This is a genomic window from Pseudomonas zanjanensis (assembly GCF_014268745.2).
Classification (GTDB): Bacteria; Pseudomonadota; Gammaproteobacteria; order Pseudomonadales; family Pseudomonadaceae; genus Aquipseudomonas; species Aquipseudomonas zanjanensis.
In genome coordinates this window covers 1,546,476-1,604,146 of sequence record NZ_JABWRB020000001.1, presented here as the reverse complement: position 1 = coordinate 1,604,146, position 57,671 = coordinate 1,546,476, and the positions used below count along the sequence as shown (strand labels likewise).

Sequence of the window (57,671 nt, the reverse complement as noted above, 5' to 3'; positions counted from 1 at the left end):
GCCGCGTTGAATTGATCATTGCCGGGATCTGGCAAGCCCTGCTGGGCGTCGAGCGCATCGGTCGCCATGACGGCTTTTTCGAACTGGGCGGGCATTCGCTGATGGCCGTGAGCCTGATCGAACGCCTGCGCGAACAAGGCTTGAACGCGGACGTCCGCGCAATCTTCAGCACCGCGTCCCTGGCCGAGCTGGCCCAGGCCTTGACGCATGCGCCAAGCCCGGCGTTCCAGGCACCGGCCAACCGCATTCCCCCTGACTGCACAGCCCTGACCCCGGACATGCTGCCGTTGGTGGTCCTGACCCCGGATCACCTCGAACGTATCGTCGACGCCATCCCTGGCGGTGCCGCGAACATCCAGGACATCTACCCCCTGGCACCGCTGCAACAGGGCATCCTGTTCCATCATTTGCTCGGGCACGAAGGCGACGCCTACCTGGTGCGCTCGATGCTCGAGTTCGATGACCGCCAGCGCCTCGATGCCTTCACCAACGCCTTGCAACAGGTGATCGATCGCCACGACATCCTGCGCACCTGCGTGCATTGGGACGGCTTGCCTCAACCGGTGCAGGTGGTACAGCGCCAGGCACGCTTGCCGGTGCACAGCGTTTCCCTCGACAGCCACCAGGACCCGCTCAGCCAGCTCGAAGCCCTGAGCGACCCACGGCAACTGCGCCTGGACCTGCGCCAGGCGCCGCTGATGCGTGCCTGCATTGCCCAGGATCCGCATTCCGAACGCTGGCTGCTGGCGCTGCTCAACCATCACATGGCCAGCGACCACGTGACCCTGGAGATTGTCCTGGAAGAAATCCACGCGATCCTCCATGACCAAGGCGAGGGCCTGGCGGCGCCACAACCCTATCGCGACTTCATTGCCCAGGCCCAGGCCATCCCGGCCGACATCCATGAAGCCTATTTCAGCCGCCGCTTGGCGGAGGTGGATGCACCCACCGCGCCCTTCGATCTGTTGGAGGTACAAGGCGACGGCCGCCACATCGAAGAAGCCAGCATGACGTTGAGCGTCGAGCTCAACCTGCGCCTGCGGGCACAGGCCCGGGAGCGCGGCATCACCCCGGCGACGCTGTTCCATGTCGCCTGGGCGCAGGTACTGGCCCGCTGCACCGGACGCGACGACGTGGTGTTCGGGACCGTGGTCGCCGGTCGCCTGCAAGGCTCGGCCGGTGCCGAGCGGGCGTTAGGTGTATTCATCAACACCCTGCCGGTGCGCGTGCCATTGACCGCCGGCGCCCACGAACAGGTGCTGGCCACTCACCGCGACCTGGTCGAGCTGCTGGCCCACGAACAAGCCTCCCTGGCCCTGGCGCAACGTTGCAGCGGCGTGCCCAGCGCCTTGCCGCTGTTCACCACGTTGCTCAACTACAGACACCAGCGCGACGACAGCCAGTTGCAATGGCCGGGCATGCGCATCCTCGACAGTGCCGAGCGGACCAATTACCCGCTGACCTTGTCCGTCAATGACTACGGCGATGCCCTCGGCCTGACCGTGCAAAGCGTGCGGGCGGTGGACCCGCAGCGTATCTGCGCGCTGATGCAACGGGCCCTGGAGCAACTGACCCAGGCCCTGATGTACACGCCACGGATCCCGCTCGTGCAACTGGACGTGCTGCCGGCCCAGGAGCGCACCCTGCTGCTGGACACCTTTAACCGGACCGAGGTGGATTACCCGACTGGCCTGTGCATTCAGCAACTGTTCGAAGAGCAGGTCCGCCGCACGCCGGATACCTGCGCGTTGCTCGACAGCCGCCAATCCCTCAGTTATGCCGAGCTCAACGCCCAGGCCAACGGCCTGGCCCAGCAGTTGATCGCCGCTGGCGTCCTGCCGGGGGATCTGGTGGCCATCTGCGTCGAACGCGGCGTGGCGATGATCACGGGCCTGCTGGGGATTCTCAAGGCCGGTGGCGCCTACGTGCCGCTGGACCCGACCTACCCCGCCGAGCGCCTGGCCGCGATCATCGAGGACGCCAGGCCGCGCCTGTTGCTGGCCGACCCGGTCGGTCGCGCGGCCGTGGGCACCTTGCAGGAAGGCACTCGCTACCTGGCCATCGAGCGGGCACTGGCAACGTCATCGAGCAACCGTGATCCGCAACCCGACAGCGTCGGCCTGACGCCAGAGCACCTGGCCTATGTGATTTACACCTCCGGCTCCACCGGCAAGCCCAAGGGCGTGATGATCGAACACCGCAACCTGGTGAGTTCGACGCTGGCCCGGGGCACGGTGTACGGACCGGCGACCGGCAAGCGCTTCCTGCTGTTGTCGTCGATTGCCTTCGACAGCTCCGTGGCCGGGGTCTTCGGTACGCTGGTCAGTGGCGGCACCTTGTGCATCGCGGATGCCGACACTGCTCGCGATCCCGACGCCATCGCCCGTTTCATTGGCGAACAGGGCGTCACCTCGCTGCTGTGCGTACCGTCCCTGGGCCGCCTGGTGCTGGCAAGCCTTGGCAGCGGCAACGGCCATGGCAGCCTGCAAGAAATGATCGTCGCCGGCGAAGCCTGCCCGGCGCAATTGGTGCAGGCCTGTACCACGCTGGAACCGGCGATCGCCTTGTACAACGAATACGGCCCCACCGAAGCCACCGTCTGGACCACGGTGCATCGCTGCACCGCCGAGGACCTGGGCACGGTGCCCATCGGGCGAGCGATTCCCAACAGTCGCTTGTATGTGCTCGACGAACAGCGCCAACCGGTGCCGCTCGGCGTGCCGGGCGAGCTCTACGTGGGCGGCGCCGGGGTTGCCCGTGGCTACCTGGACCGGGCGGCACTGAACGCCGAACACTTCCTCAGCGACCCGTTCGCCCCGGGCGACGAGCCGCGGATGTACCGCACCGGCGACTTGGTGCGCCTGCGCGCCGACGGGGTGGTCGAGTTCCTCGGGCGCAACGACCAGCAGGTCAAGATCCGTGGTTTCCGTATCGAACCCGGTGAAATCGAGGCCCTGATGCTGACCCTGCCAGGGGTGCGCGAGGCGGCGGTCATCGCCCGCGAAGACACACCGGGGGCCACGCGCCTGGTGGCTTACCTGAGCGTCGAACCGCACCTGGCCGGCCGCAATGCCAGCAGCACGCTACGACCCTACCTGACCTCGCAATTGCCGGACTACATGGTCCCGGCGGCGTTCGTAGTCGTCGAGCATCTGCCACTGAGCCCCAACGGCAAGCTGGACCGCCGCGCCCTGCCCGCGCCCGGCAACGACGATTTTGCCCGCCGTCAGTACGAAGCGCCCAACGGCGAAACCGAGACGCTGCTGGCACAGATCTGGACCGATCTGCTGGGCCTGGAACGGATCGGCCGGCACGACGACTTCTTCGAACTCGGCGGTCACTCGCTGCTGGCGGTGCAAGTCACGCTCCGGGCGCGAGAGACCTTCGGCGTCGAAGTCCCCCTCAGGGGGCTGTTCGAACACCCGTCGCTGCTGGCCCTGGCCGACCTGATCAACACCTTGCAACTGGCGCAGTACGAGTCGGATGAATTGCTCGACCTGCAACAAGAAATGGCTTCGCTGTCAGAAAGCGAACTGCTCGCTATCGTCTCCAAGGATGCTTAATAAATTGAACGAACATAACGATAGTCTCGACCAGTTGAAACGTGCCGCACTGCTGCGACTGCTCAAGCAACGCGGCGCGACGCGGGTCATCGAAACCGTTGCCGAGGACCTGCCCCGCGTCGACCGCGACGCTCCGCTGGCGCTGTCGTTCGCCCAGCAGCGACTGTGGTTTCTCGACCAACTGGACCCGACCGCCAGCGCCGCCTATCACATGCCCGCCTCGCTGTCGCTGCAGGGTGCCCTCGACCAAGACGCCCTCAAGGCTGCCCTCGATCGCCTGGTGGCGCGACACGAAAGCCTGCGCACCACCTTCCGCCGGGAGGGCGAGCAGCCGGTGCAAGTCATCGCCCCGGCCGATTGCGGCTTCAGCCTCGTGACCCATGACCTGCGCCACCTGTCCCGGGAGCAGGCCGACACCAAGGCCGCACACCTGAGCGAAAACGCCGCCACGGCGCCGTTCGATCTGCTGCGCGGGCCGCTGATCCGCGGCACCCTGCTGCGCCTGGCCGACGACGAGCACCGGCTGCTGATCACCCAGCACCACATCATCTCGGACGGCTGGTCCATCGGCATCCTGGTCAAGGAATTTGCGGCCTTGTATCAGGCGTTCAGCGCCGGGCAACCTGATCCGCTGCCGCCGCTGACCCGGCAATACGCCGACTATGCGGCCTGGCAACGCCAGCACCTGGACGGCGAACGCCTGGCCCAACAGGTGGAGTTCTGGCGAGCGCACCTGGCTGGCGCCCCGGCCCTGCTTTTGCTGCCGACCGACCGGGCCCGCCCGGCGGTGCAGAGCTATCGCGGCGAAACCCTGGGCTTCGACCTGCCGGCATCGCTGTCCGCCGCCATCGCCCAGTTCGCCCAGTCCCGCGCGGCGACCCCGTTCATGACCTTGATGGCCGCCTGGGCGGTCTTGCTGGCGCGCATCAGCGGCCAACAGGACCTGGTGATCGGCACCGTCGCCGCCAACCGCGACCGCCACGACGTACAGGCGCTGATCGGCTTCTTCGTCAACACCCTGGCCCTGCGCGTGCGCCTGGACGCCAACCCCACCCTTGACCAGGTATTGCAGCAGGTCAAGGAACTGATGCTGGACTCCTCGACCCGGCAGGACACCCCGTTCGAACTGGTGGTCGAGGCCCTCAAGCCGCCGCGCAGCGCCAGCTACAGCCCCGTGTTCCAGACCATGCTCTACACCAATGCCGGAGGCGCCGGCGGCCAGTTGCAATTGCCCGGGCTGAACCTGGCATTCCTGCCCTCGCGCAAGGACAACACCCAGCACGACCTGTCCTTGCACATCGACGAAGGCGGCGCGAACCTGTCCTGCAGCCTGTCGTATTCCACCGCGTTGTTCGACGCCGCCACCGTCGAACGCCTCGCCGCGCGCTTCGAGCGCCTGTTGCGCTGCTTCACCGAAGCCCCGGACACCCGGATCGGCGCCCTGGAACTGGACCCGACCCAGGCCTTGCCCGAAGTCAAGGCCCTTGTGCCTGTGCCGGAACGGCTGCCGCTGTCCTTTCACCAGGAGCGGATGTGGTTCGTCGACACCTTCGAAACCGGTTACCTGTACGACGCCAACCCGGTGTACCACAACATTGCGTTGCTGCTGGAGCTGACCGGCGAGCTCAATCAACCGGCCCTGCAAACCGCCCTCGACGGCTTGCTGGCCCGCCACGACATCCTGCGCTGCCGAGTGCTGAGCGACGGTAGCCATGCGTGGCAGCAATTCGACGGCCCGGCCAGCCTGGCGCTCGAACGGATCCAGGGTAACCCTGACGATCTGGCAGCCCAGGCCTTGGCCGAAACGCGCCGCCCATTGACCATGGACGGCGGCAGCCTGGTGCGCGCAACCCTGGTACGGGGGGACGAACACAACGCCATCCTGGCCATTGCCGCGCACCACTTGCTGGCCGACCGCAATTCCATGCAGTTGCTCAAGCGCGACCTGCTGGCCCTCTACGAAGCCGCCTGTGCCGACCGCAGCGCCGAGTTGCCAGCATTGCCATTGAGCTATGGCGACTTTGCCGCCTGGCAACGCAACCTGCCGGCCACCGTGCTGGAAAACCTGCGTGCCTACTGGGCCTATCAACTGCGCGGCAAGCTGCAAGCCCTGGAACTGCCACTGAATCGTCCCCGGGCGGCGGTGCATGTGTTTGCCGAAGCCACCCACGGCTTCACCCTCGAACCGGCACTGGCAAGGCGTCTCGACGCGCTGGCCCGAGAGGTCGGCGTCAGCAGCGACAGCCTGGCCCTGAGCGCATTCACCGCGCTGTTGCGCCGCTACGCCGGCCACGATGAACTGGTGATCGGCACCACGGCCGCCTGCCGTGAACCGGCCTTGCGGGATGTCGTCGGGCCGCTGGACAACCTGCTGGTCATGCGCGGCCGGTGCGACAGCAACACGACCTTGCAACAGCTCTGGGAACAGACCGCCAACAACCTGACCCAGGGCCAGCGGCACCGGCACATGCAGTTCGACCAACTGGTGCTGGCCCTCAACCCGGCCAAGGACATGAGCCGTACCGCGCTGTTCGACGTGCTCTTCAATTTCCAGCGCAGCGCCGACCGCAACACGCTGGTAGCGGGCCTGGCGGTCACGACCTTGGAAACCAACCTGGGTTACGGCAAGAACGACCTGCACCTGCTGATCACGGCCGATGAGTCGCAGTGGGCCGGGCACTTGGTGTACAACGCTGAGTTCTTCGACGCGGCGTTCATCCAGCAACTGATGCGCCATTACGTGCGCCTGCTGGAAGCCTTCGTCGAGGACTCGCAGCAGCGTGTCGATGACGTCCCGCTGCTGGACGCCGCCGAACGCCAACGGCAGATCCTCGATTTCAACGACAGCGAAGCGGCCTGGCCCGACACCCTGACCTTGCATCAGATTTTCGAGGAACAGGCGCGCCAATACCCGGACCGCATCGCCGTCAACCTGGGCGAGGAGCGGCTGAGCTATCGACAGCTCAACGAACAGGCCAACCGCCTCGCCCGTCGCCTGCGGGCGGCCGGCGTGCAGCCCCAGGAGCTGGTAGCCATCGCCCTGGAGCGCTCGGTGCAGATGATCGTCGCCACCCTGGCAGTGCTCAAGGCCGGCGCTGCCTACGTGCCCATCGATCCGAGTTCACCCCAGGAGCGCATTGCCTATGTGCTGCGCGACAGCGGCGCAGGCAAGGCCATCGCCCGCCAGGACATGGGCCTGGCGCTGCAGGAACTCGGCATTGAAGTCTTCGATGTCGCCACGCAGAGCACCGTCAGCGCCGCCAACCTGCCTAACCTCAGTGCGGCAAACCACCTCTGCTACGTGATCTACACCTCGGGTTCCACCGGAGAACCCAAGGGTGCCCTGCTCGAACACCGCAACGTCGTGCGCCTGCTGCACAACAATCGGCTGGACTTCCAGTTCAGCGCCGACGATGTCTGGTCGTTGTTTCACTCCAACGCCTTCGATTTCTCGGTATGGGAAATCTTCGGCGCCCTGCTCTACGGGGCGCGCCTGAGCCTGGTGCCCGAGGCCCTGCGCCGCGATCCGGTGGAACTGCTGGGTTTCCTTGAAAGCGAGCAGGTGACGGTGCTGAACCAGACGCCGTCGGCGTTCCTGCAACTCAGCGCCGCCGCCCTCTCGACGCCACAGGTGCGCCTGGAACGCTTGCGCTATGTGATCTTCGGTGGCGAGAGCCTGGAACCGGGCAAGCTCGACGCCTTCCACCGTGCCTTCGGGCATGTGGCACTGGTGAACATGTACGGCATCACCGAAACCTGTGTGCACGTGACCTACAAGGCCATTGGCGCGGCGGACATTGCCGTCGGCATCTCGAATGTCGGGCGGCCGATCCCCACCACCGTGGCCTACGTGCTCGATGCCCATCAACGGCTGCTGCCGGTGGGCGTGGCGGGTGAAATCTGTGTCGGCGGGCTGGGGGTGGGTCGTGGTTACCTGAACCGTCCGACCTTGAGCGCCGAACGTTTCATTGCCGACCCGTTCCGGCCCGGCGAACGCCTGTATCGCTCCGGGGACCTGGGCAAGCTGCTGGACAATGGTGACATCGTTCACCTGGGCCGAATCGACGCCCAGGTGAAGATTCGCGGTTTCCGCATCGAACTCGGGGAGATCGAAGCCAAGCTGCTGGCCTGTGAAGGGGTGCGGGAAGCGCGGGTATTGGCCCGCGAAGACGCGAGCCAGGACAAGCGCCTGATCGCCTACTTGATCCCTGAAACGGGTTCGGTGCTGCAAGTGGCGGCATTGCGCAAGCAGTTGGGCGCCACACTGCCCGACTACATGATCCCCAGTGCCTTTGTCAGCCTGCCGGCCTACCCGCTCACCGCCAACGGCAAGCTGGATCAGGACGCGCTGCCGGCACCAAGCCTGGACGCCATGTCCGAGCGCGGTTATGCCGCGCCGCAAGGGTCCACCGAAACCGCCCTGGCGCAGATCTTCCAAGAATTGCTGGGCCTCGAACGCGTTGGACGCAGCGACAGTTTCTTTGAGTTGGGCGGCCACTCGCTGCTGGCCGCGCAACTGGTTTCCCGGGTCCGCCAGCAGTTGGGCGGCGAACTGATGCTGCGCGAACTGTTCAGCCATCCCACCGTGGAGGAATTGGCAAGGGTCGTGGGCGGACTGCACAGCCCCGGCACCGAGACCATCGGCCAGGCAGACCGCAACGAGCCTCTGGTGCTGTCGTTTGCCCAGCAACGCTTGTGGTTCCTCGACCAGCTCGACGCTGGCGCGGGCAGCGCGTATCACATGCCCGCCGCCCTGCTGCTGCGCGGCGAACTCGATCAGCCCGCGCTCAAGGCGGCCCTGGATCGCCTGGTGGCACGTCACGAGAGCCTGCGCACCACCTTCGAACGCCGTGGCGAGCAACCGGTGCAAATCATCGCCGCGCCAGACTGCGGCTTTGCCCTCGGCGAACAGGACTTGCGCGCGCTGCCTTATGAGCAGGCCAGCCTCAGCGCGGCCCGTATCGGCAACAGCGAAGCCCTGGCGCCGTTCGACCTGGCCCGGGGCCCGCTGATTCGCGGCCGCCTGCTGCGCCTGGCCGACGATGAGCACATCCTGCTGATCACCCAACACCACATCATCTCCGACGGCTGGTCGGTCGGTGTCCTGGTCAAGGAGCTGGCCGCTCTCTACCAGGCCTTCAGCCAAGACCAGGCCGACCCGTTGCCCGCCCTGCCGATCCAATACGCCGACTACGCGGCCTGGCAACACCAGGCCCTGAACGGTGAACGCCTCAACCGCCAGGCGGATTTCTGGCGCGAGCACCTCGGCGGCGCCCCGGCCTTGCTGTCCTTGCCCACCGACCGCCCGCGTCCGGCGATGCAAAGTTATCGCGGCGGCGACGTCCCGGTGGTGATCGCCCCGGCCTTGCGCGAACGCCTGGAACGCTTCTGCCAACAGCACAACGTCACCTTGTTCATGGCGTTGCTCAGCGCCTGGTCGGTGCTCATGGCGCGCCTGGGTAACGAGCGCGACGTGGTCATCGGTGTGCCGACCGCCAACCGCGGGCGCACCGAAACCGAAAACCTCATCGGTTTCTTCGTCAACACCCTGGCCCTGCGGGTGAACCTGACGGAGAACCCGAGCGTGCTAGCGCTGCTCGAACAGATCAAACAAACGACGCTGGCGGCCTACGAAAACCAGGACATTCCCTTCGAACAAGTCATCGAAGCCGTGCAACCGCCGCGTTCGCTGAGCCACAACCCGCTGTGCCAGGTCGCCCTGTCACTGGACAACACCCCGGGCGGCGGTGAACTGAGCCTGCCCGGGCTGACCCTGATGCCTGTGGCCCAGGCCCATGAAACCGCGCAATTCGACTTGATGCTGACCCTGGGCAACGACGGCGGCACCCTGGCCGGGGTGATCGAATACGCCAGCGACCTGTTCGAGCGTTCCACCGTGGAGCGTTTTGCCCAGCATTTCCAAACGCTGCTGGAGGCGCTGGTCGAAGCGGACGAACAACCGGTGCTCAGCCTGCCGTTGCTCAGCCCGGCACAGCGCCAGGCCTCGCCGGCGACGCTGCCGCCCAAGGCAACATGCGCTCCCAGTTGGCTGATCCACCAGCGCTTCGAACAATTCGCCGCCGCTCACCCCCAGGCCATCGCCTTGGTGTTTGGCGAACAGCAACTGAGCTATCAAGACCTCAACCGCCGGGCCAACCGCATCGCCCAGGCGTTGCTCGCCCAGGGCGTACGCCCTGATGACCGAGTCGCGATCCTGGCCCGGCGCGGGGTGGAAATGGTCTGCGCGGTACTGGCCGTGCTCAAGGCCGGCGGTGCCTACGTGCCGCTGGACCCGGCCTACCCCAGCGAACGCCTCGGCTATCTGCTGGCGGACAGCGCGCCGGTGGCCTTGTTGGCGCAATCGGCCTGCCTCGACGCCTTGCCTGAACATCAAGTGCCGGTGGTGGACCTGGTCGATTACGTTGCCGCCGATGATCGAGCCGATGCATCCCTGGACCACAACCCCGATGCCGATACCCTGGGCCTGACGTCGCGGCACCTGGCCTACGTCATCTACACCTCGGGTTCCACCGGACTGCCCAAGGGCGTGCTGGTGGAACACGGCAATGTCGCGCGGCTGTTCGACACCACCGCCGGGCTGTTCGATTTCGGTCGCGACGATGTCTGGACCCTGTTCCATTCCTTTGCCTTCGATTTCTCGGTCTGGGAAATCTGGGGCGCGCTGAGCTACGGCGGCAAGCTGGTGATCGTGCCCAGCGAGGTGGCGCGTTCGCCCGATGATTTCTACGGGCTGGTCTGCCAGCAGCGGGTCACCGTCCTGAACCAGACGCCGAGCGCCTTCCGCCAGTTCATCGAAGCCCGCGAGCGCAGCGACCAGGAACATGCCCTGCGTGAAGTGATCTTCGGCGGCGAGGCCTTGGATTTTCGCAGCCTGCGGCCCTGGACCGCGCGCACCGCCCTGTCGCGCACCCGTCTGGTGAACATGTACGGGATCACCGAAATCACCGTGCACGCCACGTATTACCCAATCAGCCAAATGGAAATCGACAGCGGCGCGCCCAGCCTGATCGGCCCGCCCCTGCCCGACCTGTGCCTGCGCATCCTCGATGAGTACCAGCAACCGGTGCCAGTGGGCGTCAATGGCGAGATCTACATCGGCGGCGCGGGGGTGGCCCGGCATTACCTGAACCGTGACGCCCTCAATGCCGAGCGGTTCATCAACGATCCCTATGCCGCAACGCCCGGCGCACGCTTGTATCGCACCGGTGACATCGCCCGCTACCGCGCCGACGGCGGTGTCGTCTACGTGGGCCGCAACGATTCGCAAATCAAGATCCGTGGTTTCCGCATCGAGCTGGGGGAAATCGAAGCCCAACTGCTGGCCCTGCCACACGTGCGCGAAGCCCTGGTGATCGTGCGTGAGGACTCGCCTGGCGACAAACGCCTGGTGGCGTACCTGATCGCCCACGACGGCGGCGTCCTTGAGTCTTCGGCGCTGCGTAGCCAACTGGCCGACGTGCTGGCCGAACACATGCTGCCCAGCGCCTTCGTGACCCTGGACGCCTGGCCGTTGACCACCAATGGCAAGCTCGACCGCAATGCCTTGCCGGCGCCGGACTTGTCCGCCGCCGCGAGCCAGCACTACGAAGCGCCCCTGGGCGACATCGAACGCACCCTGGCCAACGCCTGGCAGGAACTGCTCGGGGTTGAACGGGTGGGTCGCCAGGATCACTTCTTCGAACTGGGGGGCCACTCGTTCCTGGTCATCAGCCTGATCGAGCGCCTGCGCCAGGCCGACCTGCAATTGGATGTTCGCACGGTGTTTGCCGCGCCGACCCTCAAGGCCATGGCCACGGTCCTGGCCGGTGGCAGCAACGCCCAACGGGTCGTCCCGGACAACCTGATCCCGGCCGACTGCACGGCCATCGAACCGCAGATGCTGCCGCTGGTGACCCTCACCCAGGGGGAAATCGAGCAGATCGTCGCCGACGTGCCGGGCGGGGCCGCCAACGTACAGGACATCTACCCGCTGTCGTCGCTGCAGGAAGGCATCCTGTTCCACCACTTGTTGCAGTCCGAAGGCGACGCCTACCTGATGCGCACCGTGGTGACGTTCAGCCGTCGCCAGGTGCTCGACGACTTCCTTGCCGCCGTGCAGGTGGTCATCGACCGTCATGACATCCTGCGCACTGCCTTGCGCTGGCACGGCTTGCCGCAGCCGGTGCAAGTGGTGCATCGCCAGGCGCAACTGCCGGTGGTGACTTTGGACTGTTTCCCCGGCGAAGACGCCCTGCGGATCCTGCGCGAACATACCGACACCCATCACTTGCGACTCGACTTGCAGCGAGCGCCGCTGATCGCGGCGTACATCATCTACGACGAGCCCCAGGCCCAATGGTTGCTGGCGTTGCTCGACCATCACCTGGTCAGCGATAACGTCACCTTGCGCCTGATCATGCTGGAAATTCAGGCGATCCTGGCCGGTCAGGCCGACAGCCTGCCGCCCTCCCAGCCTTATCGTAACTTCATCGCCCAGGCCGCCAGCGTGTCCCAGGCCGATCACGAAGCCTATTTCCGTCGCTTGCTGGCCGATGTCGACGCCACCACCGCGCCTTACGGCGTGCTGGATGTCCGAGGCAACGGCGCCGGGATCAAGCGCGCCGTGAAACACCTGGGCGACGCGCTCAGCGCCCAGGTGCATCGCATGGCACGCCAGCAAGGCGTGCCCACCTCCGTGCTGTTCCATGCGGCCTGGGGCCTGGTGGTGGCGGCAACCAGCGGACGCGACGACGGGATCTTCGGCACGGTGCTGTCGGGCCGCTCCCAAGGCACCGCCGGTGCCGACCACGCATTGGGAATGTTCATCAACACCCTGCCGATGCGCATTCGCCTGCAGCAAAACACCGTCGGCGACATTGTCCGCGACGCCTACCAGCAACTGAGTGAATTACTGACCCACGAACAGGCGTCCCTGGCCCTGGCCCAGCGTTGCAGTGCGGTGGATGCCTCGTTGCCTTTGTTCACGGTGATCCTCAACTGCCGCCATGGCGACCTGGTGAACGCGTCCGGGGAAAACGTCGAGGACATGGGCGACCACGAAGGCATGCATTTCATCGCCTCCGAAACCCGCACCAACTACCCCATCGAAATTGCCGTGGCGAATGTGGGCGACGGGTTCTCCCTGACCGCCCAATCCATCACCGGTATCGACCCGCAACGCATCGCCGATTATCTCGCCCACGCCGTGGGCGCATTGGTCGAAGCCCTGGAACAGGCCCCGGAACGCCTCGCCAGCCAATTGGACGTGCTGCCCGCCAGCGAGCGGCAATTGCTGCTGACGGACTTCAACCGCACCTCCAGCGATTTCGGCGCCGCGCAACCGATCCATCACCTGTTCGAAACCCAGGTCCAGGCCAACCCCGACGCCGTGGCCCTGGTCTGCGAAGAACAGCAACTGACCTACCGCCAGCTCAATCGCCGCGCCAACCACCTGGCCCGGCAGTTGCTCGCCCTCGGTGTCGAGCCCGATCAGCGTGTCGCCGTCTGTGCCGAGCGCAGCCTGGACATGATCGTTGGCCTGCTCGGCGTGCTCAAGGCTGGCGCCGCCTACGTGCCCATCGACCCGGCCCATCCCGCCGAGCGCATGGCCTTCATGCTCCAGGACAGCCAACCACGGGCGCTGTTGACCCAGTCAGCCCTGTCGTTGCCAGCGGGCGAGCTCCCGCTGCTGTTGCTTGATACCCGCGACTCGCTGCTGGCCGTCGATGATCCGGACTTCGATACCAACCCGCAGGTAGCGGGCCTCACCGCCGAACACCTGGCCTATGTGATCTACACCTCCGGTTCCACCGGCCAGTCCAAGGGCGTGATGGTCGAACACCGTTCGGTGTTCAACTTCTGGCAAGTGCTGACCCGCACCACCCACCAGTACTGTCCGAGCCCGGCCACCGTGGCGCTGAACGCCGGGTTCTTCTTCGACATGTCGATCAAGGGCATTTCCCAGCTGTTCTCCGGCCATCGACTGGTGATCATCCCGCAACTGATCCGCGCCAGCGGCCACGAGTTGCTGGACTTCCTCGAACAGCATCAGGTGCACGCCTTCGACTCCACGCCATCGCAGCTCGATACCCTGCTCGCCGCCGGCCTGCTGGAACGCAGCCGCTACCAACCGGTGAGCGTGCTGCTCGGCGGCGAGGCGATCAATGCCGCGACCTGGACGAAGTTGCGCGACTGCCCGAGCATCCGTTTCTACAACATGTACGGCCCGACCGAATGCACGGTGGACGCCACCATCGACTTGATCCGCGACCTCGGCGAACGCCCGAGCATTGGCCGGCCGATTGCCAACGTCCAAGTGCATGTGCTCGATGCCCGTGGGGAACCGACGCCGTTGGGCGTGGCTGGCGAGCTGCACATTGGCGGCGCCGGCGTGGCCCGGGGTTACCTGAACCGAGCGGAACTGAGCGCCGAGCGTTTTATTGCCGACCCGTTCAGCACCGCGCCGAACGCACGACTGTACAAGACCGGCGACCTCGGTCGCTGGTTGGCCGACGGCACGCTGGAGTACCTGGGGCGCAATGATTTCCAGGTGAAGATCCGTGGCTTCCGCATCGAGTTGGGGGAAATCGAGAACGCCCTGGTGGCCTATCCAGGTATCCGCGAGGCCGTCGTCATCGCCCGGGAGGACAGCCAAGGCGATGGGGACAGCAAGCGGCTGGTCGCCTATGTCTGCGGTGAACCGATCCCGGCCGAGCAACTGCGTAGCGCGTTGCTGAGCGGCCTGCCGGAGTACATGGTGCCCAGCGCCTTCGTCCACCTCGATGCCCTGCCCCTGACCGCCAACGGCAAGCTCGATCGCCGCGCCTTGCCGGCCCCCGGCCAGGACTCCCTGGCCAGTAAAACCTACGAGGCGCCCCAGGGCGACACCGAAATCGCCATTGCCGAGATCTGGAAAGGTTTGCTGCACCTGGACCAGGTCGGTCGTCACGACGGTTTCCTTGAACTCGGTGGCCATTCGCTGCTCGCCGTGCAACTGCTGTCGCGGCTGCGGCGCAAGCTGGGCGCACGGCTGACCCTGCGCGAACTGTTCGACGCGCCGACCGTGCGTGGCCTCGCCGCCCTGGTACACGCGGCCTCGCCCACCGAGGCCGTGTCGATTCCCTTGGCCAATCGCGCCGGGCGCCTGCCGTTGTCCTTCTCGCAACAGCGGTTGTGGTTCCTCGATCATTTGGATCACGCGGCGGGCGCGGCCTATCACCTGCCACTGGCCTTGAGCCTGAAGGGAACACTAGATAAACCGGCGTTGCAAGCGACCCTCGACCGCCTGGTAGCGCGTCACGAAACCTTGCGCACGCGGTTCGAGCTGGTGGACGACGAGCCCTTGCAAAAAATCGCGCCGGCCGACTATGGCTTCCGGTTGGAGCAGCAGGACCTGCGCACCATCGCCCCCGCTGAACGCCAGGCCACCCTTGAGCACCTCGGCCAGGTCAACGCCACGCAACTGTTCGACTTGCACAGCGGACCACTGCTGCGCGGCCACCTGGTGCAATTGGCCGATGACGAACATGTGCTGTTCATCACCTTGCACCACATCGTTTCCGACGGTTGGTCCAACAGCGTGCTGGCCCGTGAGGTCAGCGTGCTCTACAACGCCTTCACCCAAGGCCAGAAAGACCCGTTGCCGCCCCTGGCGTTGCAGTACGTGGACTATGCCGCCTGGCAACGACAATCCCTTGAAGGCCCGGCGCTGCAAGCGCAGATCGACTTCTGGCGGCAACACCTGAAAGGCGCACCCGTGCTGCTGAACCTGCCGCTGGACCGTCCGCGCCCGGCGATCCAGCGCTATACCGGCGGCATCATCGAGTGCGGCTTTTCACCCGCCCTCAGCGCCGACCTGCGTACGTTCAGCCAGGCCCGGGGCACCACGTTGTTCATGGTCTTGCTAGCGGGCTGGTCGGTGCTGATGAGTCATCTGAGCGGCCAACACGATGTGGTGGTCGGCACACCGGTGGCCAACCGTCAGCGTCCGGAGCTGGAGGCATTGATCGGTTTCTTCGCCAACACCCTGGCGTTGCGAGTCACCACCGAGCGCGACACCCGCGTCGACGAACTGCTGGGGCGAATCAAGGACCTGACCCTGGCTGCGTACAATCACCAGGACCTGCCTTTCGAGCAGGTGGTGAGCGCCCTGCAACCGACGCGCAGCATGAGCCACAGCCCGTTGTTCCAGGTGATGTTGAGCCTGGACAACACGCCACCGGCGCCGCTGCAACTGCCAGGGCTTGAAGTGCAAACCCTGGCCAGCCCGCACAACACCACGCAGTTCGACCTGTCACTGTCGCTGATCGACAATGGCGAGCGCATCGGTGGCAGCCTGCAATACGCCAACGATCTGTTCGACATCGCCACCGTGCAGAACATCGCCGGACTCTTTGCCAGCGTCTTGGAAAACCTGGTGAGCGATCCACAGCAATCCATCGGCCAGTTGTTGCAAAACACGCCGCCGCTGGTGCGCTCGGCCAATGCCATCGTCCAACCCGCCACTGTCGAAGACGGCCCTGCGCCGTTGCCTTATGAAGCGCCTCAAGGCGACACCGAGATCGCCATTGCGGCCCTCTGGCAGGACCTGTTCAAACAGGAGCGAATCAGTCGCCACGACGACTTCTTCAGCCTCGGCGGCATTTCGCTGATGGCGGTGCAAATGGCCTCTCGCCTGCGCAAAGTCCTCGGTAAACCGATCGGCGTGCGCGACCTGTTCGTCGAGCCGACCATCGCCGGTTTCGCCAGGACCCTCGACGGCCAATCCCGGCCGGGTGCCCAGCGCAATCTGGTGCCGATCCGCCGTACGGGTTCCCAGCGCCCCTTGTATCTGGTCCATCCCTTGGGCGGCGAAGTGCAGTATGCGCGGGACCTGGCGCCAGCGCTCGATCCCCAGGTACCGGTCTATGGCTTGGCAGCCAGTGGCTTGGTGGCCGGCGAGGCACCGCTGTCCGATGTGCCGGCCATGGCAAGGCGTTACCTGACGGCCATCCGTCAGCTCCAGCCACAAGGTCCGTACCGGATCGCCGGCTGGTCGGCCGGTGGCCTGATCGCCTATGAAATGGCCCGTCAACTGCAAGCCGGTGGTGAGGCCGTGGAGTTCCTCGGCATCATCGATGCGTCGGCGCGCCCGGATCCGGTGCCCGAACAATCGATCAGTGAAGCGCAGTTCCTGATGGCCTGGTTGCCCGAGCAGGTCGATCCAGGATTGTTGCAGCAACTGACCGCGCTGGCGGAACACTCGGACATCGACGCCATGCTGACGCTGTGCACCAGCCACCGCCTGCTACCGGAGGAGTTGCCACACGACATCGACGCCGTCCTGCTGCGCACGCATCTGCAAGTGGCTTATCGGATGCGACTCGCCATCGGCGCCTACGTCAGCCCACCCACCCCGCTCAAGGTGTCGCTGTTCACCGCGAGCGAACAGCAACGCAGCGACCCGACCCTGGGCTGGCGTGCGTTGCTGGCCGACCAGGTGAGCGTGACGCCACTGCCCGGCACCCACAACACACTGGTCAAGGCGCCCCATGTGGCCAAGCTGGGCGAGGCGATGTCCCTGGCCTTGAAAGCAGTCGCCACGTCATAACCGGTTTGGGCTGTCCTGCGAGCGATTCGCTGGGCAGCCCAGGATGTGGAAGCCAACCCACCGCTTTCGCGAGCAAGCCCGCTCCCACAGGGATTCTGGGTGTTGATGGAATTTGGTAATTCACCACAAGCCCCTTGTGGGAGCGGGCTTGCTCGCGAAGGCGGCGGCACATTCAGCATCGTTGCAAGCTGACCCACCGCTTTCGCGAGCAGGCTCGCTCCCACAGGGAATCTGGGTGTTGATGGAATTTGGTAATTCACCACAAGCCCCTTGTGGGAGCGGGCTTGCTCGCGATGGCGGCGGCACATTCGGCATCGTTGCAAGCTGACCCACCGCTATCGCGAGCAGGCTCGCTCCCACAGGGATTCTGGGTGTTGATGGAATTTGGTAATTCACCACAAGCCCCTTGTGGGAGCGAGCCTGCTCGCGAAGGCGGCGGCACAGTCAATGCTGATGCAAGCTGACCCACCGCTATCGCGAGCAGGCTCGCTCCCACAGGGAATCTGGGGTGTGATGAGTTTTGCATTCACCACAAGGTTTCACCCCCTGATCTGCGGGCTGGAATGTCCCCGTTTTCCGCTACAGACGCTTCCTACCTGCAACCGCTTAAATAACCCCTCAAGCTGAATCGTTTCTGTGGACGGAATCCACAGGCGATGTCCGATCGCCCGCCGGTCAGGACTGTCACCCATCGCACGATCACTCTAAAAGGGAGCCTTATGCATGTGATCATTACGGCCATCGGCTCAGCCGGTGACGTTCACCCATTTATCGGGATCGGCCGTACCCTCGCCGCGCGCGGGCATCGGATAACCTTTTGCGCCAGCGCGGTGTTCGCGCCGGTGATCGAGCGCTGCGGCTTCAAGTTCCTGCCCCTGGGCACCCGCGAGGAATATCGAGCCGTCATGGCTGACCCGGCGCTGTGGCATCCGCGCACGTCACTGCCCACCCTATGGAAAACCGTCGGCGGCACGTTGCGCGAACAGTATCGGCTACTGGAACAGGCATGCGACGACGACACCGTCATGCTGGGTTCGTTGTGGGCGTTTTCCGCCCGCCTGCTTCAGGAACGGCACGGCATCCCACTGGTCACAGGCCAGGTCACACCGTTCGCCATCTGGTCGCCCCTTGCGCGCCCCGTCCATCCACCGGGAACGAACCTGCCAACCTTCGTACCGTATCCCTTGAGGCGCCTGCTACTGGGGGTCATCGAACATGCCTTCCTCGATCGGCTCATGAAGCCTGAGCTCAACAGCTTCCGCCGCGAATTGGGCTTACCCCCGGTCAAGCGCATCATCAGTCGGTGGATTTCCTCGCCTGACCGGGTGTTGGGATTGTTTGCGGACTGGTTCGCCCCGATCCAACAAGACTGGCCTGCCCAGACGGTACTGACCGGGTTCCCGTTATTCGATGAGTCCGGCTTCGAGGCGCCAGACGCCGAACTGGACGACTTTTTGAGCGTGGCCCCGCCGGTGGTGTTTACCCCGGGTTCGACGACGGTCAATGCCGCACAGTATTTCGCCGCTGCGGCCCAAGCGCTGAAGTCGATCGACCGCCGCGGCGTGTTCCTGACCAGCCAGGCGGTAGACCCCTCGTTGTCCAGCGACGGCAGGATCCTGGTCAGGCCTTATGTCCCCATGAGCCGCATCCTGCCCCACACAGCGGCCCTGGTGCATCACGGCGGCGTCGGGACCACGGCCTTGGCAATCGCCGCCGGGGTGCCACAGATCGTCACGCCATTTGCCCATGACCATTTCGACAATGCAGCGCGAATGCAGCGCCTGGGGTGCGGCTTGCAAGTCTTCGCACCGGCCTGCGCCGAGTCATTGGCGACGGCCCTGGACACGGTGCTCAACAGTCATGAGGTACGCGCCAGTTGCGACCGCTACAGCCAACTGATGCCTCCTGGCGACAGCGCCCGCGAAGCGGCAGCGCTGCAAGTGGAGGCCGTCGCCCGCAGAGCCGCCACGTATCGCGTCGCGTAATCACGAGTCGATGAGTGGAGGCCGTCGACAGACCTGTGGCGAGGGAGCTTTTGTGGCGAGGGAGCTTGCTCCCGCTGGGCTGCGCAGCAGCCCCAAGGAAGCTGCCCACAATCAACCTGAAACACCGCGATGGCCGTTTTGAGGGCTGCTGCGCAGCCCAGCGGGAGCAAGCTCCCTCGCCACAGGACTAGCACTTTTCTCGAGTGAACAGCATCACGGCCTGACGGCATCTTTTTTTTCATTCGTTTCATCGGGCCACCGGATCGGCCCACGGAGAGCACCATGCCCCAGACCCTGCCCGCGTCGAACGCAGAGCGCGTACTGTATCCCCTCACCACTCCGCAACTGGACATCTGGCTGGACCAGGTGCTACACGCCGATAGCCCGCTGTACAACATCGGCGGTTATGCCCGTATCAATGGGAAGGTCGATGCCGCACTGTTGCAGACGGCCTTCAACCAGGTCGTCAACGGCCACGATGCCCTGCGGATCCAACTCGTGCCTGGCTCGGCCGAGCACCCTCTGCCGCGCCAACGCTTCCTTGGGCCGGTAGACGTCCCGCTGGGGCTGCACGACGTGTCGGGCCATGCCAACCCGGAGGCCAGCGCATTGGCCTTGCTGCAGGCCAAGCTGCAGACCCCGTTTTCCTTTGACGATGGGCTGCTGGTGCGCGCGGACCTGGTCAAGGTCCGTGAAGGCCTCCACTACTGCTTCGTCAATTGCCACCACTTGATCATCGATGGCTGGTCCTTCGCCATGATTGGCCGAACACTCAGCCAGGCCTATACCGCCCTGCACGACCAGGCGCAAAACACGACGACGGCACCGACCTATCAAGCCTATGTCGAGCAGCAAGTCGCCAGCAAAGACTCGGTTTCGTTCCAGCGCCAGCGCCAATACTGGCTGGAGAAATACCGCACGTTGCCCGACCCCCTGCTCGCGCCCCGTCAGCCGGGTCAGTTCGGCCAGCGCCTGGCGCCCAGCCAGAACCATGCCTGGCGCTTGCCGCGGGCGCTTTATAACCGCCTCGGCGAAAACGCCAAGGCCACGGGCCAGGCGACGGTCTTCCACGTCATGCTGGGGGTGTTGTACAGCTACTTTGCGCGCACCGAGCAACGGGATGAAATCGTCATCGGCCTGCCCATCCTCAACCGCGCCAATGCCGCCCACAAGGCCACGATGGGCTTGTTCGTCGGCATGAGCCCGGTCCGCCTGAGCCTGGGCACCGACCTGAGTTTCAGCGACCTGGTCGGCAAGATTGCCCTGACGCTCAAGCAGGATTATCGCTACCAGCGCTTTCCGCTGAGCGAGCTCAACCGCGAACTCGGCTTGCAGAACCAGGGCAGGCGCCAGTTGTTCGACGTGGTGGTGTCGTACGAACAGGACCAGGACACCTGGTACGGGCCCGCGCCGGCACAACCGGTCAAGCTCAGCAATGGCTACGAACAGATCCCGCTGGCGATGCACGTGCGCGAGTCCGCGCCGGAAGACGATGTGTGGATGCACTTCATCTACAACGAGGCGTATTTCGACGCGCCGCAGATCGAAGCCCTGCAACACCGCTTCATGAACATCCTGGAAGGCGTGGCCGCTGATTTCGACGTGTCGGTCATGGCCCTCGACCCGCTGCCGCCCGCCGAGCGACAACTGCTCAAGGAATGGAATCGCACCGGCATCGACTACCCCAAGGATGTGCTGCTCCATCAATTGATCGAAGCCCAGGTCGCCGCTCGCCCCGACGCGATCGCGGTGCGCTTCGCGGACCAGGCGCTGACCTATGACGCGTTGAATCGCCAGGCCAACCGCCTGGCCCATGCCCTGCTGGAAACCGGTGTTGGCCGCGACGATCGCGTGGCCATCTGCATGGAGCGCAGCCTGGAGATGGTGGTCGGCCTGTTGGGCATTCTCAAGGCGGGTGCCGCCTACGTGCCGCTGGACCCAGGTTATCCTGCCGACCGCTTGAGCCATATGCTCAGCGACAGCGCGCCCTGTGCGCTGATCACCAGCCAAGGCTTATTGGCCAGCCTGCCCGCCGTGACGGTGCCGGTGTTGTGCCTGGATGCCGAGCCTGAAGCACTGTCCCGACAACCGACGCACAACCCCGACGCCGCCGCGCTCGGGCTGACGCCTCGGCACCTGGCCTATGTCATCTACACCTCCGGCTCCACCGGTTTGCCCAAGGGCGTGATGAACCAGCATGACGGGGTGGTCAATCGCTTGCTCTGGGCCCGCGATGCCTATGGCGTCGATGAACACAGCCGGATCCTGCAAAAGACCCCGTTCAGTTTCGATGTGTCGGTCTGGGAGTTTTTCCTGCCATTGCTCAGCGGTGCGCAACTGATCGTCGCCGCCCCCGACGGGCACAAGGACCCGCGCTACTTGATGGACATCATGGCGAGCGCCGGCATCACGCTGCTGCATTTTGTCCCATCGATGTTGCAGGTTTTTCTCGATCAGGTGGAGCCCCGGCGCCTATCCGCGCTCCAGAAAGTCCTGTGCAGCGGCGAGGCCTTGCCCCATGCCTTGCAGAAGCGCTTTTTCGAATATTTGCCGAGGGTGCAGTTGCACAATCTCTATGGCCCCACCGAAGCGGCCATCGACGTGACCGCATGGCATTGCCGGCACGATGCGCACGACGGCATCGTACCGATCGGCCGCCCCATCGCGAATATCCAGATGCATGTCCTTGATGGGAACCTGCAACAGCTGCCGCCGGGGGTGGCCGGCGAGTTGCACATCGGTGGCATCGGCGTCGCCCGGGGCTACCTGAACCGTCCCGAACTGACGGCCGAACGGTTCATCCACGACCCCTTCCGCAGCGAGTCCCAGGCCCGGCTGTACAAGACCGGTGACCTCGGGCGTTGGTTGCCCGATGGCAGCCTCGAATACTTGGGACGCAACGATTTCCAGGTGAAAATTCGCGGCCTGCGCATCGAACTGGGCGAGATCGAAGCCCACCTGCTTGCGTGCGAAGGGGTCAAGGATGTGGTCGTGATCGCCCGCCAGGAGACCGGTGATGCGTACCTCAACGCCTATTGGGTGAGCGAGCCTGGATGCTCGCCATCCCCGCAAGCGCTGCAGGAAACCTTGCGCCAACGGGTCCCCGACTACATGGTGCCCAGGCATCTGATGGCGCTCGAGCAGTTCCCGCTGAGTGTCAACGGCAAGCTGGACCGCAAGGCCCTCCCCGAGCCTTCCGCCACCCAGGGCTGCGATACGACAGCGCCACGCACCGCCTTGGAGCAACTGCTCGCCGAGCTATGGCGGGACAACCTCAAGCGCTCGACGCTGGGCATCCATGACAACTACTTCATGCTCGGTGGCGACTCCCTGAAAGTCATTCACTTGCAAATCAACGCCCGTGAACGAGGCATTGCGTTGACCCTGGCGCAGGTTTACCAGTCCCCGACCATCGCCCAGTTGGCCGAGGTCCTGCAGGCTGGGCAAACATCAGCCAGCGGGCTCGAACCCTTGACCCACGTGAAGCCTTTCGCCCAGGTCCCGGCAGCGATCCGCCTGGCCAGTGAAGGCGTGTTCGATGACGTGTTTGCCGCTTCGCAGTTGCAAGTCGGGATGATTTATCACTCGATGATGCACCCGGACTCGGCGATCTATCACGACATCTTCCGCTACCGCTTGCGCCTGCCTTGGGATGCGCCGGCCTGGGAACGGGCCTGCGCCGCCTTGATCCGCCGTCATCCGGCCTTGCGCATGTCGTTCGATATCGGTCACGCCGAGGTGCCCATGGCCCGGGTGCACGCGACGGTCGAGCCTCCCGTGCAGGTCATCGACGTACGCCCGCTGAGTCCCGATGCCCGGGCCCAGGCCATTACCGCCTACGTGGAGGAACGCAAGCGCTGCCGCGAAGACTGGCATCGGGCACCGCTGTATCAATTCTGTGTGTTCGTCGCGCGGGACGAGATCGATCTGGTCTTCAGCTTCCACCATGCGATTCTCGACGGTTGGAGCGTCGCCACCTTGATGCGCGACCTGATCACGCTCTACACCGCGGTGCCTGGCGCCGACGCACTGCCTGCCCTGACCACCACGCCGGCAGACTTCGTGGTCCTGGAGCAAGAGGCCACGGCAACGCAGACCCACCGCCGGTTCTGGCGCGAATACTTGCATGAGGCCCCCGCCGCCGCCATGACCAGCTGGATTCATGCCGTGGCGCCAGACTCGACGCCGCACCGCTCGGCCTACCGTGAGTTGCCCGCCGCGGACCTGGCCCGCCTCGAGGCGTTCTGCCAGGCCCACGACCTGCCCTTGCGCGCGGTCCTGCTGACGGCCCACGGTTTCGCCCAGGCGATCATGTCCAATCAAAAGGAAGTGCTGTGTGGCGTGATCAGCCATGGCCGGCCGGAATTCGAAGATGCCGCCTCGGTCCTGGGCCTGTTCCTCAATACCCTGCCGGTACGTTTCAGCAGCCAGGGCCCGAGCTGGCTGGCGTTGATCCGGGCAACGATTGCCCAGGAACGCCAGGTATTCCCCCACCGGCGCTACCCGTTCGCGTTGATCCATCGCGAGACCGACGTCGCCTTGAACGTGGTGTTCAACTACGTCGACTTCTATGTGCTCAAGGACCTGCTGGCCCAAGGCGAAGAGATCCTCACCGATTGGGAAACGACGGAAGCGAGCAACTACGACCTGCTGACCACCCTGGGTCGCCATCCGGCCAACGGTTCGCTGATGTTGAAGATGGACTACCGCACCGCCCGTGTCGCCACGAGCCAGGTCGAAGCCTATGCCGATTACCTGCTGCGCACGCTGGAACTGATGATCGCCATCCCTGAGGCCAAACCAACCATTGCAGCCTGGCTGCCGCCCATCGAACGGACCACGCCCAGGGCCACGACGGCCTTGCCCCACGACAACCTGTCGAGCCTCTTGCTGGACAGTTTCGCCCGGCATGGCGAGCAGACTGCCGTGAGCCTTGGCCAGGCCCGCCTGTCCTATCGTCAATTGCAGGACGCTTGCGCCCAACTGGCGGGCTGGCTGCACCGGCACGGTATCGGCCAGGGTGATCGGGTCGCGATCATGATGCCGCGCTCGCCCGACCTGATCGTCGCCTTGCTCGGTGTCGTGCAGGCCGGCGCCGCGTACGTGCCGATCGACCTGAGCTATCCGGACGAACGCATCCAGCTGATTCTCGAAGACTCGCAACCGCGACTGGTGCTGTTCGCCGATGCCTCCGCGAGCCTGGCGATGTCCCTGGCAGGCCAGGCCGATACGCGCCATTGGGACAGCGTGGTCGCCGGCTTCGACGACAACCTGGCCGGCAGTCATCAACGGGTGGCCGCCATTGCCGCAGGCGTCATGGCTGAAGACAACGCCTACGTGCTCTATACCTCGGGCTCGACCGGCCGCCCGAAAGGCGTGGCCATGCCGCACCGGGCCTTGACCAACATGATTCTCTGGCAAAACCGCCAGCAGCCACGGGATGTCGATACGCTGAAGACGCTGCAGTACGCGCCCATTTCGTTCGACGTTTCGTTCCAGGAAATTTTCTCGACCCTGTCCAGCGGGCATGAGCTGGTGATGATTGACGAAGGGCTGCGCTATGACTTCATCCGCTTGCTGAGGTTTATTGACGCGCAACAGGTCAATCGCCTGTTCCTGCCGTACGTCGCCTTCCAGGGCCTGGCCGAGATCGCCCTGCAGCTCGGTATCCACCCGGCATCGCTACGCCAGATCAATGTGGCTGGCGAGCAGCTGAAAATCACCGGCGAAATCCGTGACCTGATCGATCGCCTCGGCGACTGCCATGTCGAGAACCACTATGGCCCGACCGAGGCCCACGTGGTCACGCGCTTGCGACTTGAAGGCGCGGCCGCGACCTGGCCGAGCATGCCGCCGATCGGCACGCCCATCGACGGCGTGCGCATGCATGTCCTCGACGGGGCCGGCAACCCCTGCCCGGTCGGCGTGGTGGGCGATCTGTTCATCGAAGGGGCCAGCCTTGCCAATGGCTACTGGAATCGCCCCGACCTGACCGACGAACGCTTTATCTATCGCCAGCTCGAAGGCCAGACCCGACGCTTGTATGAAACCGGCGACATCGGTTTCTACCTGCCCGACGGTGATCTGGTGTACCAGGGCCGCAGCGACGCCCAGGTCAAGATTCGAGGCTACCGCGTCGAGCTCGGCGAGATCGAAGTGGCCATGCTCGGCTCGGCACGGTTCAGGGCCGACATCGAGCAGGTGGCGGTCATCGACAAGCTGGCAACCGATGGCAGCCGTTACCTGGTGGGGTTCGTCCAGGCCCTGCCGGGCTGCGAGCCGGACCTGGATCAGCTCAAGGCAGAAATGCGCCTGGCACTGCCCGACTACATGGTGCCGAACACACTGGTCAAGATCACGAAGCTGCCCCTCGGGCCCACGGGCAAGATCGACCGGCAGCGTTTGCAGAAGATCGACGTCCAGACCACCTTGCAGCGTCCGTTCATCGGCCCGCGCAATGCCATGGAGGATTTGCTGCAAGCCTACTGGCAGGAAACGTTGGACCTGGACAGCATCAGCATCCACGACAACTTCTTCGAGCTGGGCGGCAATTCGCTCAAGGCGGTACAACTGGTGGCCATGCTCGCCAGGCATCAAGGCCTCGAGCCTTCGCTGTCCGACTTCATCCAGGCGCCGACCATCGCCGAATTCGCCCAGGTGTTGCAACAGACCGCAACCGGACATCCTGGCGCCGGCGCGCTGGTGGACTTCAAGAATGCCACCCGCCGTCCGACGTTGTTCCTCGTCCACCCCATCGGCGGACATGTGCTGTGCTATGCCGCACTGGCGCGGGTGCTCAAGGACCAGGTCCACCTGTATGCCCTGCAAGCGCCGGGTACCTGGGATGCCCGTGACCCCTTGCAATCGGTGCAGGCCCAGGCGGTGTACTACGCGGACGCCATCGAGCAGGTCGCGCCGCAAGGCCCCCTGAACATTGGCGGCTGGTCCTATGGCGGCGTCGTGGCGTATGAACTGGCGAGCGAGTTGCAGCGACGCGGACGGCGCCTGCATAACGTGTTCTTGCTGGACACCATCGTGCGCGTCAGTCAGGGCGAGGTGCAGATAGAACGCAGCGAGTTCATGAACTGGTTCATGTGGGAACTGCTCAGCGGCGACGGCCAGAAGGAATACGCCTACCACGCGCTGGACTTCGCCGCCCTGGACGACCCTCAGGCCTTCACGGCGATCCGGCAGCACGGCATCGACCAGGGTATTTTCGACACGAGCATCACCCTGGCGACGCTCGATCAACTGTTCCGCGTGTTCCATGCCAACTGGCAAGGGCTGCTGGACTATCGCTTCCCGCCACTGGATTTGCCTATCACCCTGTTCGCGGCGGATGTCGAACTGCCCGATGTGCTGCAAGCCCCCCACGAATTGGTGGGCACAGCCTTCCGCGACCCGTACCGCGGCTGGCGTTCGATTGCGCCGCACGTGCAGCGAGTCGCCGTCGAGGGCGACCATCTGACCATGATGCGCGAGCCGCACATCTTGCGAGTGGGTCAATGCATCCAGTCGCGGATGGACCTGGCCCGGGCCAGGAACGCCGAATCCATGGGCGCATTGGCTTGACCATGACCGACGATCACGGGGCCGGATTGACGGCCCCGCATGACTCCATCGCCCGGTCGTCCCGGGCTCGATACAGGTGAAACAACATGACAGCACCCAGAAAAGCCATCGTCGCCGGTGCCGGTATCGGCGGGTTGACCGCCGCCATCGCACTGCAACGAGCGGGCTGGCAGGTCAAGGTCTTCGAAGCGGCGCAGACACTGCGCACAGGGGGCACCGGCTTGTCCGTCATGGCCAATGCCATGGCGGCGTTGCACTCGATTGACGCCCATCTCCCGGTGGAACAGGCCGGCCAGGTGATCCGTGACTTCTTCTTCAAGAAACACCAGGGCGAAGCCATCACCCGCATGCCGATCCACGAGATTGGCGAACAGCTGGGGCATCCCAGCGTGAATATCCAGCGCCCGCTGTTGCTACGTGCATTGGCGCAGCAGCTCGCGCCCGACACCTTGACCACCGGGTTGCGCTGCACCGGGTATGAACCTCGCCCCGATGGCGTCACGGTGCGGTTTGAAGACGGCAGCCTTCAGGAAGCGGATCTGTTGATTGGCGCCGATGGCCTGAACTCGGTGATTCGCCAACAGATGCTCGGCGAAACCCCGACCCGCCCATCGGGCTATGTCGCCTGGCTGTCGGTGGCGCCCTTCAGCCATCCGGTCATGACCGAAGGTTACGTGGCGCATTACTGGGGCCGCGGCAAGCGCTTCGGGCTCTGCGATGTCGGCAACGGCCAGGCGTATTGGTGGGGCACCTGCAATCATGAAAACGCGGCGGACGCTGCCTTGAACATCAGCAAGCAGGAAGTGCTCGCGGCCTACGCAGGCTGGGCGCCGGAAGTCGTGGCGGCCATCGAGGCCACCCCTGAGAGCGCGCTATTGAAAATGCACGCCAGGGATCGCCATCCCGTCGAGCAATTCTGCGATGGGCACGTGGTGCTCTTGGGCGATGCGGCTCACCCCATGTTGCCCAGCCTGGGCCAAGGTGCCGCACAGGCGATCGAGGATGCCGTGGTGCTGGCCGATCGACTGGCGCGAACGCCGGACCTGCGCACCGCACTGCTGCACTACCAGGCCCATCGGCACCCTCGGGCCAACGGAATCGTCAATGCCGCGCGCTTCATGAGTGGTATCGAACAAGCCGAGTCGACGCTCGCCTGCTGGGCTCGAGAATGGTATATGCGCCTGTCGCCACAGAGCAGCCTGCGTAAAAAGAACATCGACCTCCTCTCGTTCAAGCCCTGCCCATGACCTTCAACACGGTCGCTGAGCAACCTGGGCGGGACGGCGCAAACCCCGCCTTGTTACCGACGGCGCTAAAGCGTCAATGACCGAAAGCGACTCCTACATAGACAAAAAACGACACGCACCGGGATAAAAATCGATAAATGAGAAGTCTTCACCATACTGGGAATCCAGAATCTGGATGCTACTGTCAGATAGGTCCTACATTGAGGGCGGGCATCCAAGAACCGAACTGCGAACGCAACCCTTTAATTTAGTTGGATATTTTCCAGACACCTTGCTGAAAGCCAACCCTGCGGCGTTCGTCGCCAGGGAAAAAAACCTTTGACCCAACGTGTTTTTGCCCGGAGGTATCCAAAAACCGACAACCCCTGCCTGACCCGGAATGTCCCTGTTTTCCCTTACAGACTTTTCCTACATGGAAACGCTTAATAGCTCCACCGGGCTAAACCGTTTAAGTCGATAGGTTCACAAGACCGATTGACCCCAAGTATCAACTCCAGAAGAAGCTTCAGCATTTTGGAAGCGGTCGGATTTTTTCCGTCAACAATCAGCGATGCGGAGCTTTTTCGAGTAAGCAGGAAATAAGGATTATGAATCGACATGCGTATATCGAGGGTGCAGAAAAATCGCACCTCTACGTAGAGCTAGGAAAGCTGATTTCAAGTGTCGGACACGAGAGCTTCTTGACCAACATGCACCAGATGATCGAAACAACGGTGCCTGTCAGTCGGCTCGAATTGAGTGAATGGACAGCCGACGACACCCAGTCGAATGTCCTCGATGTACAACTGTTGGGGTATGCGGGTGCGGAAAAAAACCTGCACATGCAATCCCCCTGCCCCACCACGGCGATACAACGCAATGATCACCCCTTGGTAAAAAGGGTACTGGAGGTGGATGACGCCCTGCTGATCCATTTGAATGCACGCATGAAGGACGAAAGAGGCAACGACTGCCTCGGCACCTCCCACCAGTGCATTCTGATTTCACGCAAGGCCAACCGTCGCTGTGTGATCTCGTTGCAACGCCCTCAGGTACAGCGCGACTTTTCCCTCCAGGAACTGTCCTTTCTGAAGTACCTTTCCGAAACGCTGCTGCCGCTGGCCGAGCGTCATGCGCACCTCAATCGCCAATGCTTCAAAACCCCTGGCAGCGCCGCGAGCCATCCGCTCGATAGCGCCGAACAGACCCAACTGCAACGTGACTTCAATGATCGATTGAGTCCGTGCGACGTCACCCTTTCCGTGCGGGAAAAAGAGGTCTGCCTGGGCCTGCTGGCCGGAGGCACCGTGCCGGAGATCGCCGAAAAGTTGCAGGTCAAGAACAGTTCCATCGAAACCTACCTCAAGCGTGCCGCCGCCAAGCTGGGCGTGAGTGGCCGGCATGGGCTGGCGAAATGGATGATCGGCTCATGACGGCTCGCCGCGAACGGCCCGCCAGAACCCGCCTGCCGGCGCCTGCGGTGCCTGGCCAGGCACCACGATGAGATAACAGGTCGATGCATAAACTCTTGAGTCCACTGGCAGCCGCGGCATTCATGTTGGGCGGTTGTTCGCTTATCCCGGACTACCAACGTCCCGACACACCGGTCGCCGGGCAGTATCCGCAGACTTCGGCCTACGCCCCGGCCTTGTCGGGGCCCCTGGCCGCCGAACAGGGTTGGCGCGACCTGTTCCAGGACCCGGTGCTGCAACAACTCATCGAAAGCGCGCTGGCCAACAACCGCGACTTGCGGGTCGCGGCGCTGAACGTCGAGGCGTATCAGGCGCAGTATCGGATCCAGCGGGCGGACCTCTTCCCGGCAATCAGTGCCAACGGCACCGGCTCAAGCCAGCGCCTGCCGGCCAGCCTCACCGGAACCGGTGACGCCGCCATCAGTCGTTCGTATTCGGCGACATTGGGGATCAGCGCTTATGAGCTGGACCTGTTCGGGCGCATCCGCAGCCTCAGTGACCAGGCATCGCTGATTTACCTGTCCAGTGAAGAAGCCCGGCGCAGCAGCCAATTGAGCCTGGTGGCCAGCGTCGCCAGCGCCTACCTGACCTGGCGTGCCGATCAGGAACTGCTGGCGTTGACCCAGGACACGCTCCAGTCCTACGAGCAAAGCCTGCGCCTGACCGAACGCAGTAACCAGGTCGGCACCGCCTCGGCCTTGAACCTGAGTCAATCGCGAACCTCGGTGGAAAGCGCCAGGGCCAGCCTGGCCAAGTTCCAGCGCCAGGTCGCCCAGGACCTCAACAACCTCACGTTGCTGGTAGGCACATCGGTCGCCGATGACCTGCCCGGCCGGCCACTGGCCTCGGACCTGCTCAGCGAAGTACCGGCGGGCCTGCCTTCGGACTTGCTGCAACGCCGGCCGGACATCCTTGGGGCCGAGTACCTGTTGCAATCGGCCAATGCCAACATCGGCGCGGCCCGTGCCGCGTTCTTCCCGAGCATCAGCCTGACCGCCAACGCGGGCAGCTCCAGCAACGAACTGTCCGGGCTGTTCAAGGGCGGGTCGGGCAGCTGGCTGTTTCAACCGCAGATCAACCTGCCGATTTTCAACGCCGGCAGCCTTCGGGCGAGCCTGGACTACTCGAAAATCCAGAAAGACATCCGCGTGGCGCAATACGAGAAAGCCATCCAGACCGCCTTCCAGGAAGTGTCCGACGGCCTGGCGGCACGCAAGACCTATAAAGACCAATTGATCGCCCAGCGCGACCTGGTGCAAGCCAACCAGGACTACTACCGCCTGGCGGAACGGCGCTATCGCATCGGCGTGGATAGCAGCCTGACGTTCCTCGATGCCCAACGCTCGCTGTTCAGCGCCCGGCAAACCCTGATTGTCGACCGGCTGTCGCAGCTGCTCGCCGAAGTCAACCTGTACAAGGCCCTCGGCGGGGGTTGGGTAGAACGCACAAGCAACGTGACGATGAGGTGACTGCAGATGGGCACATTCGAACCTGGGACACTGGTGCGCTTACGCTCGGGCGGCAAGACGATGGTGGTCAAGCATTCATCGTCCATTTCCCAGATGCCGGATACCTTGCTGCTCCTGTGTGAGTACCGGGCCAAGAATCGCCTGGTGCAGGGCTTCTACGCGACGCGCGACCTGATCCCGGCCTCCAGCAACCCGGATACCGAACGGTCGTAGGCCCGTAGCGAGGCTCCTTTTTGTGGCAAGGCTCCTTTTTGTGGCAAGGGAGCTTTGGTGGCGAGGGAGCTTGCTCCCGCTGGGCTGCGCAGCAGCCCCCCAAAACAGCCATCGCGGTGTTTCAGGTTGATTGTGGCTAGCTTCCTTGGGGCTGCTGCGCAGCCCAGCGGGAGCAAGCTCCCTCGCCACAAAAGCAGTTCGGGCTTCAGACCGTGCGCGAATACTGGACCGTCTGGTCCGCCCCCAGGTACGCGTCGAATGCCATGGCGACGTTGCGCATCATCAATTGGCCTTGGGGCAACAACACCAGCTCGTCGTCACGGATGTCCAGCAACCCGTCGCGCACCAGCTCCTGGAGCCGGTCCAGGGCATCGGCGAAGTATTCGCCGAATCGGATGCCGTGTTCGCGGTCGATCCGACCGAAGTCGATGCGCCCATGGCACATCAGTTCGCTGATGACCTCGCGCCGCAGCCGGTCATCGTCGCTCAGCCGATAGCCGCGCTGCACGGGCAGCAGGCCTTGATCCAACCAGGCGTAATACTGGGAAAGCTCCTTGACGTTCTGGTTGTAGCTGTCACCCACCTTGCCGATCGACGACACCCCCAGGCCAATCAGGTCGCAATCGGCGTGGGTTGAGTAGCCCTGGAAATTGCGCTGCAGGGTCCCCTGGGCGCGAGCGCGCACCAGTTCGTCATCCGGCAAGGCGAAGTGGTCCATGCCGATGTAGACATAGCCCGCTTCGGTCAAGCGATTGATGGTCAGCTCCAGCAGTTCCAGCTTGCGCTCGGGCGGTGGCATGTCTTGCGGGCGGATCATCCGTTGCGCCCGCACCCGTTGCGGCAGGTGGGCGTAGCTGTAGGCCGCGATCCGATCCGGACGCAGGGCGATGATCTTGCTCAAGGTGACGTCGAAACTGGCGATGGTCTGCAACGGCAGGCCATAGATCAGATCGACGCTGACGGACTTGAAGTGCGCCCGGCGCGCGGCCTCCACCAGCTCGACGACCTGGGCTTCGCTTTGCACCCGATTGACCGCGATCTGCACTTGGGCGTCGAAGTCCTGGACGCCGAAGCTCAGGCGATTGAAGCCCAGCTGGCGCAGGCCTTGGATCTGCTCTGCATCGATGGTCCGTGGGTCGACCTCGATGGAAAACTCGTGGGCGTCGCTGTCGTCCATATCGAACGCCTGGTGCAGGCAGTCCATCAGGTCAGCCAGTTGCTCATGGGTCAGGTAAGTCGGCGTGCCGCCACCTAAATGCAGCTGGGTCAATTTGCGCGAGCGGTCGAACAACGCCGCTTGCAAGGCTATTTCACGCTTGAGGTAAGTCAGGTATTCGGCGGCGCGATGGGTCTTGCGGGTGATGATCTTGTTGCATGCGCAGTAATAACAAAGGCTCTGGCAGAACGGAATGTGGATGTACACCGACAACGGCTTTGGCTGTGGCGCCTGGTGGCTGCGCTGGGCGGCCTGGCGGTATTCGTCCATGGCAAAGGCCTGGTGGAACTGCGGGGCCGTCGGATAAGACGTGTAGCGCGGTCCCGGGCGGTCGTATTTCTCCACCAGGGCACGATTGAAACCGGAGGCAGTTTTCATGAGGGGGTCAACTTTTCAAAAGCGTGTGGGCTTGCGTCATCCGGTGCCGGGTCGAACAGGTTGCAGATCGCGTCCACATTCAATCGCCCGGCGGGCAGGATGCCGATGAATCGGCTCGACAGTTCGATCAATCCCTGGTCATGCAACGCTTCCAGCAACGGCCAGGCGGACGCGAAGTGCTCGCGAAACACCAGGCCGAAGCGCGCCTCGATGGCTTGTATATCCAACTCCAGGTCACAGGACAGCTGTTCGGTCACGCTCGCCCTGACCTGGTCCTGCGCCTCACAACGCCAGCCACGACACACCGGTAATTGCCCGGCGTCCAGTTGCTGGCAATAGAGAAGCAGGTCGTCGGTGTTCTGTACGTACAGGTGCTCGATCTGCGTGATGGCCGACAAGCCGAAGCCCACGTGATCACAGCAACCGTGACGGGTAAAACCCTGGCAATTGCGGTGCAAGCGTCCATGTTCCTGAGCCACCGCCAGGTCATCGTCGGCCCTGACGAACTGGCCCAGGCCGATGTAGTGATAACCGGCACCGATCAACTGTTCGCAACAGATGCGCCGCATGGCGTCCTTGTCGGCGGGGCTGCAAAAGGTTCCGGCCAGCCCGGCGTTCTTCGAGCGATAACGATAAGGCGCGCGGGCGTAGTCGAAAACGTGCAACCGGTCCGGCTCCAGTTCGATCAGCGTCGCCAGTTTCAGGGCGAAACTGTCCGGTGTCTGCCAGGCGTGGCCGTAGCCCAAGTCGATGTTGATGGAGCGAAAACCAAACGTGCGTGCCGCATCGATCAATGAATGGATCGGCGCCGGGTTCTGGTAGCAATCGACCGATAGATCGCTGTCAACGCCAATGTCGGGCACGCCGATGCTGACATGGGTGAAACCCTGGTCACGGATCAGGCCCATGGTCGACCAGTCGGTGTGATGCAGGTCCACCTCGATACTGTGGTCAGCACCGTCGAACTCGCAGAAGTCGAAGCGTTTGCGCAGGTCACTCATCAGCTTCTGCAGATGCGCGATCACCGGTGTGCCGCCCGTCAGGCAAAACTGCTCGACGCGCCGCCCGGCCCCCAGGTGGCAGCCGACCAAGCCCATTTCATAGGCCAGGCGTTGCAGATAGCCCTCGATCTCGCCGCATCGGCAGTCGCTGGCCAGGGGCGAACACGATGCCAGACGCAAGCGCGAAGGCAGGTGCACCGCCAGGGACAGGGGCCGTCGTTTCTGGCGGCTGGTACGTAATCCTCGAAGCAGGTCGAGGGAGCCGATACCGGCATGGAACCTGCGCGTGCCGACCGGACAATCGAAATCAGCCACCACCGGGGCACGTCCCGAGGGTCGTTCACCGAGGGTATGGAACGGGTCGAACATGACAATCTCCGAGTGGCGGTGCGCGAGCAGTTTGCGGGGTAACCCGTCGGGCCACCTTGACCTGTATCAAGCGCCTTGGAACCACGCCACCAGCGCTTACCAGGTGACGTAGAACATGGCCTTGGCCAGCAGCACGATCGCGACCATGTGCAGGAACACGCTGACATGGATGATGTGCACGTAGCGGGCGTTCATGCGCCCGCTGCGGAACAACCACATCGCCCAGAGGAAATGCCCCAGCACGCTGCCCGCCAACAGGATCTTCAGGCCCAGCAGCACACCGAAGGACGATTGCAACGGCGACGACAACGCCGGCCAGTATCGCAACCAGACCATGCCGCCGCCCGCGCCGAACAACACCAGCAGTACCCACGGCATCAACTGCCGGGCGCGTTGGCTGATGCCTTGCTCCAGCAGCACCATGACCTTGGCGGGCAGTTGCTTGCGGATGCTCTCCAGGAACAGGACTTCGAAGAACACCGTGCCGATGAACACCAGCGCGGCAAACAGGTGCAAGGTCAGAAGCAGCGGATAACTCATGAGCGTCCTCGGTCGCCCTCTTCAACGGGGCGATGGTTTATTCGAGGTTATCCCGTGGTCCTGGAAGAGGGGTTGATGCCAATCAAGGAAATTCCCATCAGTCACCACAGAACCTGCGGGGGAGAACCTGTGGGAGCGGGCTTGCTCGCGAAAGCGGTGTGTCAGTCACGATGATGTCGACTGATTCGCCGCCTTCGCGAGCAAGCCCGCTCCCACAGGGGGTATCGTTCGGCCTTGAAGCGTCAACGAAACGTTACTCCTGCCCATCCCGGCAATACCGCTGATCAGTTACTCCAGCTTTTTGACACTTTCCCCGATATGCGGTCACAACTTTTGCGTTCCGTTGGGTCATAACACCGAGGTCGTCGATGGAATGTTGGCGTCTACCGAGGTTTAAGCCTGATACGGAGATAAGCTCATGATTTTCAACGTACAAAATTTTGGCGCCAAAGGAGATGGCATCACCGACGACACGGCAGCCATCCAAAGTGCGATTGATGCGGCGGCCGCGGCCGGCGGAGGCCAGGTGTACATGCCGACCGGCACCTACATCGTTTCGGGGGGCGAGGAACCTTCCGATGGCTGCCTGATGCTCAAGAGCAACGTCTACCTGTACGGCGACGGCATGGGCGACACCACGGTCAAGCTGGCCGATGGTTCCGACACCAAGATCACCGGCATCATCCGCTCGGCCTATGGTGAAGAAACCCATGATTTCGGCGTGAGCAACCTCACCATCGACGGCAACCGCGACAGCACCACCGGCAAGGTCGATGGCTGGTTCAACGGCTATATCCCCGGCGAAGAAGGCTACGATTCCAACGTCACCCTCGACAGCGTCGAGATCAAGGATTGCTCCGGGTACGGTTTCGACCCCCACGAGCAGACCGTCAACATGGTCATCAAGAACAGCGTGTCCCACGGCAACGGCCTGGACGGCTTCGTCGCCGACTTCCTCAGCGACAGCACCTTCGAAAACAACATTGCCTACAACAACGACCGCCACGGTTTCAACGTCGTCACCAGCACCCACGATTTCACCCTGACTAATAACGTCGCCTACGACAACGGTGGCAATGGCATCGTGGTCCAGCGCGGCAGCGAGGACATCCCCTCCCCCAGCAACATCACCATCACCGGCGGCGAGGTGTATGGCAACGGCGCCGAAGGCGTGCTGGTCAAGCTCTCCAGCGAAGTGACCGTCACCGGCGTCGACATCCACGACAACGCCAGCGCCGGGATCCGCATCTACGGCAGCAACCACGTCGAGGTCATCGACAACACGCTCAACAACAATTCCCTGGGCGGCGCCGTACCGGAAATCATCATCCAGTCCTACGACGATACCCTGGGCGTGTCCGGCAAGTATTTCAACGGCAGCGACAACCTCATCCAGGGCAACATTATCAGCGGCAGCGACCTGTCGACCTACGGTGTCGCCGAGCGCAATGAAGACGGCACCGACCGCAACGCCATCATCGCCAACACCATCAGCCACACGAGCAAGGGCGCCACGCTGGTCTACGGCGACGGCAGCTACGTCAGCGCCACGGTGCCAATGACGACCGTGCAAGGTACGGCGGGCAACGACATCCTGACGGGCACCAGCGCCAGCGAGATTTTCTATGGCGCGGCAGGCAACGACACTCTCAACGCCGGGGCCGGAAGCGACATCCTGGTAGGCGGCGCGGGCATCGACAAACTCACCGGCGGTACCGGCGCCGATACGTTCCGGTTCGTCGCGCAGTCGGACAGTTACCGCAACGCGACGACAAGCTTCGATGACACCATCACCGATTTCGACGTCACCCAGGACAAGATCGACCTCGCCGGCCTCGGTTTCACCGGCCTGGGCAACGGTCGCGGCGGCACCCTGCAAGTCAGCTACAGCGCCAGCAACAACCGCACCTACATCAAGGACTTCGACGCCGACGCCAGCGGCAACCGCTTCGAGCTGATCCTCACGGGCAACCTCGCCAGCACCCTGACCGCCAATAACTTCATCTTCAACCGGGTGATCACCGGCACCAGCGGCAGCGACTCGCTGTTGGGCAGCGATGCGGCCGACACCCTGCTCGGCCTGGCGGGCAACGACAGCCTCAGTGGCGGCGCCGGCGACGACAAGCTCGACGGTGGTGCCGGCATGGACACCCTCACCGGCGGCACGGGCGCGGACACTTTTGTGTTCGCCAATCGCCTGGACAGCTACCGCAACTACAACACCGGCGGCGCCAATCTCGGCGACCTGATCACTGACTTCAACATCAGCGCCGACAAAATCGATCTCTCGGCCATGGGCTTCACCGGCCTGGGAGATGGCAGGAACAACACCGTGTACCTGGTGCTCAACAGCGCCGGCACCAAGACCTACATCAAATCCCTGGAGGCCGACGCCAACGGCAACCGCTTCGAGGTGGCCCTGGACGGTAATTACCTCAACACCCTGACCAGCGCCAACTTCGTCTTCGCCACCTCCTCGCCGACCAACCAGGCGCCCGTGCTGGCCACGCCGTTGCTGGACCAGAACGCCACCGAAAACACCCCGTTCAACTACGTGGTGCCGGCCACCAGCTTCACCGATCCGGACAACGACAGCCTTAGCTACACCGCCAGGCTCGCCAATGGCAGCGCCCTGCCCAGTTGGCTGACCTTTGATGCCGCCACCCGCACCTTCAACGGCACGCCACCCGATACGGCATCGGGCACCTACTCGATCCAAGTCACCGCGACCGATGGCAGCAACGCCACCGTCAGCGACAGCTTTACCCTCGCCGTGCAGGACGTCCCCGCCGCCATTGTGATCAACGGCACACCAAACAACGACACGCTGACCGGCACCGCTGCCAATGAGCAACTGTTCGGTGGCGCGGGCAACGACACCCTCAATGGCGGCGCCGGCAACGATATCCTGGTCGGCGGCACCGGGGTCGACAAGCTCACCGGTGGCACGGGCGCCGATGTGTTCCGCTATACCTCCAAGCTCGACAGCTATCGCACCAGTTCCACCAGCGCCAGCGACCAGATCCTTGACTTCGACGTGGCCGCCGACAAGATCGACGTTTCCGCGCTCGGCTACACGGGCTTGGGCAACGGGCTCAACGGTACCCTGCAGGTCACCTACAGTTCGTCGACCAACCGCACCTACCTCAAGGACCTGACGGTGGATGCCAACGGCAACCGGTTCGAGATTTCCATGGCGGGCAACTTCGTCAGCAGCCTGACGGCCAGTCACTTCGTCTTCGCCGACCAAGGCACCCCCACCAATGTGGCGCCCGTGGTGGTCACCCCGCTCCTGGACCAGAACGCCAGTGAGAGCACGCCGTTCAAATACACCGTGGCCAGCAACAGCTTCAGCGACGCCAACCAGGATGTGCTGACCTACACCGCAACCCTCGCCAACGGCAACGCCCTGCCCGCCTGGCTGAGTTTCAATGCCACCAACCTGACCTTCAGCGGCACGCCCACCAGTACCGCGGCGGGCAACTACGACGTCTTGGTCAAGGCCACCGATCCGTCAGGCGCCTCGGTCAGCGACAACTTCACCCTGGTGGTCGCCGATGCGCCCGCCAACACCATCACTGGCACCGCCAACGCCGAGACACTCAATGGCACGACGGGCGCCGACCTGATCCTCGGGCTTGGCGGCAACGACACGATCAAGGCCGGCACCGGTGCGGATATCGTCGATGGCGGTGCCGGACGCGACTCGCTGTACGGCGGTGATGGCGCCGACACGTTTCGCTACAGCAACCTGTCCGACAGCTACCGCGACTACGACACCGGCGGTGTCACGGCCACCGACACGATTTACGATTTCACAGCCGGCGTCGACAAAATCGACGTCTCCGGGTTGGGTTTTCTTGGTCTCGGCGACGGCACCAACAGCACCTTGTACATGACTCTCAACGCCGCCGGCGACAAGACCTACGTCAAGTCCGCCGAAGCCGACGCCGATGGCAATCGCTTCGAGATCGCCCTCAACGGCAACTACCTAAACACCCTTACCGCCAACGACTTCGTCTTCGCCGAGCGCGCCCAGCAGGATATTCTCTACCTGCCAACCCTGGGTCAATCCAACGCACGTCTGTTGCGCATGAGCGAGGACGATGATCAATCCGGCACTTCGATGCTGGTCAACGACCTCAACCGCTACACCACCTACGACGTGCGCAGCCAGTTCAACGATGCCGATGGCAACGGCATCGACATCGCGGTGGGCGGTAGCACGGTCAACGGCCTGTCCACCCTCAGCGCCGAGGAACTCAAGCTGTGCTGGTGGTTGACCGACACCAACCAACCCGGGGCGGCACTGTTGCGCGCGGTGACATTGCTGCGCGACCAGCGCACCGAACTGCAGTCGATCGATAACGTCACCATGGGCATCATCTGGGGCCAGGGTGAAGAAGCCGCCCAGGAAATCGCCCGTGCCACGGACAAGGCCGCAGCGGCGGCGGCGTACAAGGCCGCGACCTTGAAGGTATTCGACTACCTGCATGCCCAGTTCGGCAACTTCAGCGTGTACCTGATGGAAACCGGTCATTACTCAGAGGACGCGGCCCGGGCCCGGGGTTATTCGGAAGAGAAAATCGCCGCCATCGTCGAGGGCGTCGGTTATGTCCGCGCCGCCCAGGAGGCCATGGCCGCCGAACGCGCCGACGTCAAGCTGGCGGTGGACTACACCGACCTGCCGTTGCGCTATGAAGTCGATCCGCTGGTGTATCCCGATGACGTCTGGCACCTGCACGAGGAATCGGCGGAGATCGTCGGCCAACGCCTGGCGGACTACATTGCCAATGACCTCGGCTTCCAGGGCAACCCCGACGACAATAACAGCGTGCAGGACATCTTCAACAAAGGCCAGAACCAGGGCGGGATGATCGCCGGCACCGACCAGGACGACACCCTGGTGGGCAGTGCGGGCAACGACACCCTGAATGGCGACTTGGGCGCCGACACCTTGACCGGTGGCGATGGCAACGACATCTACGTGGTCGACAATGCGTTCGACAGCGTGGTGGAAACCAACACCTCCACCGCGCAGATCGATACGGTGCAAGCCTCGGTCAGTTGGACGCTGGGGGCCAATCTCGAGAACCTGGTGCTCACCGGCGTGTCGGACATCGACGGCACCGGCAACGAACGGCGCAACTTCATCACTGGCAATGTCGCCAACAACGTGATCGACGGCGCCGCCGGGGCCGACAGCATGAGCGGCGGCGATGGCAACGACACGTATTTTGTCGACAATGCCGACGACAGCGTGATCGAGACCAGCACCAACGCAGTGACCGGCGGGATCGACAGCGTGCACAGCAGCCTGGCGGCCTACACCTTGGGCAGTAACGTCGAGAACTTGTATGTCGATAGCCCCGGCGCCGCCAATGGCACCGGCAACGCCTTGGACAATACGTTGTTCGCCAGTGCCGGCAACAATGTCCTGGATGGACGCGATGGCATGGATACGGCGAGCTATGAACGGGCACTGTCCGGCGTGACCGTCAACCTCTCGACGTCGGCGCAGCAGAACACCGTGGGCTCCGGGCTCGACACCTTGAAATTCATCGAGAACCTGGAAGGCAGCGCCTCCGCCGACACGCTGTCGGGGAACAGTGCGGCAAACGTCCTCGACGGCGGGGCCGGCAACGATACGTTGGTGGGCGGTTCGGGCGATGACCGCTTGATCGGCGGCGCAGGCACCGACAACCTCACCGGCGGCACCGGCGCGGACACCTACGCGTTTGGTGCGCTGTCGGACATGGGCGTCGGGGCTTTGCGCGATGTGATCAGTGGTTTCAAGAGTGCCGAGTTCGACAAGTTGGACCTCACCGACCTGGACGCCAACCCACTGAACGCCGGGGTCGATGCCTTCACGTTCATCGGCAGTAACGCCTTCGACGCCAGCAATGCCACCGGCCAGTTGCGCTTCGTCGATGGCGTCCTCTCCGGCAGTACCAACGCCGACGCCACCCCCGAGTTCGAATTCGAACTGGTCGGCGTCAAGGAGCTGCACGCCAGCGACTTCACTGCCTGACCCAAGCCCCCTCCGGGGGGGGCTTGAGCTGAAAAACCCAAGACAACCGCAGATCAAAACTGTGGGAGCGGGCTTGTTCGCGAAGGCGTCGGTACATCCAACAGGGATGTTGACTGACACACCGCTTTCGCGAGCAAGCTCGCTCCCACAGGGACTTTGTGATGCCAGGAAAATCCAGGTCAACCGCAGATCAAACTGTGGGAGCGGGCTTGCTCGCGAAGGCGCCGGCACATCCAACAGGGATGTTGACTGACACACCGCTTTCGCGAGCAGGCTCGCTCCCACAGGGACTTTGTGATGCCAGGAAAATCCAGGTCAACCGCAGATCAAAAATGTGGGAGCGGGCTTGCTCGCGAAGGCGCCGGCACATCCAACAGGGATGTTGACTGACACACCGCTTTCGCGAGCAAGCCCGCTCCCACAGGACTTTGTGATGCCAGGAAAATCCAGGTCAACCGCAGATCAAAACTGTGGGAGCGGGCTTGTTCGCGAAGGCGTCGGTACATCCAACAGGGATGTTGACTGACACACCGCCTTCGCGAGCAGGCTCGCTCCCACAGGGACTTTGTGATGCCAGGAAAATCCAGGTCAACCGCAGATCAAAAATGTGGGAGCGAGCCTGCTCGCGAAGGCGCCGGTACATCCAACAGGGATGCTGACTGACACACCGCTTTCGCGAGCAGGCTCGCTCCCACAGGGACTTTGTGATGCCAGGAAAATCCAGGTCAACCGCAGATCAAAAATGTGGGAGCGAGCCTGCTCGCGAAGGCGCCGGCACATCCAACAGGGATGCTGACCCACCGCTTTCGCGAGCAGGCTCGCTCCCACAGGGACTTTGTGATGCCAGGAAAATCCAGCTCACAACCGCAGATCAAAAATGTGGGAGCGGGCTTGCTCGCGAAGGCGTCGGTACATCCAACAGGGATGTTGACTGACACACCGCTTTCGCGAGCAAGCCCGCTCCCACAGGAGTCGTGTTGTGCCTGAAAAATCCAGGTCAACCACAGGGGCCCTGCTGTGCCTGAAAAATCCAGGTCAACCACAGATCAAAACTGTGGAAGCCCTGCTGTGCCAGAAAAACCCAGGGCAACCGCAGATCAAAACTGTGGGAGCGAGCCTGCTCGCGAAGGCGTCGGCACATCCAACAGGGATGCTGACTGACACACCGCTTTCGCGAGCAGGCTCGCTCCCACAGGGGTTTTGTGGTGCCAGGAAAATCCAGGCAACCACAGGGATGCGCAAACTTGAACCCAGGCTTGTCTAGAACAGGCTTTGCACCTGCTCCAGCACTGCGCGGTTCATCTGGCCGGTGTGGGTGTGCAGGCTCACATAGCTTTGCAGCATGTCGAGCTTGGTGTTGAGCAGGTCCCGGCGGGCCTGGAACAGTCGCTGCTGGGCGTCAAGGATATCCACCGTGGAACGCACCCCGCCCTGGAAGCCTTTTTCCGTCGAGGTCAGCGCTCGCTGGTTTGACTCCACCGCCCGCTGCATGGCCTTGCTCTTGGCGAACCCGGCGACGACGCCCAGGTAATCGGCCTCGATGTCCTCGGCCAGCTGCTGGCGCTGCACGTCGTAGTCAGACTGCGCACCCGCCAGTTGCGCTTCGGCCTTGGCCACCGAGGCCCGTACCGCCCCGCCGCGGTACAGCGGAATGTCCAACTGCACGCCCACATAATAGGTGTCCTGGCGCGGGTCGAGTTCCTGGTATTGACGGGTTTCACGGCGGGTCAACTGAGTGGTCAATGACAACGTCGGATAATGACCAGCACGCTGACTGTCGGCCTGGGCCTCGGCGACTTTCACCGCTGCCAGCCGAGCGGCCAGCTCGGGGCTGGCCTGGCGGGCAATCGCGGTCCAGTATGGCAAGTCCTGCTCCGGCGGGATCGGGCTACCGGCGGCCAGTTCCTCGCGCATCGGCAGGATGTCATCGATGGGCACACTGGCCCGCCCGGACAACGCCCGCAATGCCGCCACGCGACGGGCCTGGGCTTCGGCTTCCTGGGCCTGCACCAGGTCGAGCCGCGCCTGGGCTTCGTCGATATCGGTAATCGCCCCCTGGCCGCCCTCATAAAGCTTTTTGCTCTGGATGACCAAGCCTTGGATCGCCGCCTTCTGCTGCTGGATCAGCTTGATCTCGTTCTCGGCCCGGGCGACGTCGAAATACCCCTTCGCCACTCGGTCATACAAGGTCTGGCCGGCCACGTCGAACACCTGGGTGCCCAGTTTTCCCCGCGCCTTGCCCTCTTGGTACGCCGCCCAGCGGGCCTTGTCGTAGAGCGGTTGTTGCGCCGCCAGGGTGACGTTGTTCGCCTGGTAATCATTGCTGTTGACGTAACTGCTGTCGTCGCCGCCGTCGGTCCGCCCACCGTAGCCATAACGCGAGGACAGCGAGACTTGCGGATAGAGGCCGCCGCGACCGATGTCCTCCTCATGCCGCGAGGCTTCAAAGGCGTGGGCCGCCGCTTGCACGGTCGGATCGTTGAGGCGCGAGGCATCGTAGGCGGCGGTGAGGCTCAAGCCACTCTCCGCGGCCCACACAGGACTGAGCACCATCCAACCGGTCCACAGGCTTAGCAGTACACGCACGCAAGAGCGGCAACGGTCGACCATGCTCATTCCTCCTTGAAGGCTGCCAGCAAGCGTTCACGCAACGGTTTCATCAGGTAATTCATCAAGGTGCGTTCGCCCGTCACCACCGTGACATCGGCGAGCATGCCGGGGCGCACCAGCAGGCCGGCGCTTTGCAACGCGGCCACGGTGTCGGCGGGAATCTCGACCTTGGCGGAGAAGTACGGTAGGTGCGTCTGCTCGTCGATCAGTTGGTCGGCCGACACGGTCGTCACGGTGCCGGTGACCGTCGGCGTATCCACCCGTTGCAGCGCGGTGAAATGCACGTGCACCGGCAGGCCCGGGCGCAGTTTGTTGGCCATCAGCGGCTCGAAGCGGGCGGTGATCGCCATCGGCGCATCCAGCGGCACCACTTGCATCAGGGTCTGGCCAGCCTGCGCCACGCCGCCGACCGTATGAATGCTCACGTCCATTACCTGCCCGGCCACCGGTGCGCGGATCGCACCGTTGTCGACTTCGAACTGCAAGGCCCGGATCTGATCGGCATAACCGGCCGCCTCGGCCGAGACCTCGCTGAGCTGCGTCTCGGCATCGCGGCGAAATTCCTGCTGCGCCTGCAAGGCCTTGAGCCGGCTTTCGTTGATCGCCTGGCGGGTCCTGCCGACATCCCCCACGCCGGAGGCGATCTGCCCCGCCAACTGGGCCGCGTTGCGCTCGGCCTCGAACAGTTTGTTGCGCGGAACGTAGCCTTCCCGGGCCAGGTCACGCAGGCCTTCAAGCTCCTGCTGCTGAAAACGCATCTGCGCGTCGTAGTTGCGCTTGACGCCTTCGTAGCCCAGCAACTGTTGCTGCAACGCCGCGACTTCGTGCTCGATGATCTGCAAGCGGCTGCCCAGCTCCGCACGACGTGTGATGAACAACTGACTCTGCAAGGCCATGGCCGCCTTCACTCGTGGCTCGTCGGCGCGCGCCAGCAGCTGCGCAGGCCATTGGATCTCGGCGCTGCCCAGGCGCTCGGCAATCAGGCGCGCCTCGATGCTGCGATCGTTGAGCAGCTTGCCCAGCGTCACGTCCAGTTGCGACTGCGCTTGCACCGTGTTCAGTTGCACGAGCAATTGCCCCTGGGTAACCCGGTCGCCATCGCTCACCAGCAGCTTTTCCACCACTCCGCCGACCAACGACTGCACCGCCTTGCGCTCCCCCGCCACCACCACGGTGCCGCTGCCCACCACTCCCTGGTCGAGTGGCGCCAGGCAGGCCCAGAGCAGGAAACCGCCCAGCGTCAGGACCAGGAATCCCACGCCATAACGCGCCGCATTCCCGGCATCAGTCCGAGCGCTGGGTAGTGTCGTGGTGCCGCGCACGCTCAGCCCCTGCTCGCTGTAGGTCTGTGCCTCAGGGATCAGATCACGCATCGCCGCCCGCCTCCCGGACCGCGGCCGGTCGCGGCCCCGGCATCAGTGCCTTGAGCACCCGGTCCCGAGGGCCGAACGCTTGTTGAGTCCCGTCCTTCAACACGAGGATGTGATCGACCACCGCCAGCACACTGGGCCGATGCGTGATCAAGACCACAGTGCTGCCGGCCGCCTTGAGGGCACTGATGGCTTGGACCAGCGCCAGCTCGCCGGCGTCATCGAGATTGGAGTTGGGTTCATCGAGCACGATCAGCGAGGGCCTTCCGTAGAGCGCGCGCGCCAGGCCCAGGCGTTGTTTCTGCCCACCGGACAAGCCAAGCCCGCCGGGGCCCAGCGGCGTGTCGTAGCCCTTGGGAAACCGCAGGATCATTTCGTGGATACCGGCATGCCGTCCGGCAGCGATGATCTGGTCGGCGTCCTGCTCACCGAAACGGGCGATGTTGTCGGCGACCGTGCCGTCGAACAACTCGATGTCCTGGGGCAGGTAGCCGAGGTGCGGGCCCAGGGCGTCGTGGGACCACTGGCTGATCTCGGCATCGTCCAGGCGCACCGACCCGCCCATGGCCGGCCAGACCCCGACCAGGGCGCGGGCCAGGGTCGATTTGCCACTGGCACTGGGCCCGACCACGGCCAGCACGTCGCCCTTGGCGAGGCTGAAATTGATCCCGCGCAGGATCGGTTGCGAAGCCCCCGGCGGGCCGACATACAACTGCTCCAGGCGCACCGCCCCGGTGGGCGGCGGCAATGGCATGCGCAAGCGATCACGAGGGTGCTGCGCCAACAGTTGGTTCAGGCGCTGGTAGCTCTGGCGCCCGGAATTGAATTGCTTCCACGAGCCGATGGCGATTTCCACCGGCGCCAGGGCTCGCCCCAGCAACAGCGACATCGCAATCATCATGCCCGCCGACAGTTGGCCTTCCAGTACCAGCAAGGCCCCCAGCCCGAGGGCCAGGGATTGTCCGGAAATCCGCACGAAACGCGTCGCCGAGGTGATGCGCGCACCGCGGTCGCTGGCATGGGCCTGGGCGGCAATGATGCGCTGCTGCAACAGGCTCCAGCGCTGGCGCAACGGCCCGAGCATGCCCAGGGCCTGGATGACTTCAGCGTTGTGCAACGTGCTGTTGACATAGATTGACGACTGCACCCCCAGGCGATTGGCTTCGCCCAGGCGCGTACGTGTCGCCAGTTCGCCCCACAGCGCCAAGCCGATCAGCACCAGGGCGAGCACCAGCGTCAGCACGCCGAACCAGGGATGGAAGATGAACGCCACCAGCAGGAAGATCGGCAGCCAGGGCGCGTCGAGCAGCGCGATCAGGCCCTGCCCGGTGATCAACTGCCGCAGTGTCGCCAGGTCAGTGAGCACCTGCGCCGGGTTAGCGTTGTGTTCCCGCAGGCTGCGGGCGAAGGCGGCGTCGAAAACCCGCTCGCCCAAGGCATCGTCCAGCCCCGCGCTCATGCGAATCATCACCTCGCCGCGCACCCACTCGATCAGGGCACTGAACATGAACAGTCCCAGGGCCATCAAGGTGAGCATGAACAAGGTGGTTTCGTTACGGCTGGTGAGGACCCGGTCGTAGACCTGCATCATGTACAGCGACGGCACCAACACCAGCAGATTTATCACGCCACTGAACAGCGCCAGGGCCCAGAACACCCGGCGGTAGCTCAGCAAGGCAGCATCGATGTCATGACGCGGATCGAGTAGAAACCCCATGGGAAAATCGCCTGCAAGAGAAAGGGTCGGTCCAGGACGCAATCCATCGCAAAGCTCTTTTCCCCGAAAGTGCTCGAGAAAAACCATCCAGCTGATATGCCGATAACAGGGACGATCCTCATCCCCACAGACGCCAATTACTGACAACGCGACCGCGGGTTAGTGCCGGTTCGCAGGGCTGGGTTTGCAAGTGGGTGACAGGCGGAAGGGCCGCGCTTCAAGACTGAGGTTTTTGCGTCTTGAATGGGCTGAAAAGAGGGTTTGTTGACGCCAGTAACGTGGCGTCAACAGGGTAAAAAATGAAGCATCAGCCGAGGGAAGCGACGCTCTCGGGCTGGGGTGGATGCCGCGACGTCGCCAGGCCGATAAAGGAAATGATCAGCGCCAGGCCCAGGGTCGTGCTCACCTCGCTGCGGTGCTCGGGCGAGATCATCATGACCGCCAGCGCCGCCGAGATGAACACGATGACCAACCAGGTCAACCAGGGAAACAACCACATGCGAAAAGGCAGCTCGATGTTCTGTCGTTGCAGCATCCGGCGCATGCGCAGTTGCGAGATGGCGATCACCAGGTACACCAGCAAGGCGATGGCACCGGAGCTGGCGAGCAGGAACTGGAACAGGCCGGCGGGCATGAAGTAGCTGAACAAGGTGACACCCGCGCCCAGCACGGTACTGGCAATCACCGCGGACCGTGGCACACCGGCCGAGGACGTCACCTTCACGGCCTTTGGCGCATCGCCGCGACGGCCCAGGGAATACAGCATCCGCGAGGCGATGTAGATCGAGGAGTTCATGCAACTGGCCACGGCAATCAGCACCACCACATCCACCAGGAATTTGGCGTGGGGAATGTTCATCAACTCAAGCGCCCGCTGGTAGGAGCCCACTGAAGCCAGGAGTGGATCGTTCCACGGCACCACGGAAATGACCACGAAGATCGACAGCAGGTAGAACACACCGATGCGCCAGATCACCGAACGGGTGGCCTTGGCAATGTTCTGCGCGGGGTTGTCGGATTCAGCCGCCGCGATGGTCACCGCCTCCGTACCGATGAAGCTGAACATGATGGTGATGAACGCGCCCACTACCGCCGACAGGCCGTTGGGGGCGAACCCGCCATGCTCCTCCATCAACCGGCCCAGGCCGCTGGCTTCGCGCTCGGGAATCCAGCCCATCAGCACTGCGAAACCCAGGGAGATAAAACCAATGATCGCCACGACCTTGGCCATGGCGAACCAGAATTCGAACTCACCGTACTTCGACACGCTGAACAGGTTCGTCACCGCCAGCAAAACGATCGACACCGAGGCGAACAGCCAGGCATCGACGGCGGGAAACCATTGGTTGAGCACATGACCGGCGGCCAACGCTTCGATGGGAATCACCAGCACCCAGAACCACCAGTAAAGCCACCCGATGGTGAAGCCGGCCCAGCGCCCGATGGCCTGGTCGGCATAGGTGGAGAAGGAGCCAGTGTCCGGATTGGCGACCGCCATCTCACCCAGCATGCGCATGACCAGGACCACCAACGTCCCGGAAAACAGATAGGCCAGCATGACGGCCGGGCCGGCGGCGGCAATGGCATGACCCGATCCCACGAACAGACCCGCACCGATGATCCCGGCAATGGACAGCATGGTGACGTGACGAGGCTTGAAGCCCTGTGCCAGATGGCCGTTCGAATCCTTGAAGCTGGGGCTGGTCATTTTCTTATTCTCTTGTGATCAAACATTGAGGCGCGCGCAGGAACAATCGGTGTTTCGGTTTTTCCGCCCCTCCTGGAAGCGGCACCATCAGATTTGTATTGATCCACCCTGGGCGAACGTGCGCACTTGCGGTGAAAAGTTGCGCCACGTTACCTGCCTTCCCTCTTGAGTTAGTTACCTGAACGCGCCACCTATGTGCCTGATTTCGCCAAGTCAGGCATGGCGTTTTGCCTCTTGCCAAGCGTCTGGACCGGGGCATTCAGCCAGGTCCGTGGGGCTGGAATGAAATACCCTTTAAAAACTTCTGGGTTAAGTATTTTGTGTGGAGCACCAGGCGCTATCGCCATGCCTGTCAGTTTTGTGGTGTCAACAAATCCTGGGAACACCCCAAAACAACTGTGGGAGCGGGCTTGCTCGCGAAGGCGGTGTGTCAGCCACATCAATGGCGACTGACCCGACGCCTTCGCGAGCAAGCCCGCTCCCACAAGGGGGTTGGGGTTCAGCTCAAGTCAACAGCACTTGGGCCCACCCTTGCCGCCGTAACGGGCCTCCTGGCGTTCCCGGAAGAACGCCTCGTAGTCCATCATCGGCTTGTCCGGGTGCTTGGTTTGCATGTGCTCGACGTAGTTGTCGTAGTCGGGCATGCCGACCATCAGGCGCGCGGCCTGACCGAGGTATTTACCCAGGCGACTCAAGTCATTGAACATCGTTGCAATCCTCTATCAAGCGTCCGGCAGGGCCTGGAATGGTGCTTCTTTGTCCGTGCGTTCTTTCGTGCCCCAGGCGGCGATGCCAACCTTGAGCGCGTAGAACAGGATGCTGAAGACCACGAACAGGAACAACACCGTCAGCGTTGCGTTGGTGTAGGCGTTGAACACCACGTGCTGCATCTGCTCGATGCTCTTGGCCGGGGCCAGGATCTGGCCGGCGGCCAGGGCATCGTTGTATTTGCGCGCCAGGGCCAGGAAGCCGATCGCCGGGTTGGCGTCGAACAGCTTGATCAGGCCCGCGGTGGTGGTGCAGATCAGCAGCCAGCTCGCCGGCAGCAGCGTGACCCAGACGTAGCGCTGGCGCTTCATCTTGATCAGTACCACGGTGGCGAGCATCAGGGCGATCCCTGCCAGCATCTGGTTGGAGATGCCGAACAGCGGCCACAAGGTGTTGATGCCGCCCAGCGGATCGATCACGCCCTGGTACAGCAGATAACCCCACAGCGCCACGCAGCCGGCGGTGGCGATCAGGTTGGCGGTCCACGATTCGGTGCGCTTGAGGGCCGGCACGAACGAGCCAAGCAGGTCCTGCAGCATGAACCGTCCGGCACGGGTGCCGGCGTCCACGGCGGTGAGAATGAACAGCGCTTCGAACAGGATCGCGAAGTGGTACCAGAACGCCATGGTGTTCTCACCCGGCAGCACCGAGTGCAGGATCTGCGCGATCCCGACCGCCAGGGTCGGCGCACCGCCGGCACGGGCCAGGATGGTGGTCTCGCCGATGTCCTTGGCCACCGCTTGCAGCGCATCGGGGGTGATTGCAAAGCCCCAGCTGCTAACGGTCTGGGCCACTGCCACCACATCAGTACCGACGATCGCCGCCGGGCTGTTCATGGCGAAGTACACGCCCGGCTCGATCACCGAGGCCGCGACCATGGCCATGATCGCCACGAATGACTCCATGAGCATGCCGCCGTAACCGATGTAGCGAGCGTTGGTTTCGTTATCCAGCAGCTTGGGCGTGGTCCCCGAGGAGATCAGCGCGTGGAAGCCCGAGACCGCGCCGCAGGCAATGGTGATGAACAGGAACGGGAACAGCCCGCCCTTCCACACCGGCCCGGTGCCGTCGGTGAACTGGGTCAGCGCCGGCATCTTCAGCTCGGGCATGGTCACCAGGATGCCGATCGCCAGGGCGACGATGGTGCCGATCTTGAGGAACGTGGACAGGTAGTCCCGTGGCGCCAGGATCAGCCACACCGGCAGCACCGCCGCGACAAAACCGTAGCCGATCAGCATCCAGGTGATCTGGATCCCGGTGAAGGTGAAGGCCTTGGCCCAGACCGGGTCGGCGGCGATCTGCCCGCCCAGCCAGATCGAACCCAGCAGCAACAGCACGCCGATGATCGAGATCTCGCCGATGCGGCCCGGGCGGATGTAGCGCATGTAGATGCCCATGAACATCGCGATCGGGATGGTCGCCATCACCGTGAAGATGCCCCACGGGCTCTCGGCCAGGGCCTTGACCACGATCAGCGCCAGCACCGCGAGGATGATGATCATGATCAGGAAGCAGCCGAACAGCGCGATGGTGCCAGGAATGCGGCCCATTTCCTCGCGCACCATGTCGCCCAGGGAGCGACCGTTGCGGCGGGTGGACAGGAACAGGACCATGAAGTCCTGCACCGCACCGGCCAGCACCACGCCGGCGATCAGCCAGAGCGTGCCGGGCAGGTAGCCCATCTGCGCCGCCAGCACCGGCCCGACCAACGGCCCCGCGCCGGCAATGGCCGCAAAGTGGTGGCCGAAAAGGATGTGTTTGTTGGTCGGGACGTAGTCCAGGCCATCGTTGTTGAGCACGGCGGGGGTGGCCCGGCGCGCATCGAGTTGCATCACGTTGTTGGCGATGAAGAGGCTGTAGTAGCGGTAGGCGACCAGGTAGATGGCCACGGCGGCGACGACGATCCAGAGGGCGTTGATGGGTTCGCCGCGGCGCAAGGCCACGACACTCAACGCACAGGCTCCCAGAACAGCCACGGCAAACCAGGCGAGGTGTTTAACCAGACGGGTTGTCATTGCGTGTCTCCTGCCGATATCCAGTGGATTGCGGCGATTGTTTTTATAGTGTGCCCCGGCTATTCGGAGCCGACCCAATATCCCTGCAACGGGTCAACAAATAAATCCGTAGTACTACGTAGAACCCCAATTCCCCCTGTGGGAGCAAGGCTTGCCCGCGATAGCGTCGATACGGTTTTCCATAAACCGCGGCGCCTGCATCGCGAGCAAGCTTTGCTCCCACATGTCTTGCTCCACAGGTTTGTGCCGGGCAGGCTGGTTTGGCATATGATGCCGCCATTCGCCTCCCCGCCGAGCCCGGACAGGAGTACAGATGCTGCTCAAACACAAAATCGTCGCCCTCGGGATCTTGCCGCTGGTCCTGGCCATCGCGGTCATCTGCGCCCTGGTGATCTCGCTCAACCGCCAATTGGGCGATCAACAGGCGCAACTGATCGAAGACAGCATCCTGGCGAGCAAGCGCGCCGAACTGAAGAACTATGTCGAGATGGCGCAGAGCCTGATCGCCCCGCTGTATGACGACGGCCAGGGAGACGCGCGCGCGCAACAGCAGGTCCTGGAAGAACTGCGCAAGCTCAGCTTCGGCATCAACGGTTACTTTTTCGTGTATGACCGCCAGGGTCGCAGCCTCATGCATGCCCGCCAGTCGGAATTGGTCGGGCAGTACCTCTGGGACATGAAGGACCCCAAGGGCTTGCCGGTGATCCAGGCGCTGATCAGGAGCGCCGAGTCAGGCGATGGTTTCCAGCGCTACGCCTGGAACAAGCCCTCCTCCGGCCAGGTGACCGACAAGTTGGCCTACGTCGTGAGGCTCGACAAATGGGGCTGGACGCTTGGCACGGGGATCTACCTGGAGGATGTCGAACGCGCCACCCAACAAGCCCGTGACGAAGTCGCCCATGGCATCCACACCACCATGCAAGCCATCGCTGCCATCGCATTGGTAGCGGTCCTGCTGGTATTCGCCGGAGGCATGACCCTGAACGTCAGCGAACATCGCCTGGCGGACCAGAAGCTGCAGCGGCTGAACCAGCGCATCGTCAGCCTGCAGGAAGAAGAACGCTCACGGGTCTCTCGCGAACTTCATGACGGCATCAGCCAAGTGCTGGTGTCGATCAAGTTCCAGTTCGAACTGGCCAGCCATGTGTTGGAGAACGGTCAGGACAACGGCCTGGGTATCCTGAAGACCGCCACCGACCGGCTGGGCGACGCCATCGGCGAGATCCGTAGCATCTCCCACGACTTGCGCTCCTCCCTGCTCGACACCTTGGGGCTGCCCGCCGCCATCGGCCAGCTCGCCAGCGAATTCCAGCAGCGCAGCGGGCTGGAAGTGTCCTACCGCAGCAACGAATTCGATTGCCGCTTGGAAAATGGCGCCCCCGTCTCGCTGTTTCGCATTGCCCAAGAGGCCCTGACCAATATTGAGCGCCATGCCGGGGCGAAAAGCGTCGGCATCAGCCTATTCGGCTCCAGCCAGTCCCTGCGCCTGACGGTGGTCGATGACGGGATGGGGTTCAACGTCCCGCAAGTGGAACGCGGCCATGCCGGCATCGGCCTGCGTAACATCCGCGAACGGGTCGAGCATTTCGGCGGACGCCTGGAAGTGACGTCGGTGCCAGGCCGCAGCGAACTGGACATCCTGCTGCCCATGAACCTCTCGGTCACGCAAAGCTGATGCCCCCTCTCCAACCAGAGCACTTGCCGATGACCCTGCCTCCCGTGATTCGCGTCGCGCTGGTCGACGACCATTCCTTGGTCCGCGACGGCATCAGGGCCCTGCTCTCGGTGATGCCGCAACTGGACGTGGTAGGCGAAGCCGAGAACGGCGCACAGGCGATCGAAATGGTCGGTCGCTGCCAACCGGACCTGCTGCTGATGGACATCGGTCTCAAGGACAAGAACGGCCTTGAGCTGACCCGATTACTGGGCAAACAATACCCCAGCCTCAAGATCCTCATCCTCAGCATGTACGACAATTATGAGTACGTGAGCGAATCCGTACGCGCCGGCGCCAGCGGCTACGTGCTCAAGAACGCGCCATCGCGGGAAATCATCGCGGCCATCGAGGCCATCATCAGCGGCGGCACCTTCTACAGTGCCGAGATCGCCCAGCGGCTCGCCACCGACCGGCACAGCGACAACGAGCTGACGCCACGGGAGAGCCAAGTGCTGGCGAAAATGGTCCAGGGCCTGAACAACAAGGAAATGGCCCGCGAACTGGACATCAGCGTACGCACCGTCGAAACCCATCGCCTGAGCATCCGCCGCAAGCTGAACATCGACAAACCCGCGGCCCTGGTGAAATACGCGATCGACCACGGGATCATTTCCCGCTAGAGGCCCGCACAGCCCTTGTGGCGAGGGAGTCCCCGCCGCGTCGCCGACGCTGCGCTGTCGCGCAGCAAACAAGTGCTCGGCTTAAGATTGGGTGCGCGCGGGGAAAGAGGCCGTAGCTATCACTGGTGTGTCCGCACCCGCGAGGGAGAGTGGCCGGCACGGTATCGGCGTGGAGTCGTTGTAGGCACAGCAAGCTGTGACCACGTATGAGAGAGTGAATCCGTTCGCCACCGTGTTCCCCGCGCGCCATTCAATCCTGCGAGGAATTGTCATGGCGCGCAAGAAGCAGCAGAAACGATTTGAAGTGATTCACCCTCATTGTGCCGGTATCGATATCGGCAGCCGCGAGCACTGGGTTGGCGTCAATCCCGATCAAAGCGACAAGCCGGTTCGCTGTTTTCCGGCCTTCACTGAGGATTTGGTGAGCCTGGCCGAATGGTTGGAATCGCTGAAAATCAAGGTCGTGGCGATGGAGGCCACTGGCGTTTACTGGATACCGCTGTTCGAGCTTCTCGATTCAAGGGGCTTTGAGGTGTATCTGGTCAATTCCCGTGCAACTCGTCAGATAAGCGGACGTAAATCCGATGTTCTGGATTGCCAGTGGATCTGGCAACTCATGACCCATGGCTTACTCAGAGGTGCTTTCCGACCCGCTGATGATATTTGCTCGATGCGATCATTGGTTCGCCAGCGGGCCATGAAGGTTCGTGATCAAGCCAAGACCATCAACCGCATGCAAAAAGCCCTGACGCAGATGAACATTCAGTTAGCCAATGTCATCAGCAATATTGCTGGCGTGACAGGGATGAAAATCATCAAGGCCATCATCGATGGCGAGCGTGACCCTCAAGTCTTGGCCAACTTCCGAGACGGCCGTATCAAGGCCGATCACCAAACCATTGCCCGCAGCCTGCACGGTAACTGGCGAGTCGAGCATCTGCATGCTTTGGCTCAGGAGGTGGCTGCTCATGATTTCCTTGAGAAGCAGATTGCCGAATGTGATCGGACCATCACTCAGGCACTTGATCGACTTCCAGTGCTGAACCATGAGCCCACGCAACCCACCAAGCCACTGCGTAGCCCGCATCGCTCGGCAGATGAACAAGCCAGCTTGCACCAGGCACTTGTGAGAATCATGGGCGTGGACCTGACCGCGATTCCCACCATCGGAATCGAATCCGCCTTGGTTCTGGCGAGCGAAGTCGGACCTGATTTGTCGCGTTTTCCGACTGAGCAACATTTCAGCTCCTGGATGGGGGTAGCGCCCTCAACCCGAATATCGGGGAAAACCCTTGCCCGGTCATGTCCCCAAGGTATTTAACCGGGCGGCACAAGCGTTGAAGCAGGCGGCCTCTAGCGCCCGCACCGATAAAAGCTTTATCGGTGCCAGTCACCGCGCCCGATTGGCTCGCATGGATACGGCCTGCGCCATTAAGGCTACGGCTCACCAACTGGCCCGCCTGATCTACGCCATGCTGACCAAGGGACAACCTTACGTGGCGCAGGATATGAACGAATACGAGGCCAAAAGCCGTGATCGCCAGCTGAGAGCCTTACAGCGTAAGGCTACAAAGCTGGGTGTTCGATTGGTCGCGGCTTAAAAAGCTTTGGAGAACAAGGGGATGGATTTTGTTTGATGAGAGCTTGCTCCCGCTCGGTTGCGCAGCGACCGTAAAATATTGGGGTCGCTGCGCAACCCAGCGGGAGCAAGCTCCCTCGCCACAGGTACCCCTTATCCAGCGTAGTAACCAGGGTGTTCAAGATCCGCCAACAGGCCCGGGCCACTTGGCATCCATCCCAGCAAGGCACGGGTGTATTCGCTGGACACCGCCATGTTCGCCGCTGCCATGTGGGCAAACCAGCCGAAATGCTCGCGCTCCCGGGATTCGACCGGCAACCCCAGGCCACCACCGATCATCTGGGCAATGGCCTTGAACGGCACGGCCTCGTCGGCGACGGCGTGGTAGACCGACTGCGTCACGCCCTGCTCCAGCGCAAGCCGATAGACCCGGGCGGCGTCCAGCCGGTGCACACCCGACCAACAGTGGCCGCCGTCTCCGAGATAGGCCGAGACGCCCGTCTTCCGGGCCAGGCGAATCAGGAGAGGCACGAATCCGTAGTCGCCGAGGCCATGGACCGAGGGTGCCAGGCGCACGGTCGCGCACCGCACACCACGTTCCACCAGCGCCCGGGCCGCCGTTTCGGACTTACGCGGCGAAGCCGGGCTGGGCACTTCCAGCTCGCTCGCGCCCCGGGTCAAGCCCAGCAGGCCGGACGTCACCAGCAAAGGCCGCTCAGACCCTTGCAGCGCGCTGCCCAGAACTTCGATGACATGGCGGTCCTGCTCAGCGTTCTCGGCAAACCGCGAGAAGTCATGATTGAACGCGGTGTGAATCACCGCATCCGCCGCCGAGGCGGCCTGGTGCAGGACGTCGAGGTCTTCCAACGTGCCGCGGACCACCTTCGCGCCGGTCGCGACCAGCGCTGCGACCTTGTGCTCGGAACGGGCCAGGCCCGTGACCCGATAGCCGGCCCCCATCAATTCCTGGACCACGGCAGACCCCACCCAGCCCGTGGCACCGGTAACGAATACATGCATGTTTCAAACTCCTGTTAAAAACTATCGAGGAACACCACTGACGGACTCAAACCGGCTGCCGGCCTTGGCCCTCCGGCAGCAACAGCACCAGCGCCACGACAACGGCGAGCATCACCGCCACGGCCCCACCGAGGTAAACCGCGCCGATGCCCCACGTACCCGCCAACGCCCCGGCCAGCGGACTGCTCAGCCCCAGGGAGATGTCGAGGAAAGCGACATAGGCCCCCATGGCGAGACTGCGGTTCTGCGGCGGCGCACGCTTCACCGCCTCCACCCCGAAGCCCGGGAAAGCCAGGGAATAGCCGAAGCCGGTGAACGCCGCTCCCAAGCAGGCGATTGCCGCCGTGTCTGCCCCCCAGATCAACAACAGCCCAACGGCCTCGATCACCACGCAAACCAGGGCGACACGGGCCCCGCCGATCTTGTCGGGCAGGTGGCCAAAGAGCAGGCGCGCACCGATGAAGGCCAGGCCGAAGGCGGTGAACGCCAGGGAGGCATCGCCCCAAGCCCTGGCCGCGAACAACAGTGCGATAAAAGCTGTGATGACCCCAAAACCAACGCTGCAAAACGCCAACCCCATGCCTGGCACCCACACGGCCCCCATCACCTTGTAGAACGGTGCCCGCCGGGTCGCTGTAGGGGCGACCGCCCGCACACCTGAAACAATCAGCAGCGCCAGCAGCGGGACGAACACCGTGGCGACGGCAATGCCCGTGAACCCCCAACCGCCATTCAGCGTCACGCCGAGCGGAGCGCCCAGGGCATAGGCGCCGTACATCGCGATGCCATTCCAAGCCATGACCTTGCCGGCATGCTGCGCGCCCACCAGGCCCATGCCCCACCCCAGCGCACCGGTGACAATGAGACTTTCCCCGAATGCCAGCAGCACACGTCCGCCCAACAGCAGCCAGACCGACGTCACAGGCGTGGCAACGAACGCCAGGGAAAGCAGATAGACCAACCCGGAAACCGCCGCCGTCACCAGGCCAACCATGACTGCGCGCTTGCCACCGCGCATGTCGGCGAAATTGCCAGCCCAGGCCCGTGACAACAGCGACGCCGCGAACTGTGCGCCGACCACCAGGCCAATCACCAGCGTGCCCATGCCCAGGGTGTCATGCAGGTGAAGAGGCAACACCGGCAATTGCATGCCCAGGGTCAGAAAACCGATGAACACCGTCAGCGTGAGCGGCAACAGCTTGAGCACCGGATTGGCACCGAGGGATGCCTGAGGCACCGCAGAGGCACCGAGATGAATGTTTTCTTGAGTCATAACCCTACCCACGGAAAGGATGCGATGTGACGTTGAACGCGGCCTGTGGACCCCACTAGAATGCGATCAATTCGTCGCATTCAAGATACGAATAATCCGTCGCATTTCCTATTCGCATTCCCTACCGAGGTTCATGCCCGCATGCCCGAACGTCCAAGCCCGCAGATTTCCTCGCGCAAACAGCCGAAACAGGCACGCTCCACCGAGCTCGTCGCCGCCGTTCTGGAGGCGGCTGTTCAGGTTTTGGCGACCCAGGGTGCGGCACGTTTCACGGTGGCCCGTGTTGCCGAGCGAGCGGGCGTCAGTGTCGGCTCGGTGTATCAGTACTTTCCGAACAAAGCGGCGATCCTGTTCCGCCTGCAAAGCGATGAATGGCGGCAAACCAGCGACATGCTGCGCGAGATTCTTGAAGACAACCGCAAGCCGCCCTTCGAGCGACTGCGCACCCTGGTGCGGGCGTTCATCCAGTCCGAATGCGACGAGGCCCAGATACGCGTCGCCCTCAACGACGCCGCACCGCTCTACCGCGACGCCCCCGAGCACCAGACCGCGCGGCTGTCGGTGCAACAGTCGGTGGACGCTTTCATGCTGCAAGCCTTGCCAGACGCCCCGGCACAAACCCGTGCCCTGGCAGGTGACCTGGTGATCACC

Annotated in this window: 23 protein-coding genes and 1 pseudogene (2 of these 24 cut by a window edge); 13 read left to right on the top strand and 11 right to left on the bottom strand. The window is 63.4% G+C overall.

All coding sequences use genetic code 11. The features are described 5' to 3' along the window. The 8 genes from HU715_RS07105 to HU715_RS07070 all read left to right on the top strand — a co-directional run. Nucleotides 1-3,563 carry the final stretch of a non-ribosomal peptide synthetase gene (locus tag HU715_RS07105; RefSeq protein ID WP_217884310.1) on the top strand. 12,550 nt of this gene lie to the left of the window's left edge, so 3,563 of the gene's 16,113 nt are visible here — the last part of the coding sequence; its start codon lies beyond the left edge, outside the window; it ends in the stop codon at nt 3,561-3,563. A gap of 4 nt (nt 3,564-3,567) precedes the next feature. Beyond that, nucleotides 3,568-17,151, top strand: a complete 13,584-nt coding sequence (locus HU715_RS07100) for a non-ribosomal peptide synthetase (protein WP_217884309.1) — start codon at nt 3,568-3,570, stop codon at nt 17,149-17,151. A 719-nt stretch (nt 17,152-17,870) separates the two neighbouring features. Further along, nucleotides 17,871-19,136 carry a glycosyltransferase gene (locus tag HU715_RS07095; protein ID WP_186710310.1) on the top strand — a complete coding sequence of 422 codons (1,266 nt, stop codon included), beginning with the start codon at nt 17,871-17,873 and terminating at the stop codon, nt 19,134-19,136. Between the two features lie 282 nt (nt 19,137-19,418). Continuing rightward, nucleotides 19,419-26,708 (top strand): non-ribosomal peptide synthetase, encoded by a 7,290-nt coding sequence (locus HU715_RS07090; protein WP_186710308.1) that lies wholly within the window; start codon nt 19,419-19,421, stop codon nt 26,706-26,708. A gap of 86 nt (nt 26,709-26,794) precedes the next feature. Further along, nucleotides 26,795-27,955, top strand: a complete 1,161-nt coding sequence (locus tag HU715_RS07085; protein WP_186710306.1) for an FAD-dependent monooxygenase — start codon at nt 26,795-26,797, stop codon at nt 27,953-27,955. 587 nt (nt 27,956-28,542) lie between these two features. After that, nucleotides 28,543-29,367: a helix-turn-helix transcriptional regulator gene (locus HU715_RS07080; RefSeq protein ID WP_186710304.1), complete on the top strand. Its 825-nt coding sequence runs from the start codon at nt 28,543-28,545 to the stop codon at nt 29,365-29,367. A gap of 83 nt (nt 29,368-29,450) precedes the next feature. Then, nucleotides 29,451-30,875: an AdeC/AdeK/OprM family multidrug efflux complex outer membrane factor gene (adeC, locus tag HU715_RS07075; protein WP_186710302.1), complete on the top strand. Its 1,425-nt coding sequence runs from the start codon at nt 29,451-29,453 to the stop codon at nt 30,873-30,875. Between the two features lie 6 nt (nt 30,876-30,881). Then, entirely contained in the window at nt 30,882-31,088 is a 207-nt protein-coding gene (locus HU715_RS07070) for a YodC family protein (protein ID WP_186710299.1), read from the top strand. Nucleotides 31,089-31,293: 205 nt separating this feature from the next. Here HU715_RS07070 and hemN read toward each other — a convergent pair whose 3' ends face one another. The 3 genes from hemN to HU715_RS07055 all read right to left on the bottom strand — a co-directional run bounded on the left by hemN (nt 31,294) and on the right by HU715_RS07055 (nt 34,592). Beyond that, entirely contained in the window at nt 31,294-32,682 is a 1,389-nt protein-coding gene (hemN, locus tag HU715_RS07065) for an oxygen-independent coproporphyrinogen III oxidase (RefSeq protein WP_186710297.1), read from the bottom strand. Next, nucleotides 32,679-34,052 carry an oxygen-independent coproporphyrinogen III oxidase gene (locus tag HU715_RS07060; RefSeq protein ID WP_186710295.1) on the bottom strand — a complete coding sequence of 458 codons (1,374 nt, stop codon included), beginning with the start codon at nt 34,050-34,052 and terminating at the stop codon, nt 32,679-32,681. The genes hemN and HU715_RS07060 overlap by 4 nt, the downstream gene beginning before the upstream one ends. 96 nt (nt 34,053-34,148) lie before the next feature. Next, entirely contained in the window at nt 34,149-34,592 is a 444-nt protein-coding gene (locus HU715_RS07055) for a CopD family copper resistance protein (protein WP_186710294.1), read from the bottom strand. Nucleotides 34,593-35,010: 418 nt separating this feature from the next. On the opposite strand from HU715_RS07055, the gene HU715_RS07050 reads away from it, so the two are divergent. Further along, nucleotides 35,011-40,623, top strand: a complete 5,613-nt coding sequence (locus HU715_RS07050) for a putative Ig domain-containing protein (RefSeq protein ID WP_186710293.1) — start codon at nt 35,011-35,013, stop codon at nt 40,621-40,623. A gap of 1,260 nt (nt 40,624-41,883) precedes the next feature. Here HU715_RS07050 and HU715_RS07045 read toward each other — a convergent pair. From HU715_RS07045 to HU715_RS07020, 6 genes are all read right to left on the bottom strand, one after another. Next, nucleotides 41,884-43,233 carry a TolC family outer membrane protein gene (locus tag HU715_RS07045; protein ID WP_186710291.1) on the bottom strand — a complete coding sequence of 450 codons (1,350 nt, stop codon included), beginning with the start codon at nt 43,231-43,233 and terminating at the stop codon, nt 41,884-41,886. Nucleotides 43,234-43,235: 2 nt separating this feature from the next. Continuing rightward, nucleotides 43,236-44,606: an HlyD family type I secretion periplasmic adaptor subunit gene (locus HU715_RS07040; protein ID WP_186710289.1), complete on the bottom strand. Its 1,371-nt coding sequence runs from the start codon at nt 44,604-44,606 to the stop codon at nt 43,236-43,238. Next, a complete protein-coding gene (locus tag HU715_RS07035; RefSeq protein ID WP_186710287.1) occupies nt 44,599-46,320 on the bottom strand; it encodes a type I secretion system permease/ATPase in 1,722 nt (573 codons plus the stop codon). Before HU715_RS07035 ends, HU715_RS07040 begins: the two co-directional genes overlap by 8 nt. Nucleotides 46,321-46,627: 307 nt before the next feature. Then, complete coding sequence (locus HU715_RS07030; RefSeq protein WP_186710285.1) at nt 46,628-48,028, bottom strand: amino acid permease; 1,401 nt, start codon at nt 48,026-48,028, stop codon at nt 46,628-46,630. Nucleotides 48,029-48,537: 509 nt separating this feature from the next. Next, nucleotides 48,538-48,735 (bottom strand): YbdD/YjiX family protein, encoded by a 198-nt coding sequence (locus tag HU715_RS07025; RefSeq protein ID WP_003182142.1) that lies wholly within the window; start codon nt 48,733-48,735, stop codon nt 48,538-48,540. Nucleotides 48,736-48,750: 15 nt separating this feature from the next. Then, complete coding sequence (locus tag HU715_RS07020) at nt 48,751-50,811, bottom strand: carbon starvation CstA family protein (protein WP_045156376.1); 2,061 nt, start codon at nt 50,809-50,811, stop codon at nt 48,751-48,753. 313 nt (nt 50,812-51,124) lie between these two features. On the opposite strand from HU715_RS07020, the gene HU715_RS07015 reads away from it, so the two are divergent. The 3 genes and pseudogenes from HU715_RS07015 to HU715_RS07005 all read left to right on the top strand — a co-directional run bounded on the left by HU715_RS07015 (nt 51,125) and on the right by HU715_RS07005 (nt 54,749). Continuing rightward, nucleotides 51,125-52,486, top strand: a complete 1,362-nt coding sequence (locus tag HU715_RS07015; protein WP_186710876.1) for a cache domain-containing protein — start codon at nt 51,125-51,127, stop codon at nt 52,484-52,486. Nucleotides 52,487-52,515: 29 nt separating this feature from the next. Further along, nucleotides 52,516-53,148 (top strand): response regulator, encoded by a 633-nt coding sequence (locus HU715_RS07010; RefSeq protein ID WP_186710874.1) that lies wholly within the window; start codon nt 52,516-52,518, stop codon nt 53,146-53,148. Between the two features lie 271 nt (nt 53,149-53,419). After that, nucleotides 53,420-54,749: pseudogene (locus HU715_RS07005) on the top strand (IS110 family RNA-guided transposase). Nucleotides 54,750-54,880: 131 nt separating this feature from the next. Here the strand turns inward: HU715_RS07005 and HU715_RS07000 are convergent. Both HU715_RS07000 and HU715_RS06995 read right to left on the bottom strand, forming a co-directional pair. Continuing rightward, complete coding sequence (locus HU715_RS07000; protein WP_186707427.1) at nt 54,881-55,747, bottom strand: SDR family oxidoreductase; 867 nt, start codon at nt 55,745-55,747, stop codon at nt 54,881-54,883. Between the two features lie 46 nt (nt 55,748-55,793). Then, nucleotides 55,794-57,020 (bottom strand): arabinose transporter, encoded by a 1,227-nt coding sequence (locus HU715_RS06995; protein ID WP_186707426.1) that lies wholly within the window; start codon nt 57,018-57,020, stop codon nt 55,794-55,796. A 141-nt stretch (nt 57,021-57,161) separates the two neighbouring features. Between HU715_RS06995 and HU715_RS06990 the strand changes: the two genes are divergently transcribed. After that, nucleotides 57,162-57,671: the 5' portion of a TetR/AcrR family transcriptional regulator gene (locus HU715_RS06990; RefSeq protein ID WP_186707425.1), read on the top strand. The gene runs 117 nt beyond the window's last position; only the first 510 of its 627 coding nucleotides appear in the window; it begins with the start codon at nt 57,162-57,164; the stop codon falls past the right edge of the window.

What these genes read in the sequence shown, in the direction of transcription:
- HU715_RS07095 (WP_186710310.1), top strand. Translation starts at nt 17,871, where the DNA reads ATGCATGTGATCATTACGGCCATCGGCTCAGCCGGTGACGTTCACCCA.
- HU715_RS07090 (WP_186710308.1), top strand. Translation starts at nt 19,419, where the DNA reads ATGCCCCAGACCCTGCCCGCGTCGAACGCAGAGCGCGTACTGTATCCC.
- HU715_RS07085 (WP_186710306.1), top strand. Translation starts at nt 26,795, where the DNA reads ATGACAGCACCCAGAAAAGCCATCGTCGCCGGTGCCGGTATCGGCGGG.
- HU715_RS07080 (WP_186710304.1), top strand. Translation starts at nt 28,543, where the DNA reads ATGAATCGACATGCGTATATCGAGGGTGCAGAAAAATCGCACCTCTAC.
- adeC (WP_186710302.1), top strand. Translation starts at nt 29,451, where the DNA reads ATGCATAAACTCTTGAGTCCACTGGCAGCCGCGGCATTCATGTTGGGC.
- HU715_RS07070 (WP_186710299.1), top strand. Translation starts at nt 30,882, where the DNA reads ATGGGCACATTCGAACCTGGGACACTGGTGCGCTTACGCTCGGGCGGC.
- hemN (WP_186710297.1), bottom strand. Translation starts at nt 32,682, where the DNA reads ATGAAAACTGCCTCCGGTTTCAATCGTGCCCTGGTGGAGAAATACGAC.
- HU715_RS07060 (WP_186710295.1), bottom strand. Translation starts at nt 34,052, where the DNA reads ATGTTCGACCCGTTCCATACCCTCGGTGAACGACCCTCGGGACGTGCC.
- HU715_RS07055 (WP_186710294.1), bottom strand. Translation starts at nt 34,592, where the DNA reads ATGAGTTATCCGCTGCTTCTGACCTTGCACCTGTTTGCCGCGCTGGTG.
- HU715_RS07050 (WP_186710293.1), top strand. Translation starts at nt 35,011, where the DNA reads ATGATTTTCAACGTACAAAATTTTGGCGCCAAAGGAGATGGCATCACC.
- HU715_RS07045 (WP_186710291.1), bottom strand. Translation starts at nt 43,233, where the DNA reads ATGGTCGACCGTTGCCGCTCTTGCGTGCGTGTACTGCTAAGCCTGTGG.
- HU715_RS07040 (WP_186710289.1), bottom strand. Translation starts at nt 44,606, where the DNA reads ATGCGTGATCTGATCCCTGAGGCACAGACCTACAGCGAGCAGGGGCTG.
- HU715_RS07035 (WP_186710287.1), bottom strand. Translation starts at nt 46,320, where the DNA reads ATGGGGTTTCTACTCGATCCGCGTCATGACATCGATGCTGCCTTGCTG.
- HU715_RS07030 (WP_186710285.1), bottom strand. Translation starts at nt 48,028, where the DNA reads ATGACCAGCCCCAGCTTCAAGGATTCGAACGGCCATCTGGCACAGGGC.
- HU715_RS07025 (WP_003182142.1), bottom strand. Translation starts at nt 48,735, where the DNA reads ATGTTCAATGACTTGAGTCGCCTGGGTAAATACCTCGGTCAGGCCGCG.
- HU715_RS07020 (WP_045156376.1), bottom strand. Translation starts at nt 50,811, where the DNA reads ATGACAACCCGTCTGGTTAAACACCTCGCCTGGTTTGCCGTGGCTGTT.
- HU715_RS07015 (WP_186710876.1), top strand. Translation starts at nt 51,125, where the DNA reads ATGCTGCTCAAACACAAAATCGTCGCCCTCGGGATCTTGCCGCTGGTC.
- HU715_RS07010 (WP_186710874.1), top strand. Translation starts at nt 52,516, where the DNA reads ATGACCCTGCCTCCCGTGATTCGCGTCGCGCTGGTCGACGACCATTCC.
- HU715_RS07000 (WP_186707427.1), bottom strand. Translation starts at nt 55,747, where the DNA reads ATGCATGTATTCGTTACCGGTGCCACGGGCTGGGTGGGGTCTGCCGTG.
- HU715_RS06995 (WP_186707426.1), bottom strand. Translation starts at nt 57,020, where the DNA reads ATGACTCAAGAAAACATTCATCTCGGTGCCTCTGCGGTGCCTCAGGCA.